The 57,671-nt window shown below is 27.9% G+C and carries 43 protein-coding genes and 1 tRNA gene (1 of these 44 running past the window's edge); 28 read left to right on the top strand and 16 right to left on the bottom strand.

Annotated features, from left to right (window positions below):
* Positions 1–771 carry the 5' portion of a glycosyltransferase gene (locus F811_RS0108450; protein ID WP_020004814.1) on the bottom strand. It extends 330 nt beyond the left edge of the window, so the window shows 771 of its 1,101 coding nt (coding positions 1–771); the start codon lies at positions 769–771; its stop codon lies beyond the left edge, outside the window.
* A gap of 68 nt (positions 772–839) precedes the next feature.
* Between F811_RS0108450 and F811_RS0108445 the strand changes: the two genes are divergently transcribed.
* The 12 genes from F811_RS0108445 to F811_RS0108390 all read left to right on the top strand — a co-directional run bounded on the left by F811_RS0108445 (position 840) and on the right by F811_RS0108390 (position 14,515).
* Positions 840–3,581 carry a tetratricopeptide repeat protein gene (locus F811_RS0108445; RefSeq protein ID WP_020004813.1) on the top strand — a complete coding sequence of 914 codons (2,742 nt, stop codon included), beginning with the start codon at positions 840–842 and terminating at the stop codon, positions 3,579–3,581.
* Positions 3,582–3,905: 324 nt separating this feature from the next.
* A complete protein-coding gene (gene dnaA, locus F811_RS0108440) occupies positions 3,906–5,285 on the top strand; it encodes a chromosomal replication initiator protein DnaA (RefSeq protein WP_020004812.1) in 1,380 nt (459 codons plus the stop codon).
* 559 nt (positions 5,286–5,844) lie between these two features.
* Complete coding sequence (locus F811_RS0108435; protein WP_020004811.1) at positions 5,845–6,462, top strand: nucleotide exchange factor GrpE; 618 nt, start codon at positions 5,845–5,847, stop codon at positions 6,460–6,462.
* 21 nt (positions 6,463–6,483) lie between these two features.
* Entirely contained in the window at positions 6,484–6,693 is a 210-nt protein-coding gene (locus tag F811_RS0108430; protein WP_008725868.1) for a hypothetical protein, read from the top strand.
* Between the two features lie 91 nt (positions 6,694–6,784).
* Positions 6,785–8,701 (top strand): molecular chaperone DnaK, encoded by a 1,917-nt coding sequence (gene dnaK, locus F811_RS0108425; RefSeq protein WP_020004810.1) that lies wholly within the window; start codon positions 6,785–6,787, stop codon positions 8,699–8,701.
* 46 nt (positions 8,702–8,747) lie between these two features.
* Positions 8,748–9,089 carry a hypothetical protein gene (locus F811_RS0108420; RefSeq protein WP_020004809.1) on the top strand — a complete coding sequence of 114 codons (342 nt, stop codon included), beginning with the start codon at positions 8,748–8,750 and terminating at the stop codon, positions 9,087–9,089.
* Between the two features lie 97 nt (positions 9,090–9,186).
* Complete coding sequence (locus F811_RS16225; RefSeq protein WP_020004808.1) at positions 9,187–9,972, top strand: ankyrin repeat domain-containing protein; 786 nt, start codon at positions 9,187–9,189, stop codon at positions 9,970–9,972.
* 84 nt (positions 9,973–10,056) lie between these two features.
* The gene (locus F811_RS0108410) at positions 10,057–10,962 is read left to right on the top strand and encodes an Rpn family recombination-promoting nuclease/putative transposase (RefSeq protein ID WP_020004807.1); all 906 of its coding nucleotides are present in this window, start codon (positions 10,057–10,059) and stop codon (positions 10,960–10,962) included.
* A 161-nt stretch (positions 10,963–11,123) separates the two neighbouring features.
* A complete protein-coding gene (locus tag F811_RS0108405) occupies positions 11,124–11,816 on the top strand; it encodes a YoaK family protein (RefSeq protein ID WP_020004806.1) in 693 nt (230 codons plus the stop codon).
* A 52-nt stretch (positions 11,817–11,868) separates the two neighbouring features.
* Positions 11,869–12,159 carry a DnaJ domain-containing protein gene (locus F811_RS0108400; protein ID WP_020004805.1) on the top strand — a complete coding sequence of 97 codons (291 nt, stop codon included), beginning with the start codon at positions 11,869–11,871 and terminating at the stop codon, positions 12,157–12,159.
* A gap of 53 nt (positions 12,160–12,212) precedes the next feature.
* The gene (gene dnaJ, locus F811_RS0108395) at positions 12,213–13,343 is read left to right on the top strand and encodes a molecular chaperone DnaJ (RefSeq protein ID WP_020004804.1); all 1,131 of its coding nucleotides are present in this window, start codon (positions 12,213–12,215) and stop codon (positions 13,341–13,343) included.
* 131 nt (positions 13,344–13,474) lie between these two features.
* Positions 13,475–14,515, top strand: coding sequence for an alcohol dehydrogenase (locus F811_RS0108390; RefSeq protein ID WP_020004803.1), 1,041 nt, complete (start codon positions 13,475–13,477; stop codon positions 14,513–14,515).
* A 498-nt stretch (positions 14,516–15,013) separates the two neighbouring features.
* Here F811_RS0108390 and uvrB read toward each other — a convergent pair whose 3' ends face one another.
* The 6 genes from uvrB to F811_RS0108360 are packed head-to-tail and all read right to left on the bottom strand — an operon-like array spanning position 15,014 to position 22,032.
* Positions 15,014–17,062 (bottom strand): excinuclease ABC subunit UvrB, encoded by a 2,049-nt coding sequence (gene uvrB, locus F811_RS0108385; RefSeq protein ID WP_020004802.1) that lies wholly within the window; start codon positions 17,060–17,062, stop codon positions 15,014–15,016.
* Between the two features lie 36 nt (positions 17,063–17,098).
* Entirely contained in the window at positions 17,099–18,004 is a 906-nt protein-coding gene (locus F811_RS0108380; protein WP_020004801.1) for a hypothetical protein, read from the bottom strand.
* Positions 18,005–18,028: 24 nt separating this feature from the next.
* Positions 18,029–18,883 carry a M23 family metallopeptidase gene (locus F811_RS0108375; protein ID WP_020004800.1) on the bottom strand — a complete coding sequence of 285 codons (855 nt, stop codon included), beginning with the start codon at positions 18,881–18,883 and terminating at the stop codon, positions 18,029–18,031.
* Entirely contained in the window at positions 18,880–20,055 is a 1,176-nt protein-coding gene (locus F811_RS0108370) for a hypothetical protein (RefSeq protein WP_020004799.1), read from the bottom strand. Before F811_RS0108370 ends, F811_RS0108375 begins: the two co-directional genes overlap by 4 nt.
* A 47-nt stretch (positions 20,056–20,102) precedes the next feature.
* Complete coding sequence (locus F811_RS0108365; protein WP_020004798.1) at positions 20,103–21,290, bottom strand: M23 family metallopeptidase; 1,188 nt, start codon at positions 21,288–21,290, stop codon at positions 20,103–20,105.
* A gap of 52 nt (positions 21,291–21,342) precedes the next feature.
* Entirely contained in the window at positions 21,343–22,032 is a 690-nt protein-coding gene (locus F811_RS0108360; protein ID WP_020004797.1) for a tetratricopeptide repeat protein, read from the bottom strand.
* 279 nt (positions 22,033–22,311) lie between these two features.
* On the opposite strand from F811_RS0108360, the gene F811_RS0108355 reads away from it, so the two are divergent.
* From F811_RS0108355 to F811_RS0108345, 3 genes are all read left to right on the top strand, one after another.
* Positions 22,312–22,382, top strand: a tRNA-Cys gene (locus tag F811_RS0108355).
* A 14-nt stretch (positions 22,383–22,396) separates the two neighbouring features.
* Positions 22,397–24,304 carry a penicillin-binding protein gene (locus F811_RS0108350; RefSeq protein ID WP_020004796.1) on the top strand — a complete coding sequence of 636 codons (1,908 nt, stop codon included), beginning with the start codon at positions 22,397–22,399 and terminating at the stop codon, positions 24,302–24,304.
* Between the two features lie 24 nt (positions 24,305–24,328).
* Entirely contained in the window at positions 24,329–25,231 is a 903-nt protein-coding gene (locus F811_RS0108345) for a carbohydrate kinase family protein (RefSeq protein WP_020004795.1), read from the top strand.
* Between the two features lie 371 nt (positions 25,232–25,602).
* On the opposite strand, the gene F811_RS0108340 is transcribed toward F811_RS0108345, so the two are convergent.
* From F811_RS0108340 to F811_RS0108330, 3 genes are read right to left on the bottom strand one after another with little or no spacing between them, the layout of a single operon-like run.
* Complete coding sequence (locus F811_RS0108340; RefSeq protein ID WP_020004794.1) at positions 25,603–26,157, bottom strand: hypothetical protein; 555 nt, start codon at positions 26,155–26,157, stop codon at positions 25,603–25,605.
* A 27-nt stretch (positions 26,158–26,184) separates the two neighbouring features.
* Complete coding sequence (locus F811_RS0108335) at positions 26,185–27,357, bottom strand: tetratricopeptide repeat protein (RefSeq protein WP_020004793.1); 1,173 nt, start codon at positions 27,355–27,357, stop codon at positions 26,185–26,187.
* A gap of 45 nt (positions 27,358–27,402) precedes the next feature.
* A complete protein-coding gene (locus F811_RS0108330; protein WP_020004792.1) occupies positions 27,403–28,050 on the bottom strand; it encodes a bifunctional nuclease family protein in 648 nt (215 codons plus the stop codon).
* Positions 28,051–28,251: 201 nt separating this feature from the next.
* On the opposite strand from F811_RS0108330, the gene F811_RS0108325 reads away from it, so the two are divergent.
* Together F811_RS0108325 and F811_RS0108320 are read left to right on the top strand one after the other, a co-directional pair.
* Positions 28,252–30,000 (top strand): SpoIVB peptidase S55 domain-containing protein, encoded by a 1,749-nt coding sequence (locus F811_RS0108325; protein ID WP_020004791.1) that lies wholly within the window; start codon positions 28,252–28,254, stop codon positions 29,998–30,000.
* Positions 29,987–32,038: a ligand-binding sensor domain-containing protein gene (locus tag F811_RS0108320; RefSeq protein ID WP_020004790.1), complete on the top strand. Its 2,052-nt coding sequence runs from the start codon at positions 29,987–29,989 to the stop codon at positions 32,036–32,038. The genes F811_RS0108325 and F811_RS0108320 overlap by 14 nt, the downstream gene beginning before the upstream one ends.
* Positions 32,039–32,472: 434 nt before the next feature.
* On the opposite strand, the gene dnaE is transcribed toward F811_RS0108320, so the two are convergent.
* A complete protein-coding gene (dnaE, locus tag F811_RS0108315) occupies positions 32,473–36,195 on the bottom strand; it encodes a DNA polymerase III subunit alpha (protein WP_020004789.1) in 3,723 nt (1,240 codons plus the stop codon).
* A gap of 334 nt (positions 36,196–36,529) precedes the next feature.
* Here dnaE and F811_RS0108310 point away from each other — a divergent pair, with 334 nt between their 5' ends.
* The 6 genes from F811_RS0108310 (at position 36,530) to F811_RS0108285 (ending at position 44,054) form a co-directional block, all read left to right on the top strand.
* Positions 36,530–37,255 (top strand): hypothetical protein, encoded by a 726-nt coding sequence (locus F811_RS0108310; protein WP_020004788.1) that lies wholly within the window; start codon positions 36,530–36,532, stop codon positions 37,253–37,255.
* Positions 37,256–37,580: 325 nt separating this feature from the next.
* Entirely contained in the window at positions 37,581–38,081 is a 501-nt protein-coding gene (locus F811_RS0108305) for a chemotaxis protein CheX (RefSeq protein ID WP_008726787.1), read from the top strand.
* Between the two features lie 11 nt (positions 38,082–38,092).
* Positions 38,093–38,779, top strand: coding sequence for a peptidoglycan recognition protein family protein (locus tag F811_RS0108300; protein ID WP_020004787.1), 687 nt, complete (start codon positions 38,093–38,095; stop codon positions 38,777–38,779).
* Between the two features lie 19 nt (positions 38,780–38,798).
* Positions 38,799–40,199 carry a hemolysin family protein gene (locus F811_RS0108295; protein WP_020004786.1) on the top strand — a complete coding sequence of 467 codons (1,401 nt, stop codon included), beginning with the start codon at positions 38,799–38,801 and terminating at the stop codon, positions 40,197–40,199.
* A 51-nt stretch (positions 40,200–40,250) separates the two neighbouring features.
* A complete protein-coding gene (locus tag F811_RS0108290; protein ID WP_020004785.1) occupies positions 40,251–41,435 on the top strand; it encodes a CapA family protein in 1,185 nt (394 codons plus the stop codon).
* Between the two features lie 78 nt (positions 41,436–41,513).
* The gene (locus tag F811_RS0108285; protein ID WP_020004784.1) at positions 41,514–44,054 is read left to right on the top strand and encodes an ATP-dependent DNA helicase; all 2,541 of its coding nucleotides are present in this window, start codon (positions 41,514–41,516) and stop codon (positions 44,052–44,054) included.
* Between the two features lie 371 nt (positions 44,055–44,425).
* On the opposite strand, the gene trpS is transcribed toward F811_RS0108285, so the two are convergent.
* Complete coding sequence (trpS, locus tag F811_RS0108280; protein ID WP_020004783.1) at positions 44,426–45,418, bottom strand: tryptophan--tRNA ligase; 993 nt, start codon at positions 45,416–45,418, stop codon at positions 44,426–44,428.
* Positions 45,419–45,494: 76 nt separating this feature from the next.
* Positions 45,495–46,481 carry a PSP1 domain-containing protein gene (locus tag F811_RS0108275; protein WP_020004782.1) on the bottom strand — a complete coding sequence of 329 codons (987 nt, stop codon included), beginning with the start codon at positions 46,479–46,481 and terminating at the stop codon, positions 45,495–45,497.
* Positions 46,482–46,657: 176 nt separating this feature from the next.
* Here F811_RS0108275 and F811_RS0108270 point away from each other — a divergent pair, with 176 nt between their 5' ends.
* A complete protein-coding gene (locus F811_RS0108270; protein ID WP_020004781.1) occupies positions 46,658–47,275 on the top strand; it encodes a hypothetical protein in 618 nt (205 codons plus the stop codon).
* Here the strand turns inward: F811_RS0108270 and F811_RS0108265 are convergent.
* A complete protein-coding gene (locus F811_RS0108265; protein WP_020004780.1) occupies positions 47,272–49,968 on the bottom strand; it encodes a BspA family leucine-rich repeat surface protein in 2,697 nt (898 codons plus the stop codon). The two genes, F811_RS0108270 and F811_RS0108265, sit on opposite strands and share 4 nt — an antisense overlap.
* A 161-nt stretch (positions 49,969–50,129) precedes the next feature.
* Positions 50,130–51,164: a DUF3089 domain-containing protein gene (locus F811_RS0108260; RefSeq protein ID WP_020004779.1), complete on the bottom strand. Its 1,035-nt coding sequence runs from the start codon at positions 51,162–51,164 to the stop codon at positions 50,130–50,132.
* A gap of 414 nt (positions 51,165–51,578) precedes the next feature.
* On the opposite strand from F811_RS0108260, the gene trhA reads away from it, so the two are divergent.
* The 4 genes from trhA (at position 51,579) to F811_RS15665 (ending at position 56,111) form a co-directional block, all read left to right on the top strand.
* A complete protein-coding gene (gene trhA, locus F811_RS0108255; RefSeq protein ID WP_020004778.1) occupies positions 51,579–52,271 on the top strand; it encodes a PAQR family membrane homeostasis protein TrhA in 693 nt (230 codons plus the stop codon).
* A gap of 81 nt (positions 52,272–52,352) precedes the next feature.
* Positions 52,353–53,393: a tRNA 2-selenouridine(34) synthase MnmH gene (mnmH, locus tag F811_RS0108250; RefSeq protein ID WP_020004777.1), complete on the top strand. Its 1,041-nt coding sequence runs from the start codon at positions 52,353–52,355 to the stop codon at positions 53,391–53,393.
* Positions 53,394–53,417: 24 nt separating this feature from the next.
* Positions 53,418–55,259 carry an excinuclease ABC subunit UvrC gene (uvrC, locus tag F811_RS0108245; RefSeq protein ID WP_020004776.1) on the top strand — a complete coding sequence of 614 codons (1,842 nt, stop codon included), beginning with the start codon at positions 53,418–53,420 and terminating at the stop codon, positions 55,257–55,259.
* 183 nt (positions 55,260–55,442) lie between these two features.
* Positions 55,443–56,111 (top strand): helix-turn-helix domain-containing protein, encoded by a 669-nt coding sequence (locus F811_RS15665; RefSeq protein WP_020004775.1) that lies wholly within the window; start codon positions 55,443–55,445, stop codon positions 56,109–56,111.
* A gap of 292 nt (positions 56,112–56,403) precedes the next feature.
* On the opposite strand, the gene F811_RS0108235 is transcribed toward F811_RS15665, so the two are convergent.
* Positions 56,404–57,426: a DUF2806 domain-containing protein gene (locus F811_RS0108235; protein WP_020004774.1), complete on the bottom strand. Its 1,023-nt coding sequence runs from the start codon at positions 57,424–57,426 to the stop codon at positions 56,404–56,406.
* Positions 57,427–57,671: the final 245 nt, after the last annotated feature.

The raw sequence follows: 57,671 nt of genomic DNA, 5'->3' as shown, positions 1-57,671 counted from the left end.
ATCTTCATCTATAAAATCAACATACTGTCCTATAGATAATTTATTTATATTTTCTTTTAATTCTTTATCGTATCCTATTATTTTTAATCGGTATATATTTTCAGTTTCTTTTAAATACTGAGCATATGCAGCAGTACATTTAAATATAGTGTCTTCTTTATCATAAAATATTACTATTGATTTATCTTTATCTTTACTCTTATTTATAAAAATATATGGAGAAAAATATGGCTGTATCACTTCTATATTTTTTATATCCTTATGAAGATACAATAATCTTTCTTTTATTTTACTGCTTCCGCATATAATTATATCCATATTTAAAGTATGCTCATAATCCAGTTTTATAAGTCTTTTTTCTGTTAATTTAGTTTTATTATCTTTTTTCTCTTGAAAATATAAATGATTCTGAAAATTAAGTGCATACCATACTATAACAGGCATTTTATTTAATCTCTTTTTTATGAATATATTTTTTGTCATAGAAGCGATTATATTCATAGGGAAGTCCATAGCTATAATAGCGTCAGCATTTTCTGATATATTTGCTATATCTTTAGCAGATTTTGCAAATAATGCAGACTTAATAAATAATAATGAAGATAAATGTTTTCTTGCTATGTATGCTGGAAAGTTTTTTGAGAATGATTTTGAAAATACAGTTATTCTTATTCCAGATTTATAAAAGTGCTCTATCATATTTAGCATAAACTGATTTGATTTATCTTTTGTATTTCCTGCATTCGATATTAATATAACTATCTCTTTCATTCTTACCCGCTTAATTAAAATATTCCAAGTTCTATTCCGATACTAAAAATAGTAAATAAGGACTTGTTATGAAATTAAAAAATATACTGCTTATAATTTTTACATTATATATTTCGGCATATTCCAGAGATATTTTACAATATCATTTTGTTATGGAAGACAGAAACGTTAATATTTCTTTAGATGATATAAAAGCACCTACTAATAATATTTATATTAGTAATGATAATATTATTAATAAAGAGTTAGAAACGGCTGAAAATTTAGCTATGGAAGGAAAATTTTTTGAAGCCATTGAACTTTGCAATAAATTAGAAGCTAATTATACAAATTATTATAAGCTATATTATATAAGAGGATTATCATATTTCAGACGTTCAGATTTACATTATGCCGCTTTAGATTTTACAAAACTTTTATCTTTATATATAAACACAAATGATACTGATAAAGTCTATAGTTTGGCAGGGAATTTTTTTGATACTATAAATGAATATGAACAGACTGTAATAACTTATCTTACTGCATATAAGGCAACAAATAATCCTTATTGGCTTTTTTTAGCTGGTAATTCTGCCTTAAAAAACGGCGACATAAAAAGTGCAAATTCATGTTTTCAAAGCTCTCTTAAAGATGGTCAGTCTTATGGAAATGAGGGACTTGGAGATATAAATTTATTAAATAACAGATATGATGATGCTGTTAATAATTATAAAAGTGCTAAATATTCAAATGAAGAAGATAAAATTAGAATACAGAGTAAGATATCAAATGCCATAGTAAAAAAAGAGCTTTATTTATGGGATAAACAGATTCAGGCTAAAAATTATACTAATGCTCTTTTAATATTAAATAATATCTCTTCATATTCTGCAAATTATCCAGAAATAGATGTTGCTTTGGGTAAAACATATTTTGAAATTAAGGATTATCAGAGGGCAAAATCTATACTATCAAAATTAATATTGTCAGAAAAAGATTTTGATGAGGCTTATGCCATTTTAGCTCAAATATCTTTATATGAAAATAATGAAACAGAGGCTATAAAAATATTAGAAACAGGACTTGAATATTGTTATAATAAGCCTAGACTTTATGAAACATTTGCTTCTATGCTTTATGATATAGGATATACTTACTATCCTGATAATATCATATCTCAAATAATTAATTTTTATAACATATCTGATGAAAATAAAATAGAATACAGTAAAAGTTTAATAAGAAAAAAAAGATATACTGAGGCAAAAAATCTATTATCTGAAACTACAACTTACAAAAATATTGCTGATGAACTATTAAAGAATATAGATTATAATATGATACTTGATAAGGCAGAGCAATTAAAACAGAAAAATTATTATGTAGATATGATGCAGTTATTATCTATGTACAGATTTTATGGTACTGAAGAACAGATTAGAATAGGGTATATTGCCGATGCTTATTATAAACTAGGTTCTATAGATAAGGCTATAGACATATTAAAAGAGGGTTTTAATGCTAATATAATCAGTGTAAACAATGTATTATTATTAAGAAAATTATTAGAAATAAGAGCTTCAAATAATGATACATCGCTTTATCAAAAAGAAAGAGATATTATAGATATAAAGGCAACAGAATATTGGGAAGAGGAATTAAAATTAAATTTAAATTTGGTTACTGATAGAATATACGAGTTTATAAGGTTTAATCAATTTGATGAGGCTTTGGCATATATATCTGACTTGAGAAATAAAAATTATGATGTAGCTTATATCAAAAAAATAGAATCTGTAACTTACGGACTTTATGCCGCTTATCTCTATGAAAATAAACAGTATGAAGATGCTTCCAAAACTGTAGCTTTGGCTATTAGAAGAAACAGAAGTAATTATGATGCTTTAGCCGTGAAAAATGAAATGGATGTTAATTCATATTTAACTTCTATAGGTTCTTATGATAATATAAATGCTTATGTTTCTTTATCTTCTACTATGAATGAAATTTTAAGAATTGCTCCTGCATATATAGAAAATAGAATAAGACTTGCTGAAAGCTATATAAGAGAATATAACATAGAAGGATTTAATATAATAAATAAAATAACAGAATATATTAATGTATATGGAGGAAAGGATCTATTACTTGGAAGAGAATATAATAAGGCTTATTTGTATTCTTATTCTATGAAATGTTATGATAGGGCTTCAAAATATTTAGATGTAAACCCAATTTATATAGCTGAAACTGCTGTTCATTTAGATAATTATACATCTTCATCTATTGATGAGATGCTTAATAAAAATACCAATGCTAAAGACGGACTTTATGCTTCTTCAAAACTTTATACTGATATTGGTGATTATAGTAATGCTATGAAATCTATTAATAATGCAATAGCTTTAGATAAGAGTAATATTAATTATATTTATCAAAAGGCTTATATTAATGAGCTTATAGGAAATACTAGAGAGGCATTAAGTAATTATCAGAATATAGTAAAAATAAATAAAAATTATGCTGCGGCAAATTATAGGGCTTCTTTGGTATATTTGAATAATTTTAAAGATGATATCAATGCAGAAAATTATGCATTAAATTATTTAGCATTGCTTCCAGATGATTACAGCGGATATGAACTTCTAGGAAAGATTTATAAAACAAGAGCAGAAAAATATATTGATAAGAACACTAATACTCTTCTTAAAGAGGCTTTGAGTAATTATGAAACTGCATTAAGCAAGGCCGTATGGGGAAAGGATGCAGAGGCTAGAAAAAATATACTTAAAGAGATTGAATATATACAGAAAAAACTTCTTGAGTAGTATTTATATAGCTAAACAATTATAATTCATCAAGAAAATAATTTTTTATATATTCACATGTGAAGTTTTTTATACACTAGCTGCCTACTTTATTAAAGAACTGTATTTTGACAGATTATATGTATTTTATATGATGATACATTCATTAAAATATATAATTTGAAAAAATAAAATCATTTCATTATAAGAGTAATTTTATTGTATAAAATTAAAAATAATATTATGTATAATATGTAAAATTATCATAAAAATGAAACTTCTATACTTTCGCCAATAAATACCGATGATAAAATTGTTAGAATAAGTTATAAAGATAGTTGAATTATGGAAGATATTAAACAGTATTGGAATGAATTTTTAAATATTATTAGCGAAGATGATGAGTTTACAGCTGTAGCTTTACTTAAAGGAAGCGTATTTGTTGTTGAAGAGGATAATAAGGCTGCTATTGTATGCTCAGGAGATTTTGCGGCTACTCATATAAAAAAAGATTTTTTAGGAAGAATAAAAGATTTTTTTAATGATAAATGCTCAAATAATATAGATATAGATGTAAGAGTTGATGCAGATTTTGTTAATGAGCATTTAATTCCTGAAGAAGAACATCAGGAGAAATCAGAAAAATCTGATAATAATGTGGAAGTATCTAACACTGTAAAAAAAGAAGTTTCTAATAATAAATCAAATTTAAATGATTATTTCAGATTTGATAATTTTATACAAGGCAATAATAACAAATATGTATTTGAAGCTGCTAAGTATGTGTCATCTAATCCCGGAAGAGAATACAATCCATTTTATGTATACGGAAGTGTAGGTATAGGAAAAACACATTTACTTCAGGCCATAGGAAACAGCTATCTTGAAGCTAATCCCAATGCTAAAGTGCTTTATATAGACGGAAGCGGATTCAGAGATGAATATGTATCGTCTCTTCAGAATAAAAAACCAGAAGTTTTTAAAAGAAAATATAAATCATTGGATATGCTTTTATTAGATGATTTACAGCTACTTGAAAGTGCTCAGGAAACATCTAAGGAATTATTTGAAATTTTTCAGGCATTGGATAGTGCTGCAAAACAGATGGTATTTGTCAGCGATAAGCCTCCTAAAGAATTGAGAAATATAGAATCAAGATTAAAAAACAGATTTGAAAAAAGTCTTATTCTTTCAATAGAGCCTCCTCAATATGAAACAAGGCTTGCTATTATAGAAAGGAAATTATTTGATTTGCATACTTCTATAGATGAGGAAGTAATGAAATATATGGCAGAAAATATTACTACAGATGTAAGAAAGATAGAAGGTGCTATAAGGGCATATTTATCCGTTAGAGATTTGATGAAGATTACTCCAGACGTAGAGCAGTGTGAGAAAATGGGCATATTTAAAGATTATTTTACCAATAAGCCTAAATTAAAAAATGCTACTGTTAAAGAAATTAAAAAAATGGTTGCAGATTATTATGGTATAGAAATGTCTTCTTTTGAGAGTACAGACAGAACTAAATTTATAGCAAAAGCAAGACATGTTGCTATATATTTATCATGCGAATACTCAAAAAAATCAGTTACAGAGATAGGATTGGAGTTTAATAGAGATCATTCCTCCATAATACATGGAAGAGATAAAGTAAAAGATGAATTGAGAAGCGGTTCTCATTTATTTACCGAAATTAATGAAATTATATCGAATATTTCATAATTTTATAGCATATTTTTAGAAAAAATTAAAAAAATAGATTGACATTTGTCATATATTGTATATAATAAAGAGGTATTGTTAAATTAATACAATTTTTCATAAACCTCCTTATCACCCTGCTGTTTTTTATCAGGGTGATACTTTTTTAACCCTTTTTCTTTTATTTATAATCTATATATAAAATCACATATCAATATTTATACATTCTTCTTTTATAATAGTATTAAAATAATACATTCTTCATTAAAGACAATGTATTAAAACTATACATCGTTTTATTAAAATGTATAATATTTTAATATCTAGTTTTTTTATATATAATATTTTGTTTCTAATAGTATATATTTTTTATAATATTATAGTTTGTTATATAAAAAATATACAGTTTGACACTACATATTATACATTTTATAACCTTATTTTATGTTTTTATAAGTTTTTTGCCTTTACCAGCATATTATAAAAAATAATTAATATTGGCACGTTTCTTGCATATATAGACGTATGCCTGATTAAAGACTTCAGGTACTAATAATAAATATCCATTAAAGGAGATTAAATGGAAGAAGAAATAAAAGAAACGAATGAAAGCGGTGATAAAGAGGATATTAATAAAGAAAAAGATGAAGAATTGGAAAATAATGAAGAGAATAAAGAAAATAGCAATGAAGAATCTTCTAATGATGAAGTGTCAGAATTAAAGAAAAAAGTAGAGGAGTTGCAGCAGGAAGCTTCTGATATGAAAAATAAATATATGTATGCTATGGCAGAAGCGGAAAATATAAGAAAGAGAACAGCTAAAGAAAAAACAGATGCAATAAAAAGAGCAAATAAAGGATTGTTATTATCGCTTTTAACTTTCATGGATAATTTTGAAAGAGCTTTAAAAGCTGGTGAAAAAGATGAAAATATACAAGGCACTGAATACTATAAAGGTATAGAGCTAATACATAAACAGTTTATAGACTTTATGCATGACAATGGAGTTTCTGAAATAGAGTCTTTAGGAGAAGAGTTTGATCCTAATGTACATGAAGCATTAACTATGATAGAAGTTCCAGAGCTTGATAAAGAAAAAGTTGTTGAAGTTTATGCTAAAGGCTATAAATTGAATGATGAACTTTTGAGAACAGCTAAGGTGGTAGTAGGAAAACCTCCTGCGGCACCTAAAGAGTAAATAAATTAATTAGGAGATTTTATGGCACATATTCAACTTTTTAGAGCTTATTACGAGCCGAAAGCAGATAAGAAAGAAAGTATACAGCATATAAACAGAGTTCTTCAGGATTTGACTGATGCGATTAACAATCATATCAGAGACAAAGAAGTAATCAATGTAGACCTTACTACTTCACATTTGGGTAATGGTCATACTGAATATGTTGTTAGTGTTCTGACGAAAGACTGACAATAAGATATATAACAAATAATCTTTATACTAATATTAATTTACAATATTAAAAAAATATTAATTAAATAATTAAAAGGAGAAATTTATTATGAGTAAAATAATTGGAATAGATTTAGGAACAACAAATTCATGTGTATCAGTAATGGAAGGCGGAAAACCTGTAGTAATAACAAACAGTGAAGGAAACAGAACAACACCTTCTATAGTAGCATTCACAAATAAAGGGGAAGTATTAGTAGGTCAGCCTGCTAAAAACCAAATGGTAACTAACCCAGAAAATACAATATTTTCTATTAAACGTTTTATGGGAAACACTTATGCTGAAGTATCAGAAGAACGTTCAAGAATGCCTTATACAGTTATAGAAGACGGCGGAAAAGTAAAAATCAAAACTTTGGAAGGAAATTTCACTCCTCAAGAGATAAGTGCTAGAATACTTCAAAAGATGAAACAAACAGCAGAAGAGTATTTAGGCGAAACAGTAACTGACGCTATTATTACAGTACCTGCATACTTTAATGACAGTCAAAGACAATCTACTAAAGATGCTGGACGTATTGCTGGACTTAATGTATTAAGAATAATAAACGAACCTACAGCAGCAGCATTAGCTTATGGTATGGAGAAAAAGAAAGATGAAAAAATCGCAGTTTATGACTTGGGCGGCGGTACTTTCGATATATCTATACTTGAATTGGCTGACGGAGTATTTGAAGTAAAAAGTACAAACGGTGATACTCACTTGGGCGGTGATGATTTTGACCAAGCTATAATTAATTGGCTTATAGATGAGTTTAAAAAAGATACAGGCGTTGATTTGAATAATGATAAAATGGCTTTACAAAGATTAAAAGAAGCAGGCGAGAAAGCTAAAAAAGAACTTTCTAGCTCATTACAAACAGATATTAACTTGCCTTATCTTACAGCAGATGCATCAGGTCCTAAACACTTGAATGTATCTTTGACAAGAGCTAAATTTGAAGATTTAATCAGAGATTTGGTAGAAAAAACACGCATCCCATGTGAAAAAGCATTGAAAGATGCAGGACTTTCTATAGGCGATATAGATGAGGTAATACTTGTAGGAGGTTCTACAAGAATACCTATGGTTCAGGAAACTGTTAAAAACATATTTAATAAAGAACCAAATAAAAGCGTAAACCCAGATGAAGCAGTAGCAATGGGAGCAGCTGTACAAGGCGGTATTATCAAAGGTGATGTTAAAGATGTACTTCTTCTTGACGTTACTCCGCTTTCACTTGGTATTGAAACAGAAGGTTCAGTAATGACTGTTTTAATCAACAGAAACACTACTATACCTACAAACAAAAAACAAGTATTCTCTACAGCAGCAGACAATCAGTCATCTGTAACTATCAGAGTATTACAAGGTGAAAGAAAAATGGCTAATGACAACAGAGAGCTTGGAAGATTTGATTTGGTAGGCATACCTCCTGCACCAAGAGGAGTTCCTCAAATAGAAGTATCATTTGATATAGACGCAAACGGTATAGTACATGTTACAGCTAAAGATTTGGGTACTGGTAAAGAACAAAAAATAAGAATAGAATCTTCAAGCGGATTAAGCGAAGATGAAATAAACAGAATGGTTCAGGATGCTGAAAAACATGCTGAAGAAGATAAAAAGAAAAAAGAAGAAGTTGAAGCTAAAAACAATGCTGACCATATGATTTATCAGACAGAAAAATTATTAAAAGAAAACGGCGACAAATTACCTGCTTCTGACAAATCAGAAATTGAGTCAAAAATGAATACTTTAAAATCAGCAGTAGAATCTAATAATACAGATAATATTAAAAGAGCTACAGACGATTTACAAGCAGCATGGAATAAAGCTTCAGAGGCACTTTATAAACAAGCAGGTGCACAGCAAGGTCAGGCAGATGCAGGACAACAGGCTCAGCAAAACAACAGCCAAGATTCAGGCAGGAAAGATGACGGCGTAGTTGATGCTGATTATGAGATAGTTGATGATAATAAATAATAAAATAAATTATTATAAATATCAATAAATCATGGAGGGTAGTTTAATGCAAGAACAATTTGATGTTAATGTATATAAGGAATTAAACATTATTGAAAATGAATCTCATTATACTTGGATTATTAATTCAACAGGTAGTGATACATTTCGTACAAGGTTTAGCCCAGATTTGGAACAATATTTAGCTAGTAGAGGTTTTACTAAAATATTCTCTGGAAGTCCTATGTATGCAACTAATATTGGATATGAAGAGTATGAAATAAAAGAGATTTGTATATTCATAATGGATATGAGAAAAAAATATGGTCAAAATATAGAACAAATACAAGCTTCTTATATGCCTGGATCGTATTTGAAGAATTTAAGATATGATTTTGATAAAAAGTAAAAGTTGAATATATAAAGTCTAATGGGCGGTTGGAAGTTAATTTTTAAGGTTTGATTTTCAGCCGCCTATATTTTTAATGTTTATTAGGAAGTAATTGATGAAAAGAAATACAGAATTAGTAAAAGCAGCCAGATTTGGAGATTTAGAGAAAGTAAAAAATATATTAGAAACAACAGAAGAGTTTGAACATAATGAACTTCATATTGCTATGCATTATGCTTTTATAAAAGGTTATAGAGATATAGTAAAACTTCTTCTTATTTACGGAGGAAAACTCCACAGAAATTTGGATAAAATTGATTTCATCAATGGAGAAGGCAAACTTGAGTTTTATTGTAAAGAAGGTGATTTTGAAATGGTTGAGCTTTTAATAGACTCAGGAGCTGATGTAAATTCCAAAGATAATAATTGGACGGCTTTGATGTTGGCTTCAAGAAATGGGCATTTAGAAATAGTTAAATATTTGCTAGATAAAGGTGCTGATATAAATACTAAAAATAGTCGTAATTGTACAGCTTTGATTTATGCTTCAGAGAATGGGCATTTGGAAGTAGTTAAATATTTGCTAGATAAAGGTGCTGATATAAATGCCAAAGATAAAGATAATGGAACAGCTTTGATGTTTGCTTCAGAGAATGGGCATTTGGAAATAGTAAAATATTTGATAGATAAAGGCACTGATGTAAATGCTAAAGATAATGATAATTTGACAGCTTTGATGGCGGCTTCATATAATGGTCATTTAGAAATAGTGAAATATTTGCTAGATAAAGGTGCTGATATAAATGCTAAAGATTATTGTAATTGTACAGCTTTGATGTTGGCTTCAGAAAATGGGCATTTGGAAGTAGCTGAATTTTTAAAATCAAAAGGGGCTAAATAATAAAATATATTTAAAAATTTTTGTTCTTTGACAATTTACCATAATACTAGTATAATAAAGATATAATTATTTTAAAAGGCTGGTATGGAATATTCAGAGTATCTTGAAAAACTTAAAAAAGAAATTATCACTGTTGATAATATTAACAGAATAAATGACTGCTATATAAGGTATTTATTTTCAGAGAAAGGAAACGAAAGAATAATACTTAGTTTTATAAATTCTGTTATGAAAAATATGCATTTCAGAACTTTTGTAAAAGCTGAGATTCTTAATCCTTTTAACTTGAGCAAATATTTAGAATCTAAAGAGTCTGTGATGGATATAAGATGCACTACCGACAGCGGAGAAGTTGTTATTATAGAGATACAGTCTCAGGGCAATATTGAGTTTATTTACAGAAGTTTATTTTATTGGGCTAATGGTTATGCTGTTATGTTAAATAAGGGCGATAATTATAATAATTTATGTCCAGTAATAAGCATTAATATTTTGAATTTTAATTTGATGTATGATATAAATGATATTCATACATGTTATGTTTTAAAAGAGATTAAACATAACAGAATACTTACTAATCATTGTCAGCTTCATTATATAGAGCTTCCTAAATTTAATTTTAATTCAAGTTATGATGAAGCGGAGAAGAAATTTTTATCTTGGTTAAAATTTTTTAAGGGGGATAAAATGGAAAATTTATTGAAAGAAGATACTATATTTGAAGAGGTAAAATTAAAATCCGAATCGTTTGTGCATACTAATCCTTTAATAGATAGTTATAGAATAAAAGAGGCTGATGAATATTTTAATAAAAGAATGCTTGATTATGAATTAGCAGAAGCCGAGAGAAAAGGTATGTCAAAGGGTATAGAGAAAGGTATAGAGAAAGAAAAATATGTGTTGGCTAAAAATATGAAGAATGAAAATCTTGATATAAAGTTAATAAGCAAAATAACTGGTTTAAGTACTGAAGAAATTTTAAAATTGTGATTTAATAATTAGCTTTTGTTTTATATATTTTTTATATGAATGAAATATTTGTAGAAGCATTTTCCAATAATGAAGAATCTTTTGATTATAGATATTATAAAAATGTTTCTAAAAATATTTTTTTGTGATATAATATTTGACAATAAAATTGAGGCGGTAAAGTGAAAAATAGTTTTATAGCTTTTATTAAAAGAAAAAATGAATCAATACACACAACAGAAACTATATATATAGCTTCTATACTTACCTTGGTAGGCGGATTTGTAGACGCTTATACTTATATTACCAGAGATGGAATATTTGCTTATGCTCAGACTGGTAATATGATATTTTTTGCTATGCATTTGGCCAAAAAAGAGTTTGCTCTTACTATGCATTATCTTATACCTATTTGTGTTTTTATTATTGGAATTTGGACTGCTTTATATATAAAAAAAGTTTTGAATAAAAAAAAATTAATGGAATTGGAATATGTTATTATATTAATGGCTGCTATTATACTATTTATAGTTGGTTTTCTGCATAAAGGTATTTCAAATATTATAGTTGTAAGTGTTATATCATTTATGTCAGCAGCTTTAATGATAACTTTCAATAAGGTTGAAGGGCTTACTTATGTTACTAATATGTGTACTGGTAATTTAAAGTCAGCTTCAGATAATTTATTTAGATTTTTATTTAACAGGGATAAAGTTGGATTAAAGAACGGACTTATATATTTAACTATTCTTTTTTCATTTACTTTGGGAGCTTTTTTGGGTAGTTTTTTTACTAGGATATTTGGTATTAAATCTATATGGATTGCTTCTGGGTTATTATTTATTGTTGAGAGTTTAATGTTTTTTGATAATTAAAAAATAATATTTATAAGATTTTTTATATATTTAAGACAAGGATATATTTATTATGGATAAAGATTATTATGCAATACTTAATGTTAATATATTTTCCAGTAATGAAAAAATAAAGAAATCTTACAGAGAATTAGCTATGAAATATCATCCAGACAGAAATGCTGGAGATGAAAAAGCTAATCGTATGTTTATAGATATAACAGAGGCCTATGAGGTTTTATCAGATAAAGAAAAGCGTATGCAGTATAATATTTTATATGTAGCCTCCAATAAATATGTTGTAGGTGCTTTAGCTGCTGCAGGGCTTGGATTAGGGCTTATATTAAGCAGAAGAAAAAAATGATTTTTTATATTAATGATAAATTTAAATGATAATTTTAATAGAGGATATAATAAATGGCAGAAAAAAGAGATTATTATGAAGTATTAGGAGTGGCAAAGACTGCTACTAATGATGAAATAAAAAAAGCATACAGAAAATTAGCTATGCAGTATCACCCAGACAGAAACCCCGGAAATAAAGAGGCTGAAGAAAAGTTTAAAGAAGCTACTGAGGCCTATGAAATATTATCTGATGAAAAAAAGCGTTCTCAATATGATCAGTTTGGTTTTCAAGGTGTTCATAGTGATTTTGCTGATGCTTACGGCAGAGGCGGTTTTGATTTTTCTCAGATGTTCGGAGGCTCTGGCGGATTTGGAGATTTAGATGATATATTCAGTTCATTTTTTGGAGGAGGATTTTCTGGAAGATCTTCAAGGTCTCAGAGAAGGGGAAATGATTTAAGACATGATATTACTCTTTCTTTGGAAGATGCTGTTTTTGGTAAGAAGATGGAAATCAAACTTGACAAAAATGATATATGTGATGTTTGTCATGGTACAGGAGCAGAACCCGGAACTAAAACTCAGACTTGTCCTACCTGCGGAGGAAGCGGAGAAGTGAGAATGGCTCAGGGATTTTTTAGTGTAAGAAGGACCTGCAGTAAATGTAATGGAAGCGGTTCTATAGTAACTACTCCTTGTAAAAAATGTCATGGAACTGGAACTGTTAAGAAAAATAAAACTATATCTGTTAATATACCTAAGGGTATTGAGGATAATACTCAGCTTAGAGTAAGCGGAGAGGGTGAAGCAATAGGCGGAGGAGTGGCAGGAGATTTATATTTATATATACATGTATCTCCTCACCAATATTTTGTTAGAGATGGTATAGATTTAATAACTGAAGTAGGAATTAATATAGTACAGGCTACACTGGGAGCAGATATTTATATACAGACTTTGGATAAAAAGAAAGTTAAAATAAAAATACCTGCAGGTACTAATAGCGGTCAGGTATTTAAATTAAAAGGAAGCGGTGCTACTCATATAAATAGATCTGGAAGAGGCGATTTATTTGTAATAGTAAATATAGATGTTTCTTCAAAATTATCTTCAGAAGAAAAAAGATTATATAATGAACTTAAAAAGGTTACACCTAATAATGATGAACCTACTTTAAGAAAACCTAGCAGAAATAATTGGTAAAATTTATAATAATTATTATTTAGGGGCTTTAAAAAAGTCCCTTTTTTATTTTTATATTTTTTATGAATTAAATATTTTTAATATATTAATTTTTATGTTATAATTAATAATAAAAATAGGAAGTAACTATTATGAAAGGTTTGGTTTATTTAGGTAATAGAAAAATAGATTTAAAAAAAATAGAAAATCCTAAAATATTAGATTCAAAAGATGCTGTGGTGAAAGTAACATTATCAAGCATATGTACAAGTGATTTGCATATAATTAACGGTGCTGTTCCTAGAGCAAAAGAAAATATTGTTCTTGGACATGAATTTGTAGGCGAGGTTATAGAAGTAGGTAAAGATATAAAAAAAATAAAAATAGGCGATAGAGTATCATGCAACTGCATTACTTTTTGCGGAGAATGCTATTACTGTAAAAATGGTTTTATCAATAATTGTGAAATAGGAGGCTGGGAAATAGGGTGCCGTATTGATGGCTGTCAGGCTCAATATGTGAGAGTGCCTTTTGCCGACACTGCATTAAATATACTTCCAGAAAATGTAACTTATGATAGGGCTTTGTTTGTAGGAGATATTTTAGCAAGCGGATATTTTGGGTCAGAGCTTTCAGAAGTAAAAAATAATGATACTGCGGCTGTTATAGGGGCTGGACCTGTTGGGCTTTGTTCTATGATATGTGCCAGAATATTTGGAGCAAAAAATATAATAGCAATAGACATAGATGAAAATAGATTAAATATCGCAAAAGAAAAAGGATTAGCAGACTTTTTTATAAATCCAAACAAAATAAAAAATATTGAAGAGTTTATAAAGGATATAAATAATGGCAGACTTGCTGATAATGTTATAGAGGCTGCTGGAGGAAACAATACATTTGAATTAGCTTGGAAAATAGCAAGGCCTAATTCAGCAGTTGCTTTAGTTGCTATGTATGAAAAGCCTCAGATTCTTCCTCTTAATATAATGTATGGAAAAAATTTAATATTTAAAACTGGAGGAGTTGATGCCATTCATAGTGATGAAATATTAAAACTTATATCTAAAGATAAAATAAATACCGATTTTCTTATAACTCATAGAATAAAATTAGATGATATTTTAAAAGGATATGATATATTTGAAAGCAAAAAAGATAACTGCATGAAAATAGCTGTAGAATATGATTAATTTATATCTAAACAACTATAATTTTTTAAAGTTATTTTTTTAAATTTAAAATATTTTTCATGGCTTTGTACGTAACACACTAACTCCTTTTGTTACCGAAGGAAGTACTGTTAAGTATGGTTTGCGTCGGGCTTCGCCAAAAGTTTAATAAAAAAATTGGCAAACTTAAAAATTTTTAGTATATACTTAAACTATTACAGTTTGTCAAAAAATAAATTTTTTAAATTTTTATGTTTATGGGGCTTTGCCCACCGCTCTGCGTACTACGTAACCCCCCCAGTTCTTTTGTTGGCACAAAGAACCAAAAAGACTGCATTTGACGAAGTCCACCTTTAGGTGTAGCCTAAATTTCAGGTATTGTCATACATTTAATACATATATTTAAAATATAAAGTTCTAGTAATTGCGTTTTTTGCAACTTTTTTGTGCGGCAAAAAAGTTGATAATTCTATATAATGTACATTAGTTGACAAAATGAAATCGTTCCAGTATATACAATTATCTTTTAGTTTTTCCATTAGGGTTTTTTGAAGTTACATTTTTATGTACTGTTTTTTTAGCTGGCTTTAATTGTTTAAGCTGATTAATTTTTTCTCTTATCTCAATAGCTTTTTCAAACTCTAAACTGTCTGAAGCTCTTTTCATTTCTTTTTCTAATTCTTTTATGTAGTCATCACTTTGCTGTTTAGGATCGATTTTTACTCTTTCATTAAAGCGTCTGAAATCAAAATGAAGCTCATAAGAAGTTTCGACTTTTTCTTCTCTTTCTATTATATCCTGTATTTTTTTGATAATAGTTTTAGGAGTAATATTATGCTCTTTATTATACTCCATCTGTATTTTTCTTCTTCTTTCTGTTTCATCAATTGCTACTTTCATAGCATCGCTTATACTGTCTGCAAACATTATAACTCTGCCGTTAGCATTTCTAGCAGCACGTCCTATAGTCTGTATGAGAGTAGTGGTATTTCTTAAAAAGCCTGTTTTGTCAGCATCAAGTATTAATATTAAAGATACTTCTGGTACATCAAGCCCCTCCCTTAAAAGGTTTATACCTACAAGTACATCAAAGGCTCCAAGTCTTAAATCTCTTATTATCTCTACTCGTTCAACTGTTTGAATATCCGAATGCAGATAACGTGTTCTAACCCCGTTTTCATTTAAATATTTTGTGAGGTCTTCAGCCATTTTTTTTGTAAGAGTTGTTATAAATATTCTTTCATTATTTGATATGGTTTTCTTTATTTCTTCAAGTATTCTGTCAATTTGTCCATCAATAGGATATACTTCTATAATAGGGTCAAGAAGTCCAGTAGGTCTAATTATCTGCTCTACAACCTGACTGCTTTTTTTAAGTTCATATTCGGCAGGTGTTGCACTTATGTATATGGTATCATTAGTAAGTTTTTCAAATTCTTCAAAAAATAAAGGTCTGTTATCAAGTGCTGAAGGAAGTCTGAAACCGTACTTTACTAGAGTCTCTTTTCTGCTTCTGTCTCCAAAAAACATACCTCTAATCTGAGGCACACTTACATGCGACTCATCTATAATAGTTAAAAAATCTTTTGGAAAATAGTCTATTAAACAAGCAGGTCTGTCTCCTTCTTTACGTCCAGATAATGGGCGTGAATAATTTTCTATTCCTGCACAGTATCCAACCTCTCTAAGCATTTCCAAGTCATATTTAGTTCTTCCATATATGCGTTCTGCTTCTACTAATTTTCCTTCGGATTTGAATTTATTATACTGCTCTTCAAGTTCCTCTTCTATTAATTTTATACCAGCAGCTAGTTTATCGCTTCCAGTGACAAAGTGTTTAGCTGGATATATTACAACTCTCTCTTGTTCTGCTATTTTTTGTCTTGTTACGGGATTAATTTTTACTATTTTTTCAACAGTATCTCCAAAAAACTCTATTCTTATAACCTCATCAGAATAAGCACTCATTATTTCTAGTGTATCGCCTATAACCTTAAATCTCGCACGTTCAAGTACATCTTTAACACGCTCATACTGAATAGAAACTAATTTTTTAATAATTTCATCTCTATCATATTCACCGTCTTTTTCTATTGAAATATAGAGTTTTCTGTAATCTTCAGGTGATCCCAAGCCGTATATACAAGAAACAGAAGCCACTATTATAACATCTCGTCTTTCAAGGAGCGAAGTTGTTGCTTTAAGTCTTAATCTGTCAATTTCATCATTAACAGAAGCGTCTTTGTCAATGTATAAATCTTTAGCTGGTACATATGCTTCAGGCTGATAGTAGTCATAATATGAAACAAAGTATTCTACAGCATTATTCGGAAAAAAATCTTTAAGTTCTCTATAAAGCTGAGCTGCAAGAGTTTTGTTATGCGACATTACAAGAGTTGGTCTATTAGCTTTTTCTATAACATTGGCTATAGTAAAAGTTTTCCCGCTTGCTGTAACTCCCAAAAGAGTTTGATATTTATTTTTATTTTCAAGTCCTTTTACCAGAGATTCTATTGCTGTTACTTGGTCTCCAGAGGGTTTGAATTTGGATTCTAATTTAAAATTCATGAATACTATTATACTATATTTTTAATAATTAGTAAATTACTTCAATATTTTTTTGATTTTATTTTTGAAAACGTTAAATTCTCTGTATATGTTTATGCAATATGGATTAAAGTTTAAATCTTTATTTTGATATAGTTTTTTCATATATAATTTAGACCAAACTATAAAATGCAGTGTGTGAAACCTTATTTTAGTATTTAGTGTACCATCATTATAATTGCAGAAAGGTATGTTATTTTCAAAAAATATTTTTTTAATTTCATATTTATCTTTTTTAAGCATTTCAAAATTAGGGCCTCCATAGACAATAGCCGAATCAAATATAGAATTATTTTCTATTTTTGATAATTCTCCAGTGGGTAAATTATAATTAGAAAAAAATTCCCTTGAAATATCCATATCCGATATACTTCCAGCAACACCATCATTTACTCGGTCGGTATTATAATACATATCTTTTAATTTATTTATTTCTTTTTCATCAGTGTATTTAAATATTAAATATTTTGAAAACTCTTCAAGTACATTAACATCTTTTATATACATAGTAAGAGCCAACTTAGCTGCTAAAGATATAGAATATTTAGAAAATGGCTTTAATACTTCGTCTAAATCAGAGAACACTAATATATCACTGTCTATGTGAAAACATTCGCTAATATTATATTCTTTCATAAAATCTTTTAATATGATCCATCTTTGCATACAAAACATTTCATAATTAGGATTGCTTTTTCCAAGATGTATATATTTATTTTTAAAAAGTATTGCTTCATCTTTAGTAACTTTATTTATATCTACAAATTCAGAGTATTTAGAATATTCTTTATATTTTCTGTCAGATATTAAAAATACATTAGAGTTTTTATTTGTTTCTTTTATTTTTCTTAATGCATAAACTAAATATTTAGCAAATCCAGTATGTATTATAACTATATTCATAATAAAAATTATACTAATAAAATTTTAATAAAAATTAACAGTTCTAGTTAAAACAACTGTTTTATTGTCAAAATCGGTAACTTCAGCTTTGAAAGTATATTTTCCTCTTTTCGGAGTAAATACACCGCCCCTGTAAAAATGAGAGTCTACTCCGTATACTTCTTCAAATGTATAATTCGGAGCTATATAATATACATTGTCTCTTTTTATAAAATATGTGAAGTCATAATCTCTTACAAGTTCATCATTCATATATATTTTTACTCTTTTAAGCCCCATAGGAATACTTCCAAGCAAATCATAAGCCTTAACAAATAGTTTGATTTCTCCTTTATAGCTCATAGGCATTTTATCTTTTATTTGTATAAGTCTGTTTTCAGTTCTTAAATAAATACTATGAATTAATGGCGGCTGAGAGGAACCTTTATCTATATTAAGATATTCTAAAGGGTCTACAACCAAACCTTCTTTCATATTTTCTATAGTAAGATGCAAATGTGCTCCTCCAGATCTTCCGCTGTTACCAGTAAGAGCTATAACATCTTTTTCTGTAACTTTGGCATAAGATTTTTCTATAGTACCAGGTTCTATATGATAGTAATAACTTCTTAAATTATCAGGGTGTTCTATCATAACTACATTTCCAACTCCGTAAAGCGGTCTTGTAGGGTCTTCATCTTCATCAAGATAATAAACTATCTCTCCATCTTTAACTGGATATATTTCCATTCTGTTTCCGCCGAAATCTACTCCATTATGAAAATGGTCTGTTCTAAACTCTCCGAATGTACTTGTTATTCTTATTCTGTTGTCATCAATAGGCACTCTTGCAAATAGTAAAGATGATATTATAAATAATATTAATATATATTTTTTCATAGTTTAACTCTCTTATATGTATAAATCATTTTGTCGCTTACTATCATATATTCATTTTCTAAACTGGATATATCAAGATTATATACCCAGCCGTCTAAATATTTTTCAAAAACTATTTCTTTGGCATTATTATCATATATTAAAACTACACTTTTAGCATCTTTGGATACGCTCATAATTGTAGAATTAGTTTCGCTGTTAAGTTTCATATTAACGGCATTCATCATATTATACTTTTCTAAATTGATTCTGTCAATTTCTTTTCCTTTGTTTAAAGTGTATAGTATAATATCTCTGTCAGCGAGCATAAAAGCAGTCATTGATTTTTCGCTTACATAACTTGATACATGGCGTCTTCTGTTTAAACCTGTTTCTAAATACCACATAGTACTTCCACTGGCGTTATAAAGTGTTATATATTCTGGTCTTATACCGCTTACTGACATAGCAAAACTTCCGTATTCACTTATAGCAACCGATTTAACTATATTTATCTCGCTTAATATTGTAGATATAGCAAATGATAGATTTCCGTTTCTATTAATATATGCTATATCTCCGCTTGAAAAACCTGCTATATAATCTCCAGTATTAATAGCAAAAGCTCCGTCAGTAATAATTTCTCCGTATTGTACATGTTTGCTTAAAGGGTTGTTATTAAAATCAAACATCTGTATCTTTGAATTATCGCTTGAATGATATATTATTCTCTCAGCATAAGGTGCTATTTCTGGATAGATAGATGTATTTGTACGCCATATGATAATACCCATATTATTGTAGGCATCTATATAATTTCCGTATCTTTTATATATTACAAAGTTCTGATTATTGGCAGTAGCCAATTCTCCTCTTGCTAAATTTGTAGAATATATTGTGTCTCCGTTAAAATCAAAATAATGTACTATGCCTTCTGGTTTTGTGAAAAAATTTTGCTTGAATATGCCATCAATATTGAAATTATCATCATGTGAAGGAGGTTCTATAGACTGAGTTTCTTTATTCCAAACATTTACTGTATTATATTCTTCATTAAGTCTGTTAGTTCCAAAGAAAAATATAAATGAGATAATTAAAACAACAGAACTTATTATAGTTAAATACCTAATAAAGAAAGGCTCTATTTTGTGTATATTTTCTAATTCTATTATTGATTTTTCTTTAATCTGCATTACTTATAATGTCTCTCTTAAAAGTTATTATTATTTTTTATCTTAATTTACTTTATCTGCGTTAATACTTTAGTATTGAAAGAAACAGGTTTTTCTAATATGCTTAAAGGATCAAAAGTCATATTTCCAGCTCTCATTTCCCAATGGCAGTGAGGACCAGTTGACATTCCAGTAGAACCTATTAAACCTATAACTTCACCTTTTTTTACATACTGTCCTTCTTTTGCTATTAATTTAGACATATGAAAGTACGAGCTATATACACCTTCACCATGATCTATAACAACGCAGTTGCCGCGTACAAATAATTCTCTTGATACTCTTACAACACCGTTATTAGCTGCTATTATAGGAGTACCATTTGTATTTGCTATATCAAAACCCTGATGATATCTTGCATAGTCTTTTGTGTATCCCCTGAAAGCTCCGAAACCTGAAGAGTATCTTCCCTGAGATGGCATTATATACACTTTGTCAGCATAATTAGTAGGGGTGTAACTTATATAAACATTGCCATTTAAAAGTTCTTTTTCTTCTCTTGATTTTTGAGGATTACTTATAATATTTTTCATAGTAGAAGTAACGCCCGGTATTTGTTTTGGTTTTGGCGGGGGAGGAGTAAAATCAAGTTTTATATCTATAGCTACATTAAGAGTAGTTTTATCTTTTAATTCTATATTTGATACAAACTGATACTTTTCATCTTGGGCACCAACATATATTCCAAATATGCTTTTATATACTTTTAAGTTTCTATCAGCATCTTTAACTTCAAAAAATTTAACTATAGGTCTTGCACTTCCAAGAAGTTTTGAGTTTTCTATTTTTATTTCATCTTTAGAGGTTATAAATATAGTTGATACTTTGCCTGCATAAAAAGGAAAAGGGTCTGCGTATATTTTTATGTCTTTATCATAATCTTTAAAATCATCTAAAGAATCAAAGTTTTTATTTCTTGTATATAAAGCACCATTAATAAGATTTGCATTAGAAGAAGTTATTTTTACTTTACTGTTTGGAGCTATATAATAATATTTATTATTTATATTTATTTGAGCAAAAGAGTCTTTTTTAGTCTCTAATATATCATTATCTTTAAGTTCCGGCATTTTATTTATAGTTTGTCCGTCTCTTACTATCGATATATTATTTCCCAAATATTCGGCCTTATACTGCGAATATAAGCTAAAAGAAAAAATATAAAATGATAATATGATTGTTATTATATACTTCATAACTCCCCCTAATAATATTTTTTATAATTTTATAATATATTTATTTTGATTATTATTTTTTATATGATAATTGATCTAGTTTTAATAAATGTTCTTTTATATCTCTGTTTGTAGGAGCTAGTTCAAATGCTTTTGTTAAATATTCTTTGGCATGAAGCAAATCATTTTTTTTGAGAAAAGCCCAGCCCAAAGAATCTAAATATGCTGGATTACTAGGATCTATTGATACGGCTTTTTTTATTTCTTCTATTCCTTCATCAATATTAGTTTCAGTGTCAGCTAGAATAAAACCCAAAGAGTTTCTTGCATTTGCACTTTTAGGGTCAAGATTTACTGCCTTTTTTAAGTGTTCTATTGCTTTTCTAATATTTCCTTTTTTGTAGTATACATATCCTAAAGCAGCATGTATCTGAGTGTTTTCTACTCCAGAAGATAATGCATCCATAAGTTCAAATTCTGCTAGGTCGTACATCGCTTTTACTGCGTATATATATCCAACAATAATATGTGCCTGCATAAGTCTTAATGGATTATCCAAACGTCTCATTATTTTATCAAATACCTGAAGAGTATTATCATAATCCTGAATTTGGGCATAGGCTAATGCTAAATGATATCCAGACTCTACATCATTTTTCTCTGAAAATATTTTTTCTAATGAGTCAATAGCTTCTTTATAGTTTTCATTTCTAAAGAATTTTATACCGTCTTCTAATTTGCTTCTGCTAGAGCCTATACTCATATATACTCCTAATATATATTTGATTTTGGCTATATTGTATATTTATAATTTAAAAATCTCAATATATTTTATATAAAACTTTAATAAAAAAATTATGTAAAGTTTTTATAAAAAATTACATTTATTTTACTTGAATTTTGATTTCTGCTTATAAACGTATAATTTTGTAAGGTTCACAGAAATTTTATAATAAATTAAAATCTATATTTTTTTTCTATTTAATTTATAACATATTGACTTTTTATTTGTTTTGATATATTATTAATAAATCTAAAATACGGCGGCGTCGCCAAGTGGTAAGGCAGGAGTCTGCAAAACTCTTATCATCGGTTCAAATCCGTTCGCCGCCTCATTTTTTCTAATTATGAATGAAGCTCGTATAAAAAAATTATATTTATTTCTTGTATGTTTTGCAATAGTAACTATTGCTATATTTTTCAGATTATTTAATCTTACAATAAAAAATAGAAAATCTATAACTTCTTTAGACGGTCTTGATAAGCCTAGAGGAACTATATACGACTCGAAAATGCGTCCTCTTACAATTAATATTCCAGCTTATACAATATACCTTGATACAGAATCAGTTTCATTAGATGGAAATGAAAATACTGATATTAATGAAGCATACAGCCAAATTTTTAGTATTATTGGTATTACAAAAGAAAAATTTACAGATTTAATATCTACAAAAAGAAGAACTATAAGATTAGCTCAAAATATTAATTTAGACTCTTATAAAAAGATAAAAGAAATAAAAGATAAATATACGGTAAAAAGTATATATGGTATAGAAAGCTATAAAAGATTTTATCCCTATGAAGATGTATTTGCTCATGTGATAGGATATATGAACAGAACTGAAACAGAAGGATATGCAGGACTTGAGGCTACATATGAATCAATTTTATCATCAGAAAATGATAATCCCAAAGATATAGTATTAACATTAGATAGAGATATTCAAACTATAGTTAGAAATGAAGTATTAAAAACTGTTGCAGAAAGATCTCCTCAGTCAGCTACAGTTATAGTATCAGATGTTAATACAGGTGCTGTAATAGCAAATTATTCTTATCCTTCTTTTGACCCTAATAATCCGTTTATCTACGTTAATAATGAAAGAATGGACAGAAGTATAATGAGTACAATATACCCCGGTAGTACTATGAAAATATTTGCAGAACTTGCTGCTATAGAAGAGGGCGTTGTAAATAGTGATGAAGTTTTTCATTGTAAAGGATATTATGATTACAGCAGACAAACACGCATACATTGTGATTATCCGCATGGAGATGTAGCTTTTAATGATATATTAAAATACAGCTGCAATTATGCTATTGTTACTATAGCTGAAAGAATAGATAAGCAGTTTTTTTATGATTATCTAAAAAGATTTGGTTTCGGAGAGCCTACTGGTGTTGGACCTTATAAAAATGAATGGAGCGGTATATATCACCCTTTAAATAAATGGCATAGATTTTCACGAGGATATTTGGCTATAGGATATGATTTGAGTGTTACGCCTATGCAGATAGCCGCCTCTTATCTTCCGCTTCTTAATGGAGGATGGAAAGTACCTATGCATGTGGTTGATTCTATTTATGACGGAATAGAAAAAATAAGTGTTACAAATAGGCTTAAAAAAACTAGAATTATAGATGAACAGTATTCTCAAATAGCAAGAGTACTTCTTAGAAAAGGTGTTGAATCTGGTTCTACAGGATACAGGGCTAATCTGCTTAATATTGATGTTGTAGGCAAAACTGGTACTGCTATAACTGAAGTGTACAGAGATAATGAATCAGAAAAACCAGAAAAATATTATCAGTCAATCTTTATCGGAGGTTTTCCGCTTGAAGATCCAAAAATATCAATACTTGTTCTGCTTGATGACCCTCAGGGAAAAGGTACGCAGTCAGCTGGAAGGGTAGCTGCTCCTTTATTTGCTAAAATTGCAAATCAGATAATACCTTATTTAGGATTAGTTGAAGGTGATATTTATACCATAAATACAAATGACTTTTTATCATTAGTTCCGCCTTCTAATAGTTATTACAGTGCTACTAATAATATTATGCCTAATATAATGGGGCTTTCATTAAGAGATGCTCTGAATAATATATCATATATAGTATCAAATAATAATGCTAAAATAGCTATACAAGGTGAGGGATATGTTTATGATTATTCACCTCAGGCAGGTTCTGAAATAACAAATAATTCTATAGTAAGGCTGTTATTAAGAGCACCTATTGATAATAAAGAGTAAAGATTTATTTAGGAGTTTATTTTTATGAATAATATACTTAGTTTCGGAGAGCTTTTATACGATGTATATGATAGTGTTTCTGTAATAGGAGGTGCTCCATTTAATTATTCTATCCAGCTTTCTAGGCTTATGGGACATGATGACAGACTTAGATTTATAACCGCATTGGGTAATGATGATTATTCTAAAGATGCATTGTCATTTATAAATAATGAAAATATAGACAAGTCATTGATACAGATATTAGATAATTATGAAACAGGTAAAGCTACAGTATTTCTTAATGAAAAAAAAGTTCCAGACTATATTATACATGAAAATGCAGCTTGGGATAATATAGAATATAATAAAGATATAGAAAATGCTTTAAATGAAAATTATGATTTATTTTATTTTAATATACTCTCTCAAAGAAATGAGAAATCATATACTACATTAAAAAAAATATTTCAAAATATTAAATCTAAATACAAGGTATGTGATGTAACATTTAGAAAAAATTATTACACAAAAGAAAAAATAAAAGAATCTTTAGAGTTTGTCAATATATTAAAAATAAATGATGATGAGCTTGCTGTAATAAAAGGGCTTTTTTATCCTTCATTAGAAAATGATAATGAAACCTTACTCAAAGCTATTAATAAAGATTTTAATATTGATTATATATTTCTTACACTTGGCTCTAAAGGGGCAAGTGTATTTTATAATAATGAGTATATATTCAAGCCTTCAAATAAAGTTAATGTTATTGATACAGTAGGAGCAGGGGATAGTTTTTGTGCGGCTTTAAGTTATGCTATATTAAGAAATTTAGATATTAAAAATGTATTAGAGTTTGCTTCTGATGTTTCTGAGGAGATGATTCAGCTAAAAGGCGGAACAGCAAGGTATGATATTAAAAAAGTAAAATCTAAATTTAATTTATAATATACTTGTTTTAAAACTAAATTAATAGTTTAAGTTTGTCAATTTTTTTATTGTTCTTTTTCCCGCCGCAAAAAGAACCAAAAAGTGCAAGCATTGAAATTATCATTAAAATCGTATCAATTATGTTTTATATGTAGGATAAATTAAACTTGTTTCAAAACTGAATTTGTTAATATTTATAAATTGTTAATTTAACATTTTTAAATTATAGCTTGGGATTCACAGTCGTGCCAAACTCCACTTATTTGTGCCGTAGGCAAGTGAAGGACTGCATATTACATACTAAAACAATAATTTATACAAAAGTTTTGAAATTGATTAAATTTTTATATATAATTTTGTTAATTAGTTTTGAAACAAGTCTAATAATTTTATGTTCTTCCAGTATAATATTTGAATTTTTCTTTGGTAATAAATAGAAGAGAAGTAAAGCGTCCTGTGTACTTTTCATTTAATATAATATTATTTCTTATATTATCATAAAACTGCTGTAAATTATTCTGCATCATATTATCTATATAGCTTGAAGGATATTTAGCAATGTATTCATATATTTGTCTGTTTATTAATAGAGTTATAAATTTTTTTGGAGGCGTGTTATAAGCTAAAAGTCCTTTATATATTCTAATATTTTGATTTAACTGCATTTTTTCTTCTTGAGTTTGGGCTTTATCAAGTTTTTGTTCTAAATCGTTTAAAGTTGTTTGAATATTATATATATTATTGCTGTATATAGCTTTTCCTTCTTCAGTAAAAACATAATTGGCATCTATATAAAAAACATATTCTTTATTGTCAGAAGAGAGTAATTTATCAAACTTTTCTATTACCCTAAATTTTACATTCAAATTATAATCAAATGAGTTTTGCGGGTATAAAAAACTGAAATATGCCGTTATTATTAATAATGTAAAATAAATTTTCATATACTATTAATCGGCATTATTTTTTTATTATTTTGGTATTGAAGACAATAATTTAATAAAATCCCTGTCATTTGGAAATAATTTTAAAGCCTCTTCAGATATTGTATTGGCATTGTTATATCTTCTTTCATTATACTCTGTAACAGCGTAATTATAGTATGAGACTTTCAAATTTCTTTTTAATACGCTTGCATCATCGCCTATATCAGATATTCCTATTTTGTATATTTGTATAGCATTAGGATAATCTTTTTGGCTTAAATAGGAAGTACCTATTGTATTATAATAATGTATTCTGTTATTTTTAGTCATAGAACTTGAAGGATCAAAAACATATGCTTCTTCTAAAGTTTTATATGCTGCTTCATAATCATTTTTTTTAATGTAATCTAATGCCAATCTATTATATGCATTGATTAGATTTTTATTATATATTTCTGTATTAGGAGAAAGATAATATGCTTTTTTTGCCATAACAAGCTGTTTTTCCAAATCTTTCTCTATTTTTTTTAATGAAATTGAGTTAGGATAAAGTGTTGCTATTAATGTAAATATATCTACTTCGTTTCTGTCTCTATAATTACCCTGAGGGACAAAAGTAACTATTGTAGAATTTCCAGTATTTCTTATTTCTTTCTGACCTGGGTTAAATCCTCTTGATATTGTTGTTTCTACGTCTATTTTTCCCTGTTCAGTATATACTGTGCAGAAAGCATGACTTGATGTTAATACTCCTGTAACCTTAAAACCAAACTCAGTGTATAGTAAAGAATATAGTATGCTTGAACTTAAACAGTTATATTCTCCTTTATATATTAAATCCTGAAATAGGGTAGAGGTTTCAAAATATTTTTTTAATACACCGCTTGAATAAAGCCAATTTAATAATCTTTTTCCAAATGCATAAGCTCCTTCTTCAGTATACTGAGAAAGATCTTTTTTAGCGAGATTTCTTATTTCATCTAATTTTCCTCTGTAAAATTTAAACTCTTCTTCATCAGTTATTCCAGAAGCTATTATAAATCCGTCATAATGAAGTTCCAAATCATTAGTTTCGCCGTTATCAATTTTGGTAAAGAAATCGTATTCTAATTCTGTAAGTTCATGAGAATCAAACCTTATTTTATCAGATGGTTTTGCATATATAATAGAATATGTAAGAATAAGAAAAAGTAAAATAGTTTTTATACAGTGTTTCATTATAACCTCTATGTAATCTATAAGAATATAAAAGTTATTATTTTATTATTCACTTAAATTATCAAGTTCATCTCTGTATTTTGCTGCATCTTCATATCTTTCTTCTTTTACAGCCTGATCCAATAATCTCTGCAGTTCTTCTTTATTTTTTTTGCTGTCTTTAGTATTTGTATTATTATATTCTTCAGGTTCTTTCTTTGTAAATATATTTTCGCTGCTTGTTTCTTTAAGATCTTCTCTGTCAAACCTTTGATATGTAAAAGGTATGCTGTCTTTTACTTTCATAAGTGTGTCATTATCTTCAAGTACAATACCAGCTTTATCTACAACATGCTCTTCTATAAATATAGGAGCTTTAGATTTTAGAGAGAGTGCTATAGCATCAGAAGGTCTGGAATCTATAAATATATTTTTGCCGTTATGTTCTATAACCAGTTTGGAAAAGAATGTGTCTATATGTACATTATCAATTATGACATTAATTAAACGTATACCGCAGTTTTGAAATATGCTGCTTACAATGTCATGAGTGAGAGGTCTTTCAATTTTGTATCCTATAAGGCTGGCCATTATAGACTGAGCTTCTAAATATGCTATCGATATAGGAACAACTTTATCAGACTTTTCTGGTTTTAATATTACAACAAAACCTTTGTCAGTTATTGCTAAATTAAGTATCTTTGCTTCAACCACTTTTAAAACCTCTTTGATTTTATATACTACCTATAGTATAATATTAATATATATATATTATTTGTCAAGGTAAATTTTTTTATTAATTTATTTGCATATAATGAAAAATAGTATATGATAATTTTTACTATTTATATTGAAATATAGTTTATTTATAGTTATAATTATTTGAAAAAATCTATAAACTTAAATATGGAAGCTATGGAAAAAAGAATATTTTTTATTTTTGCATTACTATTTGTTTTTGCATTCAATTTATTTACACAAACAGAAGATTTGCCTAAAACCCCTCCAGAAAACCCAGAAGTTATTCCCATAAGCGAGATTTATGAAGGTATGGAAGGCGTAGGCTATACAGTTATACATGGTACAAATGTAGAGCCTTTTAAGGTAAAGGTATTATCTATATTAAAAAAGAGATGGCATAACAGTGATGCTATACTTATACAGTGCGAAGGTCTTAACTTGGATCATTCAGGTACAGTAGCAGGTATGAGCGGTTCGCCTATATATTTTGACGGAAAAATAGCTGGTGCTTTGGCTTTCGGCTGGAATTATGCTAAAGACCCTATAGCTGGTGTTACTCCTATAGAAGAAATGTACAAACTATATGAAGATACTAATGCTAAATCGCCTGCTTTAGGTTTTGCTGATAATAATTCTCTTCAAACACCATTAATATTTTCTGGTATAAGCAGTAAGGCATTTGATGAATATTCTTCTTCATTCAAAAAAAGCGGATTTTATCCTATGCAGACTGGAGGCTCTATTTCTGATACAAATCAGGCTACTAAATTTTTGTTTGGTGACTCTGTTGCTATAGTGTTGGCAGACGGAGATGTTTCTATGGCTGGTATTGGAACAGTTTCTCATACTGATAATGAAAAGTTTTTGCTTTTTGGGCATTCAATGTGGTCTAAAGGAAGATTAAGAGCTCCTGTCTCTAGGGCTTATATTAATCATATAGTAGCTTCAGTAGATTCTTCTTTCAAACTTGGTGCTGCTTATTCTAATTATTTGGGATATACTGTTTATGACGGAGTATTTGGAGTGTCTGGAGTGTATGGTGAAGTTCCAGAAAACACTATGGTGCCTGTAAAATTGGAAATAGAAGATCAAACTTTCCTTACAAGAGATTATAATTTTAGAGTATTGAACGATCCTACTTATTTTTCTGATATACTTTCTATGGCTATATATAGTGCTATAAGTTCTACTGCAGGCGGTGAAGAAGAGGGAGTATTCAGTATAAGCTATGAAATAGAAACTGATTATTTTGAAGAGCCTTATAAAGTAAATGACAGAATATTAGCTTATTCTTCGACAGATGCATTCAAATCTGCTATAGAACAGTTAATATCTCCTATAGATTTCTTTATATACAATAATTTTAATAGGGTAGGTATAAAGTCCGTTAAATTATCAATTAAAAGAAATAATCTTGAATATGCTTTCTTAAATGATATAACTTTGGTAGAGCCTAGAGCTGTAGCAGGAGAAACTATACATTTGAGAGTAGGGCTTACACCTTATGGTAAAGAGAAACAGTACATAGATATACCAGTAAAACTTCCTGTTAATTTAAAAACAGATGTTTACAGTATTTATGCTGCCAATGAATATATTTATAATTATGCAGAACAGTTGTTTATGCCTAATAAATATGAGATAAGAAGTTTAGATGATGTTATGCGTATTTATGGAAAGAGCTATGATGACAGTTCTCTTAGAGTATGGCTTTACTCATCATCAAGAGGCGTACAAATAGGAAAGGATTTATATCCTACACTTCCTCCTTCCAGATACGGTATAATGGCAAAAAATGCCACTTCTGATAAGGCTGCTGTTATTACTGCTGTTGATGGAAAATATGAAATGCCATGTTCTACACTTGGATTAATTAAATTAGATATAATAATTGAAGGGGCTAGAAAATATGAAAATCGCTAAGATTATTTTTATACTGCAGTTTATACTAATACTTACTTCTGCGAATGTTTTTGCAGTTGTTACTAGGACATTGTCTAGTACCAAAAGGGGATTTTACGACAATGGTATATATGACGGAGTTATGCTTACAGAACAGGGCAGTTTAACATTAGCTCCTGTTATAGAACAAAACGGAGCTATTTCTGGAAAGGATATTTGGAAAATTTATCCTTCAAGTGACGGCGGTATGTTCGCTGCTATAAGCGGAAGCGGTGCTGAACTATATAAAAGAGATGCATCATCCACAAATTTTACTTCTTTTGCTTCAGAAAGTAAAGAAAGTGCTTTTACTGCTGTTATAAGCGATAGTCAGGGAAATGTATATGCTGCTGTTGGACCTTATGCTAAAATAATAAAGTATGATAGTAACGGCAATGAACTTTGGAGAAAAACTTTAGATGATACCTATATATGGGATATGAAGTTTGACAATAACGGAAATCTTTTTGCTGCTGCAGGCGGAAATAATGCAAGAGTAATAAAAATATCATCAGACGGTGAAATTAAAGAGATATTAAAAACTGAAGAACAGCATGCTATGTCATTATATTTTGACAGCAAAAATAATAAAATGTATGTAGGTACTGCTGGAAGAGGTTTGGTATTATGTATAGATTTATCTACAAATTTAGAAAATCCTTCATATAGCGTAGTTTATGATACTGCTGAAAATGAAGTTTATGCTATTACTATGGATAATATAGGTAATTTATATTTTGGTACAGCTACTAGACAGCCTGCTTATTTAATACTACCTTCCATTATAGACGGAGATAAAAGACCAGATGAATCTGATAAAGAGTTTAGAAACTCTCTTTATAGAGCTGATACTAATGGAACAGTTCAAAGATTATTCTTCCTAAATCAGACATTAGTTTTGGCATTGAGCAGTGATAAAGACAATAATATATATTTTGTTACTGGAGATACTGCTGATATATACAAAATTAACGGAGATGACGGACTTTTATCATATATAGGCGGATTAAAAAATAAAATACTTTCTACATTTGCAGTTTCTGAAGACGGACTTTATTTTGCTATATCAAAAACAGGCGAGATATACAGAATAAAACATGGATATCCTAATTATGGCAGTTTTACAAGCGACACATTGGATTTAAAACTTTTAAGCAAATTAGGAAGTTTTAATGCTATGAGTACAGTTCCTCAAGGCGGCAATATATCTGTTGAAGTTAGAACTGGTAATGCTGCAAGAGTTGATAAAAGCTGGAGCGATTTTGTTCCTATTGATGCCAATGGTAAAGTAAATGCTCCAGAAGGCAGATTTATGCAGTTTAAGGTTACAATGGAGACTTCTGATACTGAAATGACTCCAGTATTAAATTCTATGGATTTTACATATATTGAAAATAATTTAGCTCCTGAAGTATTAAACGGAGGACTTACTACAAGATACCGTCAGCAGAATGACTCTTCTGAAACAGCTAAAAGCCCTCAATTAGAAGAAAATGAAGCTATGGTATATTGGAAAGGTTCTGACCCTAACGGTGATAAATTATCATATGATTTGGAATACAGATTAAAAGGCGAAAAAAATTATAGAAAATTAGCCTCCAATTTGGAAACATCATACTATAAATTTAATGCTTATTTAATGCCTTCTGGTATATACGATTTTAGAATAACTGCTAGCGATAAATATGATAATCCAGTAGGAGAGATAAAAACTAAAACTTTAGAAGTATTTAATGTTAAATATGATAATGATTCTCCAGAAATTTTTGATTTTAATGTTACTGGAGAAGGTGCAGATAGAAAAGTTACATTTAGAGTAGAAGATAAATTATCATTCATTAAAACTGTGAGATATTCTACTATAACAGGAGAATGGAGATATATAGTTCCAAATGATGGATTATTGGATTCTATGAACGAAACATTTACTGTTAATATAGATGACGCTGAGGCAGGTTCTGTTACTATAGAGGTAATGGACACTGAAGGAAACACTAAATATTATTCATTTATAATATGATTTTAATTAATTATTAATGATGTTTAATTGTAATAGGAGTAAATTTAATTATTTGCTCCTATTTTTTATTGTTATAATAATTTATTTATTTTTTATATGATAATTAATTATAGTAGACTTGTTTCAAAAGTACTTGACAAACAATTTTTTAAGTTTTTAATTTTATGCTTAATTAAATAATATTAATTATAATTAATTAAGTGTTTTATATGTTGTATAAATTGTATATTTAAGCTCCAAAATGCAGTTCTTTCGCGACTGCGGGCTGTGCCTGGTTCTTTTATACCACGCCACAGGCGGACAGACGTCATAAAAGAACTGGGGTTTTGCGAAGCACGCAGAGCGGTGGGCAAAGCCCCAACTATAATTAAAAAATATTAAATAAAAATTTATAAATATTAACAAATTTAGTTTTGAAACAAGTCTAATATTTTTTAAGCATATTCAATTTCTATTAATGATCTTAATGCACTTTTAGCTTCATTTAAAAATCTCTGATTAGGATCAACTTTATAATTTTCACCTATCTTGAATACTTCGGTACCGCTTTCAGATTTTAACTTTAAGAATATAGTATAATCCCCCGGATTTGAAGATATAGCATTTTGAAGACATAATAAATCCATATCATCAAAGATATTTTTATTAACATAAAGGGCCAATTGCTTTTTACCGCTGTTAGTATGCTTAACTGCTATACTGTTATTAGGTCTGCTTGTAAATGCTGCATTAGAAACAACATTATCAGAGCGTTTAATATCGTTCTCTTTATTAGAAGTATTTTTAAATGGTGAATCATTTTTATTTAACTGAACTGCTTTATTATCATTTTTACTATCAGAAATTACTTCAGATACACTATCTCTTTTTATATTATCTCTTTTAACTTCTTTAAGTTTAAGATTTTTATCATTTAAATAACTATCCAATAATTTTATGTCTGAGATATTATTATATATTTTATCAGAGAATCTATTTTTTTCTCTGCCTCCTTTTATTAATATTCCAACCTGTTCAGAGATCATATCTTTATATTTATCTATCTGATTTTTAGCTGTAATATAAAATACATACTCAGTAAATAAATCTATTACTTTTAATGTGAGCATAGGAGTATTTTTCTTTGTAGTTGATTCTGTTACAGACATAACTACACAAGGAAGTAAAAACTCGTCTTTATCTTTTAAATTATCGATATCCAAAGTATTATTAAAATATTTATAATCAATTTTACTAATATATCTTGCAAAAGGATGATATCTTAAAGAAAATCCCAAAACTTCCTTTTCATTTTCCATTAAAATATTAGAAGCATATTCCACTTGTTTTTCTATAACAAGTGAAGCACTTCCGCTGTCATCTTCAGACATAGAATCAAAAAGCATAGTCTGACCAGATAAAGTTTCTTTTTGATAATTGGAAGCATGAGCGAGTATTGCATCCAGAGAGGCAAGCAAAGCACTTTCAGTATGTCCGAACTCTGAGAAAGCACCGCATTTAATTAATGTTTCATAAACTTTTCTATTAACCAAATGAACATCAACACGTTTAACAAAATCTTCCAAGTTTTTGAATTGTCCGTTTTTCTCTCTCTCTTCTTCAATAGCCAAAGCAGCATGAAGACCTACACCCTTAACAGCATGCAAAGCATAAACTATCTTTCCATTTTTCTGAGAGAATAATGCATTGCTTTCAAAAACGCTTGCTGTAACTATATCTATATTTTTTTGTTTAACTTCATTAAGATATAAAGATATTTTATCAGTATCAGCTATAACAGTATTAAGAAGTGCAACATAATATTCCATAGGATAATGTGCTTTAATATATGCTTCCTGATAGGCAATTAAAGCATAGCAAACAGAGTGCGATTTATTAAAACCGTATTCAGCAAAACCTTTCATTGTATCAAATAAATAAGTTAATAACTCTTTATCATAACCTCTTTCAAGACCGCCGTTAATGAATTTCTCTTCCATAGAGTTCATTTTCTCTACGATTTTTTTACCCATAGCCTTTCTTAAATCATCAGCTTCAGCAGCAGTAAACCCGCCTATAACTCGGCTTATTGCCATAATCTGTTCCTGATATATTAATACTCCCTGACTTTCTTTAAGTATAGGCTCTAAATCTGGGTGTTTGTATACTATCTCTTTTCTTTTATTTTTTCTGTCGGCATAATCTTTATCCATACCAGAGTTTAAAGGACCAGGACGGTATAATGCAACACTAGAAACCAAGTCATCAAAACCTGTAGGCTGAATATTAATAAGCATCTGACGCATACCTGGACTTTCAAACTGAAAAACGCCTCCAGTATCAGCTTTTCTAAATATATCATAAACAGCTTCATCATCTAAAGGAATTTTATCAATATCTATTTCAATACCGTATCTTTCTTTTATATCTTTTATGGCATCTTTTATAAGTCTTAAGTTTTTAATGCCCAAAAAGTCCATTTTTATGAGACCCGCACTTTCAACATAAGTCATCTCATACTGACAAGCCCTAGTGCCTGTTTTTGAATCCTGATATACTGGTGCTAAATCCATTATAGGGTGCGAAGATATAATAACTCCAGCAGCATGTAAGCCTACATTCCTAACCAATCCGTCAAGTCTTGTAGATATCTCATACATGTTTTTTAATTCTCTGCTGCTTTCTATTTCTTTTCTAAACTCTGCACAATCTGGGTGATCATATATATCAACTACCCTGCTTACATCATTAGGTATACCCTTTGCAAGTCTGTCGGCAGTAGCTAAGTCTATACCCATAACACGGCAAACATCTCTTATAACAGAACGTCCGCCCAAAGCACCAAATGTAGCAATTTGAGCAACATTGTCTTTACCGTATTTTTCTTTTACATAATCTATTATTACTTCTCTTTTATCATCTTGAAAGTCAACGTCTATATCGGGCATGCTCTTTCTTTCTGGATTTAAAAATCTTTCAAAAAGCAAATTATAATCAAGAGGATTAACTTTAGTAATTCCAGTAGCAAATGCAACTATTGATCCAGCAGCACTTCCCCTGCCAGGTCCCACAGCAACATCATGATTTCTGGCATAGTTGATGAAGTCCTGAACTACAAGAAAATATCCTTCAAAACCCATTTTACCTATAACGCCCAATTCCATTTCAAGCCTTTCCATAGCCTCTTTAGGAATATTATTGTTATAATATTTATTAAGCCCTTCCATACACATATTTCTAAGTGCTGTAGTTTCTGTTTCGCCATTTGGAAGTTCATAATTAGGCATATAATAAGTTTTAGTCATTATATTCAAATCTCTGCATTGCTCTGCTATTTTCACAGTGTTTTCAAATGCTTTAGGGAGTTTTGCAAATGACTTCATCATCTCTTCTTTGCTTTTTAAATGAAACTCATTACTTGGAAACTTATATCTTCTTGGAGAATCTAAAGTAGCCTTTGTCTGTATGGCAAGAAGTATTTCATGAGCTTTGGCATCTTCTTTTAATACATAATGAACATCATTTGTTACAACCATTTCTATATTATGATGATTGGCTAATTTATATAATGCACTGTTTAATGATTTTTCTTCTGGGATATTATGATCCTGAAGCTCTATGTAAAAATCATTTCCAAAAATAGATTTATAATATTCAGCTAGTTTTGATGCCTGTTTATAATCTTTTTTTCTTATAGCAATAGGTATTTCTCCGCCCATACAAGCAGATAAACAAATTAATCCTTTATTATATTTTTCTATAAGTTCATGATCTACTCTAGGACGATAATAAAAACCTTCAGTATATCCGAAAGTTACAAGCTTGCATAAATTATCATAACCTTCTTTATCTTTAGCAAGAAGAATAAGATGCATAGCACTTTTTTCTTCTGAGTTTTCTATCTTTTTATCAAATCTAGTTTTAGGGGCTACATAAAGCTCGCATCCTATTACTGGTATAATACCTTTATCTTTAGCCTCAGAGAAAAACTCCATAACACCAAACATATTACCATGATCTGTAATTGCTATAGCAGGCATTTCAAGCTCTACAGCTCTGTCTATCAAACCTGGTATAAGTCTTTTCTTTTTATCTTTCTTAGAATAAAGAGATTTTATGCGTGAAGCTCCGTCAAGTATTGAATATTGTGTATGTACATGCAAGTGAACAAATGACATATTAAACCCCTATTTACTTGTCCTATTCTATATCATTTAAGTTAAATATCAAGTTAAATTCATAAAAAATATATAAATAGTTTTTATATTTTTACTATAAATATTTACGGTATATTTGCTGTAAAATTTACTATTATACAATTTAAAACTATTTTAATAATTATTAATTTAATTTTAAAGTATATTAGATTTAAGAATATAGTTATTTATAGTAAAAAATATAAAAAATTACGCATTTAAACAACAATTAAAATAACTAAATATTGACAATATTATATTATATTATATTATATTATATTATATTATATAAAACTTTTATTTTTTGGAGGTAAAAATGAATAATGAAGAATTAACTAAATGGTTTGAAAATGATAAAAATAATAATGAATTATTAAAACTATATGAATCAAAATGGAACATCGTAGAAAAAATCTTTAATATAGCAGATGATAATGAAAATTCTCTTGTTTTATTTTTATCTTCTATCCCTTACAATTATTATAAAACTAATCATAAAATCCTTATGATAGGTCAAGAAAATAATGGTTGGGCTTATTTCTCATCTCCAAAAGAATCTATGAGATATACATTAGGTTTTCAAAATATTAGAAGATGGGAACAATTTCCTATATTTACGTTTCCATATAATTTTTGTGCATCTATCAATGAGTGTGATAAAAATGAAACTAAAAAATCATATCTAGCATGGACTAATTTAAGAAAATTCTCTTTTGATGAAGAACCTAAAAAATATTTAGAAGAAAATATTCAAAAAATAATTGATGAAGAATTTAATATATTAGAAGATGAAATTAAGATAATTAATCCTGATATAGTATTATTTTTAACTGGCTATAGATATGATAATGATATAAAAAAACAATTATCTGGGGTAGAGTTTAGTAATGTATTAGGTTATGATATAAGTCAATTTGCTAGATTAAAACATTCTGTATTGCCTTACAATTCTTTTAGAATTTATCACCCTGGATATTTACAAAGAGCTAAACTATATTATGAGTATTTAGATAAATTACGAGAGGAATGTAATTTCAAATAAAAATTGATTTTTAATATATCATTTTTTCTCAATTAATTATAAGATTTATTACTTTAATAATGTGAATATGCTATTTGTATAGATATTATTAAATAGTTTTACAATTGAAACATAATTCGTATTTTATAAAACATGAAGGGAAATTATTTTTTTAGTTATATTATAAGCAGAATATTTAGATATTTTTTAGTCTTCAAATTTGACAATTTTGTTTTAAATAATATAATTTAAATTAAGTTAATTATTATTGAAATAAAAATTAACTATGTTATAATTAATTATGTTATTATTAATTATAAAGAAATAAAAAATTAAGGAAACAAACATGGCTACAACTCCTATCAAATTTATGGATGTAAGATTTATCAATCCATTCATAGTATCATTAGTATCAATATTCAAAGAAATGGCAGGTCTTACTATGGAAAAGGGTACACTTGTTAAAGGTCAGGGGCGTAAACTTTTCTCTGGATATGGTGTTGCTATAGGAATTGTGGGCGATGTTAATGGACAGGTTTTATACGAATTCCCGGAAAACTTTTCACAGCTTCTAACTGAAAATCTTACAGATAAAAAACGCGGAGAATATGACTCTGAAGATGATTTTGAAGATATGATGAGAAGTGTTATTAATGAGATGGGAAACACTATAAGCGGTCTTGCTATAACTAAATTGGCAGAAGAAGGTATTAGCTGCGATATAACTCCTCCTATACTTTATTTCGGTAAAGAAATACAAATAATACCTAAAAACTTACAAACTATCATTATACCATTCCAATCTTCATTAGGATTTGTAAGCGTTAATATTGCTATGGACGCCTAATTGATAATTAAATGTTAAAAAATATAATCGGTATATTTATCATAATATGTATATTGTCATGCAATAATACTATAAAAGGAAGTGTAAAATATACTAACGATTATAATATACAAACTAATACTCAAGAATTAATTATTAATAATGATTACAAAATAACTCCGAATTCACTAAGGCTCAAATTATTATCCGAATATACAAAAGTACATTACGGACAGCCCTTAATATATTTGGAAAATCCTCAGATAATTGTTGTTCACTCTGCAGAAACACCAAATCTAAAAGTTACAGCAAATATTTTTCAAAATGATATGCTTTATGGCAGACCAGATATAGAGGCTGGCGGCGAAGTTAATGTAGGTACTCATTTTATGGTGGATTTTGACGGTACTATATATGCCAATACTCCTACTGAATATATAGCCAGACATACTGTAGGATTTAATTATACAGCAATTAGTATTGAAAATATAGGATATGCAGATAAACTCACAAAAGAGCAGTTAGAGGCAAATGTTAAATTAATAAAATATCTGAAAAACAAATACAAAAGCATTAAATATGTTATAGCTCACTATGAATATAAAGATAAAACTCTTCCGCATTATTCTCTATACAAAGAACTCAATACAAAATATATTAATCCGAGCAAGAAAGATCCGGGTACAAACTTTATGCAGGAATTAAGAAAAAGAATATAAATATACAAGGTTATAAATTATGGAAATGATATTAGTTTATTTATTTGAAATATTAACAATTATTATACTTATAATGCTTTCAGCTTTATTTTCTGGAAGCGAGACAGCATATACATCTATTGATGATGTTACATTAATGCGTTTGGTAAGAGAAAAAAAAATTAAAGAAGAAGATAAAAAATACTGGGGAAAATCTAGTTCTATGATACCTACACTTCTTGTAGGAAATAATATTGTAAATATCACAGCAAGTTCTATTATAACCGTATTTGCAATAAGGCTTGCTGAAGCATTACCTCATATATCCACAAATTTGATGGTTACTATATCAACTGCTACAATAACAGTACTTATTATTATATTTGGTGAGATACTGCCTAAAGTTCTTATGAGAGTTAATGCTGAAAAGATGATGCCTTATCTTCTTTATTTTATGAAATTCTGTCATTTTATATTCAAGCCTATCACTTTTTTAATGGATAAAATAACTACCTTTATAATGAATTACTTCGTTCCAAAAAAATTAAGAAATACAGAAAAAAGAAGTGCATTATCAAGTATGGACGATATTACAACTATAATTCATCTAGGACATAAAGAAGGTATAATAAAAGAATATACACATGAACTTTTAACTGGGGTAATAGATTTTAGGAATAAAACTGTAGAAGAGATTATGACTCCTCGTGTAGATATGGTATGTATAGAAGCAGAAACTGATGTTGATGAAATTATAAGACTTACTGTAGAAACTGGGCTATCAAGATTTCCAGTATATGAAGAAACTGTTGACCATATAATAGGAATTTTTCATACAAGAGCTTTATTTAAAGAATATGTCAAAGGCTCTTCTAAAAAAAGTAAATTAAAAAAGAAAGCTATTGATTATATAATGCTTCCATACTTTGTACCTGAAACCAAAACTATAAGCAGCTTATTTACTGATATGCAGAAAAAGAAACTGCAAATGGTAATTACAATCGATGAATATGGCGGAACTGCTGGACTTGTTACTATGGAAGACATTATTGAAGAGATTATGGGCGATATAGAAGATGAAAGCGATAAAAAAGAAGCTGATGTTATAAGGTTTAAGGGAAAAAGAATTATTATAAATGGTAATGCTTCTATAGAAGATGTTAATAAAACTTTAAAATTAGAATTAGAACATGAAGAATATCAAACCATAGCTGGATATGTGCTTGATATGCTGGATCATATACCTGAAACTAATGAACGTTTTATATTAAAAGGATACAGAGGAAGAATAATGAAAGTTGAAGATAGAAGAATAGTAGAAATAGAATTCACGCCTCTAAAATATACAAGAAGCAGCGATACTAATGAAACAAATGAAAATAATGAAACTCAAGATGTTCATGATATAGAAAAAAATGATTTAGAAATTGTAAATGAATAAGATAATAAATAATATAAATAAAAAATAAACAAATCAAAATTAGGCTAAACTATGATAAAAACAATAATCATTACTATACTATTAATATTTTCTCTATTATCATGCTCTGACAAAACAAATGATAAAGAAAAAGAACAAAAAATACCAGAACCTCCGAAAAGTATTCAGTTGGTATTTACTGGCGATATAATGACGCACCCTACTATAGTGAATGCTTTTCAAAGTAATGATGTATTAATAGATTTAAAAGAGTATTTTCAAGGTGATATTGTTTTTGCCAATTTAGAGTTTGTTGTTAATACAAATAAACCTCCAATGCCTTATCCAGAGTTTAACGGATCTTTAGATTATTTAAAATATTTCTTTAACTATTTTAATACATTTTCTATTGCTAATAATCATGCCTATGATCAAGGAGCTCAGGCCGAAGCTGAAACTGTAGCAGAACTTCATAGAAATAATAAATTAACTTTAGGAGGCTCTACTAACTCTCCTAACATAGCACCCATTATAACAAATATTAATAACATACCTCTTTTTATATCTGCATATACTATGCTTGATAACGGACTTAGCCATAAAACAAATAAAAATGATTATTTCTACTTTATGAACTTTTATCCGAAACAGGAAGATTTAATAGAAAAAGTAAAGTCTGATTTAGCACTTGCTACAAACAATGAAATAAAAATAATATCTCTTCACTTTGGATTAGAATATACAACAGCTCCAGAAGAAGATACAATAAAAACCGCAAGAGCTTTGATAGAAAACGGAGTTGATATAATAGTAGGTCATCACCCGCATGTACCAAGACCCGCAGAGATATATGAAGGCACTAATCACAGCGGTATAATAATATATTCTCTTGGAAACTTTATTGCAAATCATAAAGGAAGATACCCTTATCTCGACATAGGTACTGTTGTTTCATTAAATATAAATGAAAACAGAGAAATTAGTTTTTCATATGTCCCAACTTATTATGCTTTCTTCAAACAAAATGGCTTTGAAGTAGTAATGAAGCCTATAAAAGAAGACCCTAATATTAGTATGCCTACTCTATCAAGCAATTATGTTTATAGTGCTTATGACACTAATGCCATTAAAAAAGGATATGAACTTATACATAATTTTTACTCTCCTTTGACAAATGAAAAAGTAAAAACTATGTTTACATTTGATATAACTAATCATAATAATACTGTTTCTAATGAAAGTTTGGCACATAATTAAGAATACTTATATTATTTAGATTTTATAATTAAAAATTATTGACAAAGATTTCAATATATACTATATTATTATACCTATATGAGTAATAATTATGACAGAGAAATAGACAGCGTATTTTCTACAAACGCAATCAGTTATATGAGAAAAGCAATAGTAGATGCTTATGGTAATGAAGTATACTTTGGAATAAATTTTAATGCCTACGGAATACTTGATTATATAGAGGTTATGGCAAGAGGAAACAAAGACTCCGTACCTGCTATAATATCATTATCATTAGAGTTTGACGCTGTAATTCATAATCACCCATCTGGACAGCTTACACCTTCAAGACCAGATTTGGCAATAGCAAGCGAACTTGGAAATAATGCTGGAGTGGGTTTTTATATAGTTAATAATGATGTTGATGAGTATTATGAAGTAGTAAAGCCTATAAAAGCAGAAAATATAAAAACAATAGATGTGCCAGATGCTTTATATATGTTCACAGAAAACGGCACATTAAGCAAATTATTAAAAAAGTACGAATACAGACAAGAACAGACAGAACTTGTTGAAGCTACTATTGAATCATTTAATAATAATAAACATTTAATATCAGAGGCTGGCACTGGAATAGGAAAATCTTTTGCATATCTAGTACCTGCTTTATTATGGCTTAAAGAAAATAAAACTAGAATAGTAATTTCTACAAACACTATAAATTTGCAGGAACAGATTATATCAAAGGATATACCTTCTATTATAGGAGGAATTGCTCCGAATGTTAAATATGCTTTGGTTAAGGGCAGAAACAATTATGTATGCATAAAAAAAGTAAAAGATGCTTTAAACGATACTGACAGACTTGACTTTGAAGAGCAGGTAAGATTTTTTGAAGATATTAATAATTGGCTTAGTATAACTAAAGACGGTTCTATAACAGATTTGGGATACAAACCTCAAGGTGAATTATGGGAAATGGTTGCCTGCGATACTGATACCTGTACTCATAGAAAATGTGAATATTTAGAAGACTGTTATTTTTATAAAATGCGTAAGCAGTTAAATGCAGCTCAACTATTAATAGTTAATCATCATATACTATGTGCGGATTTATCTTTATATGCAGAAACAGCAGGACGTTACAGCCTTCTTCCAAGATATACAAAAGTTTTAATCGATGAAGCTCATAATTTTGAAAACTCTGCTTCAAGCTACTTTGGAGATGAAGGAAGTAAAAACGGAATATCAAAGGCACTTTTTTATATATCAAGAATTAAAAAAAATAAAAGACTTGGCATTATAGAAAGTATTAACAATATGCTTAATGAAAAAAAATCATTAATTGAAAAGCATGAATATGATGAAATACTAGATTTAATAAATAAAGCTCATGATTTAACTTCAAGGGTAAGAAATGTTACTGAAGATAAAACAAAAGAGTTTATGAATTACTGCCATAAAAATATACAGACAAAAGAAGGATTAGGCTATAAATTCAGAATAAGCCCAGAACTTGTAAGTACTAATCATTGGAAAAATGATGGATTAAAACCTCTTAGAGAGATGGTGCTTTCAATGACTTCTCTTGTAAATATTTGCGATAAATTATACAAAAAGTTTTTTGATATAGCCATTGAAAAAGATTTTGATTATGAAGAAATAGCACAAATGGCAAATGCCTATTTAGAGAGACTAAAAAGACAATTAGTATCTTTAAACGCAATAATAGATTATAAAAAAGATGAATATATAAGATGGATAGAAACAAGGCTCACAAAAAAAGGAAGTCTTATACTAAACTGGCATTTGACGCCTGTAACAGTAGCAAAAAATTTAAATGATTTTCTATATTCAAGATTTGATACAGTGGCAATGTACTCTGCTACTTTAACTGTATCAAAAAGTTTTAATTTTTTCTCAAACAGACTGGGGTTTGATTATATAGAAAAAAATAAAAAAATAGAAATATATTTGGAATCACCTTTTAATTATGAGGACAATGCAAGGCTTTATATAGCAGCTGATATGCCCGATGTTGCCTCTGATACATTTAATGACTTTACATCAAAAGTACTATTAGATGTATGCAATATTACAGGCGGAAGAGCTTTTATATTATTTACTTCTTTCTCATCTCTTATGAGTGTATATGAAAACACAGCTACAAAATTAAAGAGTAAAAATATTAATGCTTTGGCTCAGACAGCCTCTGTACATAGACATACTCTGCTTGATATGTTCAAATCGTCTTCAAATAATGTACTTTACGGAGTAGATTCTTTCTGGGAAGGTGTTGATGTAGCGGGTAAAAATTTGGAAGTAGTTATTATACCAAAACTGCCATTTGCTGTACCAACTGACCCTATAAGCGAAGGAAGATACAGATACATTGAAGAAAATGGAGGAAATGCATTTTTGGACTATGCTCTGCCATTTGCCGTTATAAAGTTCAAGCAAGGTTTCGGACGCCTTATAAGAAGCAAAGATGACAGAGGGGTTGTATTTGTTCTAGATAAAAGGCTCTATACCAAAAATTACGGCATTCAATTCATTCAATCTCTTCCTAATGCTAAAGTTATAAAGGCAAGTATGAAAGAAATTTTTAATGATATGAATAATTTCTTTGATTATTAATATATACTAAAATTTTTAGTATATACCTAAACAATTATAATTTGTCAAAATTAGTTTTTATATTTTTATTACTTTCGGGGACTAGCCCTGCGAACCACCACTTCTTTTGGACGCTGTCTGCCCATGGCGTGCCACAAAGAATCAGGCACAGCCCGCAGACGCGAAGGACTGCATTTTTATATACTAAAATAAAAAAATATACGATATGTAAAACATAATATTCATAATTTTCAAAATTACATAATTTTATACTTAATATTGTTGAGTAGTTTTGAAACAAGTCTATTTATAATTTTTATAGATTTTATGAATACAAAAAAGACTGCTAATTTGTTAATTAACAGTCTTTTCTTATTTGGAATACTTAAATATTATTTTCTTTTATCGTCTACTAATCCCATTAATTTTCTTACATCATATAAAGTTTTTTCTGCCACTTCTGAAGCTTTTTTAGCTCCTTCTTTTAATACATCATAAACATAGTCTTTATCATTAGAGTATTTATTGATATTTTCTCTGATAGGTGCTAATTCTTTATTTATATTTTTAGCAAGCATTTTTTTACATTGTACGCAGCCAATAGAAGCATTTTTACAGCCTTCACATACTTCTTTTTGCTCTTCTTCAGTTGAAAATATTTTATGATAGCTGTAAACATTACATATATCAGGATTACCAGCATCAGTTTTTAGTTTTCTATTTGTATCAGTCATAGCCTTCTGCATTATTAATTTTTCAGTTTCTTCATCAGTTAAAGATAATGCTATATGATTATTCAAAGATTTACTCATCTTATTCTGACCGTCCAAACCTAATATTCTTAAAACCTTACCATGGTAAGTATCTGGTTCTTTAAAATATTCTCCGTATCTGTTATTAAACTTTCTTACTATCATTCTAGTAAGTTCAACATGCTGTTCTTGGTCTTCTCCAACAGGTACAATATCAGGGTGATAAAGCAAAATATCAGCAGCCATCAAAGAAGGGTATGTAAGAAGTGCTGCATTAATATTTTCTGCATTTTTTCTTGATTTATCTTTATACTGTGTCATTCTTTCTAATTCTGCAACTGGTATAATAGAGTTAAATATCCAAGCAAGTTCGGTATGAGCTCTTACATCAGATTGTACAAATATAGAACATTTTTTAGGGTCAAGTCCGCATGCCAAATATTGTACTGCAGCATCCATTATCCTTTTTTGCATTTGTGTAACATCATATTCTATAGTAATAGCATGATAATCAACTATACAAAAAAATCCGTAATACTCATCAAGTATATTAACCCAATTCTTCAAAGCACCAAGATAATTACCTATATGAAGTGAACCAGTAGGCTGTATTCCGCTTAACATAACTTTCATAGTATAACTCCATTTAATTTATTTCTGATAAAAACTGTAAACTATTAAAAGCTTACAATTTTTATTATTATACATTTTATTCAGCCTTAATATTTGCAATTAAAAAACCTTCTTCATTGGTTTTTAAATCGCTTACACTAATATATAAAAGTCTCTTATCCTCTGTCTCTATTAATAATTTTTTATTTAAAGGATTAAGGTCTTTTATTACAGCAGGTACGCTGTTAAATACTAATTTAGTTCCAACTTTAGGAAGATCTTTTTTTAATGAACAATAAGCCTGATATTCATGTCCCAAGCAGCACATCAATCTTCCGCATTGTCCTGATATTTTCATCGTATTTAAAAGCATTCCCTGTTCTTTTGCCATTTTTATTGTTATAGTTTCAAATTTTCCTCTTATTACTTTGCAGCATAATTCCCTTCCACATATTCCGCATCCGCCTATAGATCTAGCTTCATCTCTTACCCCTATTTGTCTTAATTCTATTCTTGTCTTAAAATGTGCTGCTAAATCTTTTACTAATTCTCTGAAGTCTATTCTCTCCTCAGCGATAAACTCAAATAAAAGTTTTGCTCTGTCTAAAAAATAATAAGAGCTTATTAATTTTAAATCTAAATTATGATTATTAACTTTTTCCTTACATATTTTAAATGCTTCTGCTGCATCTTCTGTATTTATTCTATGCTGTTCTAAATCTTTTTCATCGGCTATTCTAAGTATATTAAATATTTTATTTTTATTATTTTTTGGTTTTACATTATGGTTTTCTTCTGCAGCTACAATATCTTTGAGTTCCTCTGATAATTCTTCATCTGCAGATATATTTTCATCATGTGAAGCTTCATCATTATGTGTTTCATGATGTTCTATGTTTTCATTATTCTCATTTTCTAATGAATCTACATCGATATCTTCAAAGTTTAATACATGACCTATTTCTATACCTTCATCTGTTTCTATAACACAGGCATCTTTTACCTTAATATTTTCTATATGTAAATGTTCAAATTTTCCTATATTAGAACCCCTAAATTTTATATGGGCTATATTTTTTATCATTAATACTCACTCCGAATTAAATAAAAATATTAAATTTATAGATATTATATTTTATTTTTAAGTTGATATAATTGCAAGTATTATTTTTTGATATACTATAAAAAAATATAAAAATCATTGATAAATATTTTATATAGTATATCATATATGTTTTAAGAGTATTTAAGCAGTTTGTTATGAGGGTATTTTTATCGTTTACATTATTATTTTTTATGATTTCTTGTGCGAGTACACCAGAAATTTATTTAAAAACTAATAATGCATACTATTGGAAAGAACTTATAAAAAATAAAGTAGCCTCTGACGATTATCAGAATATATACCGCTTTGATGAAAAAGCTAATATGACATTGACTGTGTACGGTTATAAATCAAAAATCAAATACACATTATTTTTGATGAAAGAACATAATCAGGCATTTTATTATAAAAACTTTACTCTTAAAAATTATATTGTAGAGAGTCTTCCATCATTTAATTTGTATGAAGATGCTGTTACAAAGAATGATTATTCAATATTGTATCTTGATTACTCTTATTACTTTTCTAAAAATTTCCCAGACAGAAGTATTTATCTGCCTATAGGTTTGATGATAGAAGATAATAATTTATATATAACAAAATCATATGATGCTGGTTATATGGACAGACTATCTCATTGGCTTAGGAAAAACGGATACGGCAGAGGCAAAGAGTGGGTACCTGCTGTAAATGCCGATTGGGAAAGTTATCCAGTGCCTACAGAGCATGAAATTGATTGGGAAAAAATAGAACTTGTAGGAGTGCTGTTTTAATCAAATAATTCTGTAAGCCTAAAATCCCAAATCATTAAAATAAGTAAAGTATAAACAAATCTTTCTGAAACTTTAGTATTATTTTCATTAGAGGATTGTATATTTATTTTAACTTTATCTTTATAATCAATATCATTATTTGCATTTATTTTTATTTCAAAATAGTCATTATTATCTAGTTTTAAATTATAACTTTCAACTGCCCCATATTCTAAATAACTAGGAGTCATTGAATATCTAGCACCGAATGCCTTAAAAGTACCGTAAGATATTTCTATGTTTTGTAATTTGTTTATTTCATTTTCTAAATTATTTTTATCTAATTTTATTATACTTAATTGCTGTATAGGCTGGATTAATTCATAATCTTCTAATTGTTTTCTCCATTTATTTATAGTCTCTTCATTCATTTCTATAGGGCTTGCTAAACCTATAAAGCTATCATCATTAATTTTAATTTCTTCATCTTCACAGTTTGAATAGCTTCCATCATTAGAGTATCTAAATGTTGTTAAAAACAGATTATTTTTATCATACAAATTCCAAATAAGTGAAGAGGAAAATTTATTCATTAAAGGATTATCAATAAATATTTCTTTAAAAAGACTATAATTATATTTTTTCTCATACATCAATGATTTATTTAATTTTATAGAAAGTTTTTTTATCACTTTTGGAATTTCGTTTTTGACATATTTTATTTCTTCTTTTGTGTTATCATCAAAATTTTTAGGTACTGCCTTTAATACCCTATTATTTTTTATATCAAATACATTCACAGAATAATCACTATTTAAAATCAATTTATAATCATCATTGATAACTTTTTCACCTTTTGTATCAAATCCGAAATTAGAAGTAAATTTCAATTCTAAATCATCAATATCAAGTCCTATTTCTTTTGATATTTTATTTAGTAAATTAAAAGCCTCTTCTCTCACTTCTGATTTTTTAGTTTTTGAATAGATATCATATAATAATTTAATACTATATTCTGTTGTTTTTACTGATGATAAAATTATCAAAAAGAAATTAGAGTCTTTCTCTTTTTTGTATATTTCTCTTAAAGCCTCATCTCCTCTGTATAAACTATAAACAACAGCAGCAGCTTCTTTATGTGTTTCTATATAAATATTTTTAGCAAAAGTCAAAAAACTTTCTCTGTCAAGTAAATTAATAATAGAATTAATTTCAAGCAAATAATAAATATCTCTTTTAAGTTCCAAATATTTTAAGTATATATATTTTATAACTTTTATATCAACATCTCTTGATTTATCTTTTATTAATACATTACAATTTTCTATATAAGAAACTTTCTTTTCATCTTTTTTACTTAATTTAATATTTTCTTCATATTGTTCAATAGTATCAAATAATTGATAATTAAGAAATTCTTTTAAATCATTAAAATAAATATTTTCTAATTTTCTTTTAGCTGATTGAACTTTTTTATTTTTTATTTCTGAAGCTATTTTATAAATCTCTTTTATATTATCCTCTATTTTTTTAATTATATTTTTATTTTCATTATCAAAAGCATATAAATATAAAATCCATTTCAAACTTAATTTATCTATATTTTTAGAAATAACATCAGACCAATCGCCTAAATACTCAAGAGATTCAATATTCCAATTCTCTAAAGAATCATAATACTGAAAGCCGCTTCTAAATAACATTCCAATCATATTTTCTACTTTATTAACTTTCCAAGTACCCAAAGGCTGATTAAAACTTTCTGCATCATAAAATAAACATTGCATAGATACTACATTAGAAGTGTCCCATTTATCCAAAGTCTGATTAAACTTTTTAGCTTTATCAAAAACATAATCCATTTCTATAATTTGAGATGTATTCCAAGTATTTAATGGCTGATTAAATTCATAGCAAAATTTAAACATATTTGATATATACTTTAAATTAGACGTATCCCATTTATCTAATGGCTGATTAAAACTATAACAATCTTCAAACATACTATTAGCATATTCTAATTTAGAAACATTCCAATTATTAATATTTTGATTGAAGTTTATACAATGCTTAAACATACTAGCAGTACTTATTACACTAGAAGTATTCCATTTATCTAAAGGCTGATTAAAATTCCAGCATTCTTCAAACATATTATTTGCATATTCTAATTTAGAAACATTCCAATTATTAATATTTTGATTGAAATTTCTACAATTCATAAACATACAAGTAGCACTTATTACATTAGAAGTATCCCAATTATCTAAAGGCTGATTGAAATTTGAACAATAAGCAAATGTACGAACCATTTCTTTTACCTTAGATACATTCCAAGAATTTAAATTTTGATTAAAATTTTTACATCCATTAAACATTCCCCGCATATCTGTAACATTTGATACATTCCACTCAGAAATATTTTGATTAAAATTTATGCAGTTATAAAATAAATGTCCCATATCTTTAACATTAGAAACATTCCATTTTTGTATATCTTCATTAAAACTATAGCAATTATAAAACATTCCTCTCATACTTGTAACATTAGAAGTGTTCCAATTTTCTATGCCTGAAAAATCTTTTCTTCTTTCAAATGAGAATAGTCCGCTCATGTCGGTAATTAAACTCGTATCAATATCACCCAAGCAAATATTTTCATCTTGTACTAACTTTTGTAGTTCTTCTTTTGTTTCTGGTTTGTATTTAGACATAATATAACTCACATAATAAGTTTTTTAATTAAAACCTATTATGTGAAAAAATGATAAATTATTATTGTTGCTAGTTTATCGCTTTAAAACTTATAACATAACTAATATTTAATTTTTATATTAATATCAGCAATAAATAATAATTGTTATTATTTTAATATTTAATAATTCTGTTTCATAAATGCTTCAACTCTTTTTTTGGCATTTGCTTTTAAATCAAAATAGTAAAGTTCTATATCCCAAGCATGGAAAATACCTTTGCTAAAAACTCCTGCTCTATCTGTAAAAAATATGTTAGTGTCTGCTGTAGAACATTTAATTACACCTCTAACTTTATCAACCCTAGCATCAGAGAAATTAGTAATTTGATTGATTAATGTATTTTCATTAGTAATATTTGCCCCTAAACTCAATTCTTTGGGTGCTAAAGTTTCTTCTAAAGTCCAAGTAATAGGGTTAATTGTTATAGAGTTTTCAAGAAGGGTAGGATTATAGCCGTTAAAATCTGGGCTTTCTGTATTATAAGAAATTATAACTCCAGTATCATCTTCTTTGCTTGCAAATTTTAAATGCGGATTTTCTTCTATATCCTCTTTAGTTACAGAATACCCTATTATATAAGCAGCTATTAGTCTTTTCTGCAAATCTTCATTATCTTTAAAATAATCTTTCAATATCTCTTTTATCATCATAGCACCTTGAGAATGTCCCATTAATATAATAGGTCTATTGTTATTATAGTTTTTTATAAAATAATCGAATGCGGCTATAGCATCATCTTTAGGAATAGAGAATAAATAACTGTTTAATTCTTCTTTGCTTATATTATTAGTTTGATTTAGTAAGTACAATGCATTAGCCTGTCTATAGAAAGGTGCATATACATTTCCATATTCTTCAAACATACTAGTATGCATAATTACTTTATTTGTTACCGTAGCACGCATAGGAGTATAATCTATAGGACATATCATAAAGTTGCTGTCATCGCTTGCCCAAGTAGTAGGATACAGATAAAATATGTCTACATTTCCATTGTTATTGTTAGGAAGATTAAGCCAATTATTTGAATCAGAATAATCAATATTTTCCGAGTAATAGTTATTATTAGTTTTAACATTTTCATTGTTATTTTGAGAACATGCGAGTATTAAAATAGTTATTAAAGATATTATTGATAATTTTATTTTTATCATAATTTTCTCCTTAAGTATATTAGTATAATTTTTGGGTATTCTAATATATAAGACAATAATCATCAAATACTTATGTTTTATAACTAGATATAATTTTTTTTAATAAATATTGTTTTATATCTGCACTCTTAAATAAATTGTTATATGTCAATTTTTTATATGATATAATATTATTTGTAATTCTTTATTTTTATATATACCAAGAAGAAATATTATTTTCTACAGGAAAACCTAAAAAAGTATATTAAATTATATTTCTGAATAATTTACTTATATATTTTTAACCAGATTTTAATAAAATAGTAATAATTAGCTAATAATAATCGCTAAACATAGTTATTTTAACTTATTTATTTTATTTAGATATTGTTTAGAATATCAAAAATAAAATAATAAATAATGGAGGATAAATATATGGCTAATACTTCAGCAGTTCAGTTAATTAATAGATTAGATAATAATAAATTAAAAATAGATAAAAAAAATAAAAAAATAGGCGAGATTTACTCGGCAGTATCACATGGAGTAGGTGCTTTGCTTGGTATAGCAGGACTTGTACTTATGCTTATAAAAGTTCATGGCAATCCTATGCCAGTTATAATTTATGGTGCGGGTATAATATTTTTATATACATTTAGTTCGCTATATCACTTTTTCCCAGACGGAAAGGTAAAAAAATTATTTAGAAAATTTGATCATATAGGAATATATATTTTTATAGCAGCGACTTATACTCCGCTTTGTATATTTTCTCTTCCAAAAAATATTGGTATATTGATTTTATCTGTTATATGGGGCTGTGCTTTGATAGGGGTATTGTCAAACACAGTTTTTAAGTACAAAAATATATATTTAAGAGTGCTATTGTATATATTGATGGGCTGGATAATAATATTTGCTTTCAAACCTTTATTAAATTCTTTTGATGTGCTTCATTTGAATTGGCTTATATTCGGAGGTATATTCTATACTATAGGTGCTTTCTTATATGCATTGGGTAAGAGGTTTAATGATAAATCAAAACAGTTTACGCATGACATATTTCATATATTTGTACTTGCAGGCTCTTTTGCTCATTACTGGTTTTTATATAGTTATGTTATATAATTTATTTTTTCTTAAAAACACTTTACATTTTTTATTTTATCTATATTATTATAAAGTTATCCTTTCAGTGATGGAGCATAAATGGTTAAGCGTATTAATATAGACGATTTTTTGAAAATGCAAAGAGAAGAGAATTTACCAATAATAGATGTACGTTCTCCTATAGAATATTCACATGCTCATATACCAGATGCATATAATGTTTATTTGTTTAATGATGAAGAGCGTAAGAATGTAGGCACTATTTATAAACAAGTAGGACGAAAGGAGGCTGTATTAAAAGGATTAGAATATGTATCTGTAAGAATGACGGATATATTAAAAAGTATAGACGATATAGCAAAAAATTATAATAATACAAATAAAATACTTATGCATTGTTTCAGAGGAGGTATGCGAAGTGAGTCTGTTGCTTGGCTTTGCTCGAGCTACGGATATGATGTTTATGTACTTGAAGGCGGATATAAAAAATATAGGAATTATGTATTATCTTCATTTGAAAAAAAATATAGAATATACCTTCTTACTGGAAGAACTGGAAGCGGAAAAACTCTTATATTAAAGAGATTAAAAGATAAAGGCTTCAATGTAATAGATTTAGAGAAAATAGCCAAACATAAAGGATCAGCATTCGGCTGGATAAATGAGGGCGAACAGCCTAGTCAGGAACAATTTGAGAATCTTTTATCTTGTGAACTTTCTAAATATGATATTAATTCTGTTTTATGGTTTGAAGATGAGAGTCTGCTTATAGGAAAGCGTGCTATACCTAAATCATTATTTAATAATATGAGAGATGCTGAGAAGATAATTTATTTGGATATACCTCAGGAATGCAGGGCTCTCTATATAGTTAATACTTATGGAAAATACAGCATTGATGATTTAAGAGAATCAATATTAAAAATAAAAAAACGCTTAGGCGGTGAGAGATTAAAGGAATCATTAGAATTGCTTGACAGCGGAAAAATGTATGAATGCGTACTAAATATGCTTTATTATTATGATAAGGCTTATAAACTTAGTATTACTAATGATGAAGATAGACTTGTATCTATAGAATGTAAAAATCAGAACTTTGATGAGATAGTAGATTCAATATTAGCAAGAGTGAAATGTTAATTTGGGCAGTAGTAATAAGAAATTATGAATCAGGAAATTAAAAGTTATATACATGAAAAATTAAAACGTATTCCAGATAAGTCTGGAGTATATTTTATGAAAGACAGCAAAGAAACTATAATATATATAGGTAAAGCAAAGTCTCTAAAAAAAAGAGTATCATCATATTTTAATAATTCAAATAAAGACGCTAAAACTACAGCATTAGTAGAGCATATAAGAGATATTGATTATATACTCACAGAAAATGAGGTTGAGGCTTTGATATTAGAAGCGGAGATGATAAGAAAGCATAAGCCTCATTATAATATACTTCTTAAAGACCAGAAATCATTTCCATTTATAGCTGTAACAAATGAACATTTCCCAAGAGTAATTAAAGCTAGAAATGTTATAGATAAAGAAAATGCTAAAAAATATAAAAAGTACTACGGACCTTATGTTGCTGCTGAGAAGGCTGATAATATAGTGAAGTTTGTTGTAGAGAATTTTAAGTTAAGAAGATGCAAATATGATTTTCCATTAAAAAAGCCTATAAGACCTTGCCTTTATTATCATATAGGAAAATGTACTGCTCCTTGTGCTGATTTGATAGATGAAAAAGATTATGATAAAACTATTGATGATGCCATTATGCTGCTTGAAGGAAATGTTGATGAGCTTTCTGCCAGACTAAGACAGGAGATGTTTCAGCATGCGGAAAAGTTAGAATTCGAGGCTGCAAAAGATTTGAGAGACAAAATTGATTTGCTTAAATATATAACAGTAGAGCAGAGCATATATATTCCAGAGAGTGATGATATTGATATAATAGGAGCTTATGGAGAAAACGGAAATTATATAATAGTTATTTTATCAGTTAAAGGAGGTAAACTTGCAGACAGAAAAACTTTCAGTATGCAGTCTCCTAATAATGATGAATATTATGCAGAAAGAGGCGTATCAAAATATTCTGAGATACTTTCTGCTTTCTTTACTCAGTATTACACCCATGCTAATTTGATACCTGCATCCATATCTGTAGATTTTGCTATTATGGATATTGATATTATAAAAGATTATTTAAAACAAATATCAGGCAGAGAAGTTGATATAAAATTTGATAAAAGCAGAAAAGGTTTAATGGCTATAGCAAATGAAAATGCCAAACATATTTTTAAAGAAAAAGCACTTATCATAGAAGTTCCTTTAGGTATAACAAGGCTTCAGGAAATATTTAAACTTAAAAAAGCTCCTAGTATAATAGAATCTTTCGATATAGCCCATATTCAAGGAAGCTATACTATGGCTGGAATGGTACGTTTTGTTAATGGAGTATCTGATAATAAAAATTACAGAATATTTAATATGAAAACAGTTACTGGAATAGATGATTTTGCTTCTATAAAAGAGGCAGTATATAGAAGATATAAAAGGCTTAGAGATGAGAATCTTACTTTTCCAGACTTGATACTTATAGACGGAGGAAAGGGACAGCTTAATTCAGCAATAGAGGCATTGAAAGAACTCGATATAAAGGGGCAGCCTATAATGGCATTAGCTAAAAAATTTGAAGAGATATATTTACCAAATAGAAATGAACCTGTAAGACTTAGTGATAATGAACCTGCAAGACTTTTTTTACAGAAGGTAAGAGATGAAACGCATAGATGGGTTAATACCAGCCATGGTAAGAAAAGAAGCAGAGAGATGGTTAAAAGCGAACTTGAAGGTATAGAAGGACTTGGTAAAAAAGGAATAGAAAAACTATATGCTCATTTTATAAATATAGATAATATCAAAAATGCATCTTTTGAAAGCATAAGAAATATACCGGGCATTAGTTATAAAGTAGCTAACAATATTTACGATCATTTTCATAAATAGTAAAAATGTTTTTATAAGTTTTTTATTAAGATATTTATAATCCTATATATTATATAAAAAATATAAGACATTATAAGTTACAATGTAAAAATAAAAAAATTAAAAAAAACATTTAATATAAACTTATAATTTATTATATTTTTTGTATATAGTATAAAGTTTTTTTTTTTTAGAGGCTTAAAAATGAATAATAAAAACTATTATACTATAATACCTTCAAGTGTAAGATATGATAAGAGATTAAAATCATTATCAAAACTCATTTACGGAGAAATAGCAGCACTTACCAATGATAAAGGCTACTGCTGGGCTAATAATAATTATTTTGCAGAAATTTATTCTGTGAGTAAGGATACTATTTCAAGGTCTGTAAAACAGCTTGAAAAATATAATTACATAAAATGCGTATATGACAAAACTAAACAAAATAATGAAAAGAGAAAAATATATATAAAAAAATTTAACCTTGTACCAGCAAAAAATCCTATACAGTATAGTGAAAATTTCAGTGACGGTATAGACAAAAAAGAAGAAGATAATAATAAATATAATAACTTAAATAATAAAGATATTAAACTAAAAGAATATACAAATAAATTAAATAATACAGATAATAAACAATATTCTCTCTCTCCTGATTTTGATTTATTTATTAATAAACTTATCGATACTTTTAATTTTCTTACTGGAAATAAGGCGAGTAAATTATATCAGCTTCATTCTTTTAAGACTAAAGGCAAGCAGGAAGAGATTAAATCAATTTTTGAAGATAGGAAGTATGATTGGAAAGGCTGTATTAATTTAGCAAAACAAAAAGTTAAAGATAAAGATAATTTATCAGGCATATGGTGATAAATCCAAGCAATAGACCATCACACAACAGCGAATAATAGGGATTTAACGGGATAAAGCGGTATTTAGTGAAATGTAAAAAAAAAGAACCAACACATTATGCAATTAATTTAATAATTTTTATATATAAAACGATGAAAAAACTCATTTTAATATATAATTTAATCATAAAATATTAGGAAATTAGATAATAAAAAAGTATAAATTAATTAAAGATACACTTGTAATGTAGCTATAGAAGCAGCTAAACAATTATTAGTAAAACTAGCTTTAGGAAATTTATAAACAACAACTATATATCATTAATTAAATTTTCATTTTCATCTATAGGATAAATAATATTATTTTCTAAATCTATATTTTTTATTTTTTGAAGTTTCAACTTTACAGAATCTTTATATATATTTTTTATATTATCTCTTATTTCTTTTATATTATTTTTAAAAAACTCATCATTACTATATTTATCATCAATTAATTTTAATATATCTTTTCCTATTTCAGAAATTAGATAAATACTTATATGAAAATATCTAGTTTCTACATTATTAACCAATTTAGCCTCAAATACATAATTTTTATTAAAAAGTGCAATTGATAATTTATTGTCATCTATCTTTAATTGTGATTCTTCAGAGCTACTTATTAATCCAATTTCCATAAACTTTAATATATCTTTATAATAAATACCTTCTTTAGCAATTAAGTCAATATTTTTAAATAAACAAGAGCTATTGAGACTACCAAGAAATAATGACTTAGCAACTTTAGTAAATAATTCTGCTTCATCAGAAGTCATATTTTTTAATGTTTCTAAAGTTCTATATGAAAAACTACCAGGCTGTTTTATCTCTCCTGCTAATAATTTAGCCCATAAATCCTGCATCTTTTCATCACTTACATCTTCAATAGCACGAAAAAATTTAAATGTCCAATCTTTAGTAACAGGTTTATCAGAAACATCCTCTTCATCTTTTAATATATCATAAGTTTTATCAATAACATTTTGAATATTAGAAGTTCTTGATAATTCCTGCTTTATTAATCTTGTTATTGTATTTTCTACTAATAATAAATGCTCATTGCTTATTTTTATACCATTATTATCATAATTTATACTAGATAATTGATTTTTACTTATAATTTCTGATATTTTTTCTATTTCATATATTTTACTATCTGTTTCAGATTTACTTTCATAAGATTTAGCATCAGCAATTCTTTTCATTTGCATTGGTTTTAACCATTCACCTATACTAGAATTTATAGTATCAATCAATTTTTCTATGACTTTAGAAGATATATTTATATACATAATAACTCCCTTATAAAAGACTATGTATAAATGATAAATCTTTAATATTTTTTGTCAATATATATGAAAAATCTAAAAATCTTTAGTCTATAAAAGTTCATTAAAAATCTATAATCTGAATATAATTAAATGAAGGCAGGTATATAATGCTTACAAAAGATATTCTTAAAAAATCAGGAATAAATCAAAAATGGTATGAAGTATTAAGTAAAAGTTTTGATGAATATAATATATGCAAATCTTAT

This window comes from Brachyspira innocens ATCC 29796, from assembly GCF_000384655.1.
Classification (GTDB): Bacteria; Spirochaetota; Brachyspiria; order Brachyspirales; family Brachyspiraceae; genus Brachyspira; species Brachyspira innocens.
The sequence above is the reverse complement of the archived record's forward strand: the minus strand, read 5'-3'. Positions and strand labels throughout refer to the sequence as shown.

Excerpts from the sequence above, each read along its gene's own strand:
- F811_RS0108445 (WP_020004813.1), top strand. The coding sequence starts at position 840 with ATGAAATTAAAAAATATACTGCTTATAATTTTTACATTATATATTTCG.
- dnaA (WP_020004812.1), top strand. The coding sequence starts at position 3,906 with ATGGAAGATATTAAACAGTATTGGAATGAATTTTTAAATATTATTAGC.
- F811_RS0108435 (WP_020004811.1), top strand. The coding sequence starts at position 5,845 with ATGGAAGAAGAAATAAAAGAAACGAATGAAAGCGGTGATAAAGAGGAT.
- F811_RS0108430 (WP_008725868.1), top strand. The coding sequence starts at position 6,484 with ATGGCACATATTCAACTTTTTAGAGCTTATTACGAGCCGAAAGCAGAT.
- dnaK (WP_020004810.1), top strand. The coding sequence starts at position 6,785 with ATGAGTAAAATAATTGGAATAGATTTAGGAACAACAAATTCATGTGTA.
- F811_RS0108420 (WP_020004809.1), top strand. The coding sequence starts at position 8,748 with ATGCAAGAACAATTTGATGTTAATGTATATAAGGAATTAAACATTATT.
- F811_RS16225 (WP_020004808.1), top strand. The coding sequence starts at position 9,187 with ATGAAAAGAAATACAGAATTAGTAAAAGCAGCCAGATTTGGAGATTTA.
- F811_RS0108410 (WP_020004807.1), top strand. The coding sequence starts at position 10,057 with ATGGAATATTCAGAGTATCTTGAAAAACTTAAAAAAGAAATTATCACT.
- F811_RS0108400 (WP_020004805.1), top strand. The coding sequence starts at position 11,869 with ATGGATAAAGATTATTATGCAATACTTAATGTTAATATATTTTCCAGT.
- dnaJ (WP_020004804.1), top strand. The coding sequence starts at position 12,213 with ATGGCAGAAAAAAGAGATTATTATGAAGTATTAGGAGTGGCAAAGACT.
- F811_RS0108390 (WP_020004803.1), top strand. The coding sequence starts at position 13,475 with ATGAAAGGTTTGGTTTATTTAGGTAATAGAAAAATAGATTTAAAAAAA.
- uvrB (WP_020004802.1), bottom strand. The coding sequence starts at position 17,062 with ATGAATTTTAAATTAGAATCCAAATTCAAACCCTCTGGAGACCAAGTA.
- F811_RS0108380 (WP_020004801.1), bottom strand. The coding sequence starts at position 18,004 with ATGAATATAGTTATAATACATACTGGATTTGCTAAATATTTAGTTTAT.
- F811_RS0108375 (WP_020004800.1), bottom strand. The coding sequence starts at position 18,883 with ATGAAAAAATATATATTAATATTATTTATAATATCATCTTTACTATTT.
- F811_RS0108370 (WP_020004799.1), bottom strand. The coding sequence starts at position 20,055 with ATGCAGATTAAAGAAAAATCAATAATAGAATTAGAAAATATACACAAA.
- F811_RS0108365 (WP_020004798.1), bottom strand. The coding sequence starts at position 21,290 with ATGAAGTATATAATAACAATCATATTATCATTTTATATTTTTTCTTTT.
- F811_RS0108360 (WP_020004797.1), bottom strand. The coding sequence starts at position 22,032 with ATGAGTATAGGCTCTAGCAGAAGCAAATTAGAAGACGGTATAAAATTC.
- F811_RS0108350 (WP_020004796.1), top strand. The coding sequence starts at position 22,397 with ATGAATGAAGCTCGTATAAAAAAATTATATTTATTTCTTGTATGTTTT.
- F811_RS0108345 (WP_020004795.1), top strand. The coding sequence starts at position 24,329 with ATGAATAATATACTTAGTTTCGGAGAGCTTTTATACGATGTATATGAT.
- F811_RS0108340 (WP_020004794.1), bottom strand. The coding sequence starts at position 26,157 with ATGAAAATTTATTTTACATTATTAATAATAACGGCATATTTCAGTTTT.
- F811_RS0108335 (WP_020004793.1), bottom strand. The coding sequence starts at position 27,357 with ATGAAACACTGTATAAAAACTATTTTACTTTTTCTTATTCTTACATAT.
- F811_RS0108325 (WP_020004791.1), top strand. The coding sequence starts at position 28,252 with ATGGAAAAAAGAATATTTTTTATTTTTGCATTACTATTTGTTTTTGCA.
- F811_RS0108320 (WP_020004790.1), top strand. The coding sequence starts at position 29,987 with ATGAAAATCGCTAAGATTATTTTTATACTGCAGTTTATACTAATACTT.
- dnaE (WP_020004789.1), bottom strand. The coding sequence starts at position 36,195 with ATGTCATTTGTTCACTTGCATGTACATACACAATATTCAATACTTGAC.
- F811_RS0108310 (WP_020004788.1), top strand. The coding sequence starts at position 36,530 with ATGAATAATGAAGAATTAACTAAATGGTTTGAAAATGATAAAAATAAT.
- F811_RS0108305 (WP_008726787.1), top strand. The coding sequence starts at position 37,581 with ATGGCTACAACTCCTATCAAATTTATGGATGTAAGATTTATCAATCCA.
- F811_RS0108300 (WP_020004787.1), top strand. The coding sequence starts at position 38,093 with ATGTTAAAAAATATAATCGGTATATTTATCATAATATGTATATTGTCA.
- F811_RS0108295 (WP_020004786.1), top strand. The coding sequence starts at position 38,799 with ATGGAAATGATATTAGTTTATTTATTTGAAATATTAACAATTATTATA.
- F811_RS0108290 (WP_020004785.1), top strand. The coding sequence starts at position 40,251 with ATGATAAAAACAATAATCATTACTATACTATTAATATTTTCTCTATTA.
- F811_RS0108285 (WP_020004784.1), top strand. The coding sequence starts at position 41,514 with ATGAGTAATAATTATGACAGAGAAATAGACAGCGTATTTTCTACAAAC.
- trpS (WP_020004783.1), bottom strand. The coding sequence starts at position 45,418 with ATGAAAGTTATGTTAAGCGGAATACAGCCTACTGGTTCACTTCATATA.
- F811_RS0108275 (WP_020004782.1), bottom strand. The coding sequence starts at position 46,481 with ATGATAAAAAATATAGCCCATATAAAATTTAGGGGTTCTAATATAGGA.
- F811_RS0108270 (WP_020004781.1), top strand. The coding sequence starts at position 46,658 with ATGAGGGTATTTTTATCGTTTACATTATTATTTTTTATGATTTCTTGT.
- F811_RS0108265 (WP_020004780.1), bottom strand. The coding sequence starts at position 49,968 with ATGTCTAAATACAAACCAGAAACAAAAGAAGAACTACAAAAGTTAGTA.
- F811_RS0108260 (WP_020004779.1), bottom strand. The coding sequence starts at position 51,164 with ATGATAAAAATAAAATTATCAATAATATCTTTAATAACTATTTTAATA.
- trhA (WP_020004778.1), top strand. The coding sequence starts at position 51,579 with ATGGCTAATACTTCAGCAGTTCAGTTAATTAATAGATTAGATAATAAT.
- mnmH (WP_020004777.1), top strand. The coding sequence starts at position 52,353 with ATGGTTAAGCGTATTAATATAGACGATTTTTTGAAAATGCAAAGAGAA.
- uvrC (WP_020004776.1), top strand. The coding sequence starts at position 53,418 with ATGAATCAGGAAATTAAAAGTTATATACATGAAAAATTAAAACGTATT.
- F811_RS15665 (WP_020004775.1), top strand. The coding sequence starts at position 55,443 with ATGAATAATAAAAACTATTATACTATAATACCTTCAAGTGTAAGATAT.
- F811_RS0108235 (WP_020004774.1), bottom strand. The coding sequence starts at position 57,426 with ATGTATATAAATATATCTTCTAAAGTCATAGAAAAATTGATTGATACT.